Source organism: Actinosynnema sp. NPDC037264, assembly GCF_055603705.1.
In genome coordinates this window covers 1-56,064 of sequence record NZ_JBVJVK010000048.1, presented here as the reverse complement: position 1 = coordinate 56,064, position 56,064 = coordinate 1, and the positions used below count along the sequence as shown (strand labels likewise).

Here is a 56,064-nt window from a genome sequence, read left to right as displayed (position 1 = left end):
ACCCGGGGCAGCACCGCCGGCAGCGGGTGCGGCTGACACCGCAGCGCACGATCCAGGTACCCGTCACCGGCTCGCGGGAGGCCGAGGGGCCGCTCACCCTCGGTCAGCTCAACATCGCGCAGTGGCTGAGCCAGGTCTCCGACCACTTCTACTCGGTGCTCTGCGTCGAGCTCCCGGTGCCGGCCGTCGCCTCGGTGGACGACGTGGTCGAGACCATCGCCGTGCTGGGCGCGCGGCACGAGGCGCTGCGCACCTCCTACGACCTCGGCGAGGAGAAGCGGCAGCTGGTCGCGGCGTCCGGCACGCTCCCGCTCGAGGTCTGCGTGCTCGGTCAGGGCCGGTGGGGTCCGCGCGACCGCACGTCGGTGGCGGGGACGCTCCTCCGCCTGCTGCGCGACAACCCCGACCCGGATCGGCCGGCGATGCGGGTCGTGGTCGCGGTCTCTCCCGACGAGGACAGCAGGGTCATCGCGTGCGCGGGCGCGTTCTCGCACATGGCGGTCGACCACGGCGCGATCGAGGTCCTGCGGCGCGAGTTCGCCGAACTGGTCGGCGACACCTCCCGCCGGCACGTCGGCACACCCCGCCACCAGCCACTGGACCAGGCGCGACTGGAGGCGACCCCCGCCGAGCGGCGCCGGGCGCGGGCGGCGCAGGTCTACCTCCAGCGCCAGACCTCGAAGATCCCCCGCCTGCTCTACCACATGCCCGACACCAGCCCCGGCGGCGATCCGCTGGCCGTGGAGCTGTCCTCACCGGCCGCCGCCACGGCGGTGCGCCGGGTGGCGGCCCGCACCCGCGCCAGCCGGCAGAGCGTCGTGCTGGCCGCGATCTGCGCTGTGCTGGCCCACCGCACCGGCGACGAGGAGATCGTGCTGCCCCTGATGTCGGGCAACCGCTTCGACCGCCACCTGCTCGACTACGTCGGCTCGCTGGCCCAGGGCACGATCGCCTCCGTCGGCGTCGCCGGGCGCGACTTCGACGCGCTGGTCGCGCACACGTGGACCGTGGTCCTGGAGGCCAGCAGGCACGCCCGGTACGACGCGGCCGAACGAGCCCGGCTGGACGAGCGGATAGCCCACGAACGCGGCCTGCTGTTCCGCTACGAACCGCTGTTCAACAACCTCGCCCCCGAGCCTGGTCCCGGTACGTTGCCCGGCGCCTTGCCCGGCACCGACGAACTCCGGGCCGCACTCGCCCACACCGAGCTGCGCTGGCGTCCGGTGCAGCGCAACGCGAAACCGGTCCGCTTCAACCTCAACCAACTCGACGAGCGGCTGGTGCTCGACCTGTGGGTCGAGGACGACGGCGTGGTCCCGCGTCAGGAAGCGGAGTCACTGCTGCTGGCGTTCGAACGCGTCCTGGTGGCCGCGGCACACGAAGACCTGACCACCGCGCGGATGCACGACCTCATCGGGTTGCCGACGGCCGAGCGCTCGGCGAACTGGCTGCTGCTCGACTCGTGCCGGGTCGACCTCCGCCAGGTCCAGTCCCTCTTGGACGACGCCCTGGCCCCGGCCGTCACCCGGGTCTTCGCCGAAGCCAACGGTCACCCCTTGGTGGCCTACGTGACCATCACGGACCAAGTCAGCACCCCTGAACAGGCCCACGCCCGCTGCATGGCCGCACTTCCCGACCACCCGGCGGTCCTCACCCCACGCCACTACGTCCTGTGCCCCACCGCCCCGACCGACCCGGCGGACCTCGCCTCCTGGCCCGCCCCCCGCCACACCGGCACGGGACGCGCACCCGCACCGCCGGTCGAGCTCTGAACGCTGGGCTCGGGTGGCCGCAGGCGATCGCGGCGGTCGACTGCCCGGGTCCGCCGGTCCCGCTCGTTGTCACCTGCGGGTCGGCCGAGTGCTGGGAGCTGGAGGCGGCTGCGATCGGGCTGACGCGCGCCATCGGAGCCGATCTGCTGCCGCTTGACCGAGACGACGTCCTTCGGACGCGACCGGGTCACCGGACCTCGCGTGGTGGCCCCTGGACCGCTCCGTGCCGCAATCGCACCTGCCTGCCGGGTGGCCGGCGGCGCCGACATGGCCCTGTGGGGTGTCAAGAGTTCTACGCCTCGATGAAGCCCGACGCACGGGACCGCTGGGTCGACAACCGGTTCGTCCCGTCGGAGTTGGCGCCACGGGTCCTGGCCCGGCCGGCCGGGTTGAAGGCGACGTGACGATTCCGCGGCACCGCTTCACCTCGCCTCGGCATGTCGCATCAACCGAATGTGTACGGAGGTTCCGGTGGCCCGCCAGAGCCTGGCCCGGGTGACCACACTCACATCCGCATGTGAAGGTTTTCGGGTCATGGCTACCGGGCACTACCGCGGGCACGCGGTCCGCGCAGGTTCCACAGCCCTTGCCCGTGCAGAGCGGTGCTCGCGTTGCTGGAGGATGCGGTGCGCGCGAACGGCGTCGACATCATCCCCGCCACCGTGCACGAGTTGGATGCGGCCGGCGGTCGTGTACGCGGTGTGCGCCTCGCCGGCGGGGAGTCGATCGCCGCACCTAACGTGGTGCCGGCCGCAGGCAGCCTCACCCAGGAGTTCATCGAGCGACTGCCCGCAGGCTCCGTCCCGCCGCTGCTGCACAGCACCGGACTCGCGGTGCAGACCCGCCGCCGGGCCTTCCCCGGCTTCGCCCACGTGGTGCGCACCCCCAACGCGGTCGGTGGGTGCGGGATACACCTGGTCCCGTTGGCCGATCGCGGCCACGAGTACATCGGGGCGACGAACATCCTCCACTTCCACCCTGCCGCCGGCCCTGGTGTGGGAGTCACCTTCAGCTTGTTGAAGGACGCCTGCGAGCAGTTCGATCACCGGCTTGGCACTTCCCAGATCACGCGGTGGTCAACCGGGCGGCGTCCCATCGCCCTCGACGGGTTTCCCCTGATCGGCACGGTCGCCTCGCACGCGGGGTTGGTGCTTGCCACCGGCACCTACCGCGATGGCTTCCACAGCTCGCCGGTGATCGCCCGCCACGTCACCGACGTGCTCCTGCGCGGAGCCGCCGGGGACCCGCATTTCGGCTGTTTCGCCGTGGAACGCCTCCCGATTCAGCGAACGACCGTCGAGGAGTCCGTCGAGGTGTTCATCAGGCATGAAGTCGACGCCTCGGTCGCCGCCGGCCTCCGCGTGCCGTACTTCCTCGACTCGAAATCATGGCCCGCCGCCACCGGGAGGTCGCCGAACAGATCTACGACCAACTGACCGATCCGGTCGCCCTGATCCCCGAAGTGCTCGACGCCCTCACCTACCGCCCCGACGACGGCCTGTGCCAGCTCGACCACTACCTGCGGGCCGCGCGCCGGCACCACGGCACCGCACCGTCGGCGGACGGACATGCCGAGCTGCCGATGCCCGTCTCGCTGGGCAGCAACCGGTGAACCTCGCGCGGGTACGGGCAGGTGGTCGGACGCGGCCGGCGTGGGTTTCGAGCCCGCTTCGCCCACGACCTTCGAGTGGTCGGCGCCGCAGGCGTTTCACTCGCTCCTCGGCGTGCCACAAGGCGGTTGCCCAGCCGGCGCTCACCTCGCCGCGCTCGACGGCGGTCCGCACCTCCACCACGGAGCCGAACACCTGGACCGGAGGTCGGGTTGCGCACGCAGTTGCGGATCTCTGGTGTCCGTCGAACGGGGGCGAGCCGTCGGCGGACGGCCCGGCGTCCGGTGGGACGTCGGGCCGTCCGCCGTCGTACGCGGGGGCGTGTCAGGCGTTGCTGTTGAGCATCGCGGCGGTCAGGACGTTGCCCCCGACGCCCCAGCCGCCGTCCTCGACCTCGTCGACGAGCACGACCGTGGTCGGCCGGGCGCGTTCTCCGTAGATCTCGACGTACAGCTCGGTGGTTCGCTCGACGAGCTTCTTCTTGTCCTCGGCGCTGATGGTGCCCGCGGGGACCTTGAAGTTGGCGAATGGCACAGGTGTTCTCCTCGTTGTTGTTCAGTGCGGTGTCAGACCAGGCCGCCGTTGGCGCGCAGGACCTGGCCGTTGACCCAGCGGCCCTCGGGGCCGGTCAGGAAGGCGACGACGCCCGCGATGTCCTCCGGGGTGCCCAGTCGCTCCAGTGGTGGCGCCTTGGCCAGCGCCGCCACCTGTTCCTCGGTTTTGCCGTCCAGGAACATTTCGGTGGCCGTCGGGCCGGGCGCGACCGTGTTGACGGTGATCCCGCGTCCGCGCAGCTCGCGGGCGAGGATCAGGGTGATCGCCTCGACCGCGGCCTTGCTCGCGACGTACGCGCCGTAGCCGGGGAACTGCGTGCCCACCACGGAGGTCGAGAAGCTGACGAAGGCGCCGCCCGTGCGCAGCCGTTGAGCGGCTTGCCGGGCGACGACGAAGGCGCCGCGGATGTTGACGCGGTGCAACCGGTCCAGCACGTCCAGATCAAGCTCGGCGATGGGCGACAGGGCGAGGCGGCCCGCGGAGTTGACCACGACGTCAACGCCCCCGTACTCGCTCTCGGTGCGGTCGAACAGCTCCTCCACCGCGGTCTCGTCGGCCACGTCGGCGCGGACCGCGGTCGCGTTCCCGCCCGCGGCGGTGATCGCGTGCACGGTCTCCGCCGCGGCGTTGTCCTCCCCGGCGTAGTTGACGACGACGGCCAGTCCGTCCGCGGCGAGCCTGCGGGCGACCGCCCGACCGATGCCGCGCGAACCCCCGGTGACGATGGCGACTCGTCCGACAGCGGGGTCGGTGTTTGTCATGCCTCCACCGTGCAGGACCGTGCGGACCGGTGACAGGGGACGCCGTCCCCTGTGTCCGTGGCCCGCTCCACTGCAGACTGGAGGACGTGAACTCGATGAAGTACGCCGAGCTGGGCGCGTTCCTCCGCTCGCGGCGTGAGCGCATCCGCCCCGAGGAGGTCGGACTGGTCTCCGGGCCCCGGCGGCGCGTGCCGGGACTGCGCCGAGAGGAGGTCGCCCACCTTGCCGGGGCGTCGGTGGACTACTACAACGAGCTGGAACGCGGAGCCGGGTCGCAGCCGTCGGAACAGATGCTGGCGGCGCTGGCGCGTGCGTTGCGCCTGACCGCCGACGAGCGCGACCACCTCTACCACCTGGCCAACCGGCCGGTGCCGCCTGGCGGCGCGGGCTCGCACGTGCACCCCGGAATGCTCGACCTGCTCACCCGGTTGACCTCCACCCCCGCGCAGGTGATCACCGACCTGCACGTGACGCTCGTGCAGAACCCGCTCGCCATCGCGCTGCTCGGGGACCACTCCCACTTCCGGGGCGAGGAAGCCAGTTTCGTCTACCGCTGGTTCACCGACCCCGAGGCGCGGCGGCTCTACCCCGAGGAGGACCACCCGGCCCAATCCAAGGCGTTCGCCGCCGACCTGCGGGCCGCCGCCGCTCGCCGCGACGCCAAGGACACCGGGGCGAGCGCGCTCGTCGCCGGACTCCTCGACCGCTCCGCCGAGTTCGCCGGGCTGTGGGCCGAGCACGACGTGGCGTTCCGCCGCGACGACCGCAAGCGCATCGCCCATCCCGCGCTCGGCCTGGTCGAGGTCAACTGCCTCACCCTGTTCAGCGAGGACGGTCGTCAGCGCCTGCTGTGGTTCACCCCCGCGCTGGGCACCGACAGCGTCGACAAGTTGGAGTTGCTCGCCGTCATCGGCACCCAGGAGTTCACGCCGCACCCCGACTAGTTGTACTGCCCTGCGTGGTGCGAAAGGTCCGACACGGAGTCGGATTATCTTTGGATGAGGGGCGGCCTCCGGGTCCGGTGTGGATAGGGACATCTGCGCCGGCAGGCCACGGCGGCTGTTCGTCCACGGCAACTCCTCGTCAGCTCGCACGTCTGGCGAACTGGCGCATGGAGCTGGCCGCCGTGCGGTTGCGCGACAGTCATGACTCCCTCGTCCAGGCGGGACTCCCCGTTCCGGTCACCAGACCAGTCTGGTAGGCGATGACGACGAGTTGCGCGCGGTCGCGTGCCTCCAGGTTGGTCATGGCGCGCTGTACGTGGGCGCGAACGGTGAAGGGCTCATCGGCCGTGAGCGGCCGTCGGCGTCCAGCACTCGACCGTTCAGCTTGAGGATGCGAAGAACCGCGTCTCGCCACGAACCGGAATCACGGCCGACGCTGTCGGCGTCAGGGGACAACCCCACGTCCAGGGACGGCCGCCCGTACGCGTGTAGTGCGTCCGCACCAGGGAGCGGGCCGGGCTGGTCCGTGCGCACCAGGCGAAGACGATCCGGGCGAACGATGTGCGGGACCGCGGTTGGCGACAGGGTTGGTGGCGGAATCGTCCGGCGGCGGGCCGGACGGCGAAGCGGCGGGAAGAAACGTTGCACGACAGCGGAAACAGGACCGACGCGGTTCGGCTGACGGCCGTCCGCAAGGTCACTTTCCCGTCACGGAAAGGATTCCCATGACCACCACCCTGGCTGCTCCGGTGCGGGCCGGGAGGGCCGCGGTCGGGGCTCTCGGCATGCTGGCCCTCGCCAGTGGCGCCCTGGAGTCGGTGGTGCAGCCGACGGTGCCGCTCTTGCAACGCGAACTGGGCATGGGGCCCACCGGAGGGGCACTGCTCAGCATCCTGCTCCCGATCACCGGCGCACTCGTCACACCGTTGGCGGGCAGGTTCGGCGACCGCTACGGCGGAAAACGTGTCCTGGTCCGGCTGATGATCGTGGTGTGCGTCGGCGGCGTGGTGTCCGCACTCGCGCCGAGTCTGCCCGTGCTGCTGGCCGGCCAGGTCCTGCAGGGCGCGATGGTCGGCGCGCTGCCCCTGTCGTTCATCGTCGTGCGCAAGCACCTGTCCGCAGGAGAGTCGAAGGCGGCCATCGGCGTGGTCAGTGGCCTGTTCGTGGGAGGCGGGATGGTGGGCATGCTGCTGGCCGGGCCCGTGGCGGAACAGCTGTCCCGGCACTGGATGTTCGCGCTGCCGACGATCGCCGTCATCGTGGCCACCCTTCTCGTGAACCGGTTGGTGCCGGCGGATTCGGCAGACGGGTCGGGCGACGCCGGGGTCGACTGGCCCGGGCTGGTCCTGTTGAGCGGGGTGCTGATCACGCTCATGCTCACGATCAACTTCGCGCTCGACCTCGCTTCGCAGCCGCTCGCGCTTTGCGGCCTCGTCGTGCTGCTGGTCGCACTGGTGGCCGGCTGGATCGCCGTCGAGCGTCGCGCGGCCTCGCCGCTGATCGATCTGCGCTTGCTGGCCCGGCCCATGATGTGGAAGTCGGGCGTGGCGACGTTCATGATCTGCGTCGGCACCTCGATGGCGATCTTCCTCGTCACGCAGCTGTGGAGCGCGCCCGGTGACGGGTATGGCTTCGGGGCCGGCGCCACCGAGATCGGCTTGTTCCTGTTGCCCGGCACCGTGGTCGCGACGTTGGCCGGACCGGTGGGCGGGAGCTGGGAGCGGCGTTCCGGCTCACGTGCCGTGGCCACCGCCGGGGTCGTCATCATGACCCTGGCCCTGGTCGGCATGGCGGTCGTGCACACCGAGGCGTGGCACCTCGTGGTCGGCAAGGCACTGGTCGCCCTGGCCAACGGCCTGGTCGTCACCGCGATGACGACGGGCATCGCGACCTCCGTCGCGCCGAACGAGACCGGCGTCGCCACCAGCCTGATCCTGGTGACCCGCGTGCTCGGGATGGCCTCGGGCGGGATGTTCGGTGGCGTGCTCCTCGCCGCCGGGACCCCGTCGGGGTCGGACGTGGCGGCCGAATCGTCGTACATGACCGGATTCGTCATCGCCGGCGCCGTCACGGCGCTGGCCCTGCTCGTCACCCGCACCATGCACAAGGGAGTCAAGGCATGACCTTCACCGCTCACCTGAACGACGTTCGCAGCACCCCGAAGGGCAGGGTGCTGGTTTCCGGTGCCGGCATCGCCGGTCCCACGCTCGCGTACTGGCTGACCCGCTACGGATACGCGGTCACGGTGGTGGAGCGGGCGGCTGCGGTTCGCAGCGGTGGTTATCCCGTCGACGTCCGCGGCACCGCGCTGGAGGTCGTCCGGAGGATGGGGATTCTCCCACGATTGCGCGACGCGCACATCGAACTGCGCCGGCTGACCTTCCTCGACGGGAACGGCGGTGAGGTGGCCTCGGTCCACCCGCACGCGGTCACCGGAGGTGCGAGGGGAAGGGACCTGGAGGTGCGGCGCGGGGACCTGACCGACGCGCTTCACCTGGCGGTCCGCGACGACGTGGAGTTCCTGTTCAACGACTCGGTCGACACCCTCGTCCAGTCCGGCGACGGGGTCGACGTCACTTTCCGCGGCGGCGGCCAACGCACGTTCGACCTGGTGTTGGGTGCGGACGGTGCGCATTCCCGGACCCGGGAACTCGTGTTCGGCCCCGAAGAGCGGTTCCGCCGGTACCTCGGCTACTGCTTCGCCGTGTTCCGCGTGCGCAACACCTTCGGGCTCTCCCACGAGACCGTCATGTGGAACACCCCGGGCCGGTCGGCGGCGCTCTACGCCGTGGGGGAGGACGACGAGGTGCACGCCTTCCTGAACTTCGCCCGGCCGGAACCGCCGTCCGACGTGTTCGCGAACCCGGAAGCACAACGGGATCTCGTCGCCGCGGTCTTCGCCGACGCGGGTTGGGAGGTCCCCGGAATGCTGGCCGCGATGCACGAGGCGGACGACGTGTTCTTCGACGGTGTCAGCCAGATCCGCATGCCCCGCTGGCACCGCGGCAGGGTCGCGCTGGCGGGCGACGCCGCGTACGCGCCTTCGTTCCTCACCGGACAGGGCTCCAGCCTCGCGCTCGTCGGCGCGTACATGCTCGCCGGTTCCCTGGCCGGGCGGGACCACACCACCGGGCTCGCCGCCTATGAAGACGGCACGCGTGAGTTCGTGGCCGCGAACCAGGGGCTGGTCGGCGAGGGCGGCGCCACGCTCTTCCCGACCACCGCCCAGGCCCTGGAACAGCGCAACGAGAGGCTGCGCAAGCTCGGCACCACGCCCTCCGCCGAGCCGCGACCGGCTCATTCGGCCCTCACGCTGCCCGAGTTCATGCCCCTGAAGCCCTCCACCAGCTGATCGACAACGGCCGGTCGAGGGCCGGCTCAGTACGCCGCGAGCGCAGTCGGCCGAGCTGCCGGTGCACGGTGGCGGGGTTCCGGTCCGTCACGCGAGCCGGCTCCGCCGCAGTGCCGCGCCCTTCGTCGGAGCCGGGGTTTCGATCCTGGCTGCGGGCTCTTTGCTCTTTCGTCAGCTGAGGCGATCGAGGGCGGCGGCGCTCGACTGCCCGGCTCGGCCGTGTACATCACCAGGGTGTGTCCGGCGCCCGGGAACAGCAGGGTGGTCCGATCCAGCTCCAGCTCTCCCAAAGCCGGGTGCTTCACCCGCTTGCGGACGGCGGGGATGGGGCGCACGTCGTGGTCACGCCAGCCGGCGGCGAAATCGGCGTCGTGGGCGGCGAACTCGTTGATCAGTTCAGCCAGCTCGCGGTCGGCGGGGTGCTTCAGGGCGGCCGTGCGCAATTGCGAGGCGGATTGCCGCGCGAACGTCGCTTCCGCCTCCGGTGCGGCGTCGCACAGGGTGCCGGCCAGCACCAGGGCAAGCCGGACGGCGTTGCGTTCGCCGGGTGCCAACTGGCCGAAGTCCGTGATCAAGGCCACCGCCGCGCGGTTCCAGGCGACGATGTCCTGCCTGCTGTTCACGATGTAGGCCGGAATGGCGCCGAGCCGGTCGAGGAGCGCACGCGCTCCATCGGGGATTCGCTCGGGCTCGCGGTGCGCGTCGGGCAGGATCTGGCCGGCCAGCCTGGCCAGGTGCTCGCGCTCCGCTCCGGTGAGCTGAAGGGCTGTCGCCAGCGCGTCGAGCACCTGCGGAGACGGGCGGGAGGCACGTGCCTGCTCCAGCCGCTCGTAGTAGCTGACCGACACCTGCGCCCAAGCCGCCACCTCCTCGCGGCGCAGACCAGGGGTGCGCCGGGCACGCTGCCCCGGTCCGTGCGCCCGCGCGGCGGCCTCCGGTCGCAGGTTCTCCCGGCGGCGGCGGAGGAAATCGGCGAGCTCTTGTCCGGACACACCGCCATCATCCCAGGCGGCGTCCGGCTTTACCTCCCCCTGGCAGTCCGGGGCTGAAGCGTGGGTTCCTCGGGTGCTTGCCTGCTGGGCACGCTGGTCCGGCAAGCAGAGTTCCCGAGGAGGATGACGTGCCCAGTGCACCGGAGGAAGTTTTCCGGCGTCTGCTCGACCTGATGCTGAAGAAGGAGATGGACGCTGTCGCGGATCTTTGGGCTGTGGATGGCACCGCGGAGTTCCCCTTCGCCGCCGGCGATGCGCCGCGGCGCCTGACGGGGCGCGAAGAAGTCCGCGGTTACCTGGCCGGATACCCGGAACTGCTCGATATGCGGGAAGTCGCCGCGCTCACCGTGCGTCCGACCGAGGACGCGGATACCGCGGTGATCGAGTGGACGGCCGAGGGCCGCACGGTTTGCACCGGCGAGCGTTACCGGCTGGATTACGTCGTCGTGCTGACGGTGCGCGATGACCGGATCACGGTGTATCGCGACTACTGGAGTCCGCTGGCGACGGCTCGCGCGGCCGGGCGGTTGCCCGAGCTGATCGCTTCGCTCGACCGGGACGGTGCCTCGTGACCGGGGTGCTCGTGACCGGAGGCACCGGGAAGACCGGTGCGGCACTCGTCGAACGGCTTCGCGGGGCGGGGGTACCGGTGCGGATCGCGAGCCGGCGCCCCTCCGCCGGCGATCCCGACGCGATCCGATTCGCTTGGGAGGACCCGAGCACGCACGAAGCCGCGCTGCGCGGCATGGATCGCGTCTTCCTGGTTCCCCCGGTGGAAAGCGTCGACCCCTTGCCCTTGGCCGGGCCTTTCCTGCGCCAGGCCCGGCGGTCCGGCGTGCGCCGGGTCGTGCTGCTCGGTTCCGCCATCGTCCTGCCGAACGCGCCCAGCGCGCTGGAACTGGCGGCACAGGTGCGGGCCGAGCCGGGCTGGGTGGTGCTGCGCCCGTCGGGGTTCATGCAGAACTTCCTGCGCCCGCACCCGCTGGGGGAAGGCATCCACCGGCTCGGCGAGATCCGCACCGCGGCCGGCGACGGCAAGGTGGGATGGATCGACGTCCGGGACGTCGCGGCTTCCGCGGCGGCCTTGCTGGGGGATCCCGAAGTCCGCGCCGCGGGCGACGATCTCCTGCTCACCGGGCCCGAGGGTCTGAGCTACGGCGACACCGCGGAAGCCATCACCGCCCAGACGGGCCGCCGGATCCGGGTGCGGCAAATCGAGCCGGACGAGCAGGCCGCGGCTTACCGGGCCGCCGGACTGCCCGCCGAGTTCGCCGCTGCCCTCGCGACCGTCGAGGACGGGATCCGGCGCGGGCGGGAAGACCGCGTCAGCACGACGGTACTCGACCTGACCGGCCGGCCGCCCCGCACCTTCGCGCGGTTCGTCTCGGAGCACGCGGACGAATGGCGCGGGAAGTGACCACGGGGCTGGGTGCCCGTTGCCTCAGGCCGGCAAGGGAAGCCGCTTGGTCGGCTTGGTGAGCTGGTTGCGCGGGCGCCCCAAGCCGTGGCGTCACGCCTTGTCATGGCGGATCCCCTCTCCTCCTCGACGCGGACGTCGTCCTCACCGCGACGTGCCGGACAGCGCCGCCTCAGCCGCCTGCCGTCGGCCGCGGATTCTGCGGGCCAGACCGAGGAGGACCGAGCGCAGCGCCTCGGCCCGACGACTGGAGGGGACGAACATCTGCTGCTTGAGGCGCGCGGTGCGCTGGTGCTTGGTGATGAACGGCCGCAGCCCGCCCTCCCAGGCGTCCAGAGCGGCGGCGAGGTCGTCGGGGTGCTCCCGCAGGGCCACGCCCAGCGCGGCCCCGCCGCGCAGCGACGACGTGGCACCCATGCCCGAGTAGAGGTTCAAGCACCACGCGGCGTCCCCCACCAGTACGACCCGGCCCTTGCTCCACCGGGGCATCCGCACCTGGTGCACCGAGTCGAACAGGTGGTCCGGGGCCTCTTCCAGGGAGTCCAGGACGTGCCGCACCACGGGATCGTCCATGCGCGAGAAGACCGAGCGCAGCCGATCGACCCGCGACCCGGCGAACTGGTCCTGGATGTCCGTCGTCCGGTAGGTCAGCAGTGCGGTGGGCGCGTGGTCGGCGAGCCCGAAGACCCACACCGCCCGCTTCGCGCGCGCAATGATGATGCTGTCACTCGCCGCGTAGGAGGGCACCTGCTCCTTCAGTTGGAAGGCGCAGATCATCGCGTTCCACTTGGTCAGGTAGTCCTCGTCCGGACCGAACACCATCCGGCGCACGCTCGAGCGCATCCCGTCCGCGCCGACCACGAGATCGAAGTCCTCGCGGTACCGCTGCCCGGTGCCGGCGTCCTCGAGCAGGACCTGCACTTCGGCAGGACCCTCGGTGATCGCGACCGGAGTGGTCCCGAACCGCACCTCGACGCCGGTGCTGCTCTGCCACAGCGCGGCCTCGATGTCCCCGCGCAGTACCGCTGCGGGTTCACCGGGCTGGTCCAGGAATCCCAGGGCCGGCCTGCGCCTGCCCCGGCGATCCAGCGACCACGTGTTCGCGCCCGCCTTCCGTTCCGGGTTGCGGGTGTGCAGGTGGTCGGCGATGCCCAGGTCGACCGCGGCCCGCCGGCCTTCCGGGAACAGCCCGACGAAGTAGCCCCCGGTACGCCGCTCGGGCGCCCGTTCGACGATCACCGGCGTCCACCCGGCCCGGCGCAGCCCGATCGCCGCGGACATCCCCGCGATCCCGAGCCCCACCACCAACACCCTCTTCCGCATGGCGGTCACCGCGCCGTGCCGGACAGGGCCGACGATGCGGTGTACTCCGCCGCCATCCGGCGGTGGACGACCCTGCGGATCAGCTCGAGAACACCCGAAACCAGCACCTCGACCGGGCGGCTGGACGGGACGAACCTCTGTTGCTTGATCCGTGCGGAGCGCTGCTGGCGGGTGATGTAGGGCCGCAGGCGGGTCTCCCAGGCGTCCAGAGCGGCGGCGAGGTCCTCGGGGTGCTCCCGCAGGGCCACGCCCAGCGCGGCCCCGCCGCGCAGCGAGGACGAGGAGCCCATGGCCGAGTAGGTGTTCATGCACCACGCCGCGTCGCCCACCAGCACGACCCGACCCTTGCTCCACCGGGGCATCCTCACCTGGTGGATCGAGTCGAACACGTGGTCAGGGGCCTGCTCCAGGGAGTGCAGGACGTGACGCACCACGGGGTTGTCGTCCATCCCGGAGAAGGCCGCGCGCACCTGCTCGATCGACGGCCCGGCGAACCGGTCCGGGATGTCCTCGGTGCGGTAGGTCAGCCACGCGCAGGGCGCGTGGTCGGCGAGTCCGAACACCCACATCGCACGCTTGGGGCGCGAGACGATGATGCTGTCGCTCGCCTCGTAGGAGGGCACCTGCTCCTTCAGCTGGAACGCGCAGATCATCGCCTTCCAGTTCGCCAGGTAGTCCTCGTCCGGACCGAACACCATCCGGCGCACGCTCGAGCGCATCCCGTCCGCGCCGACCACGAGATCGAAGTCCTCGCGGTACTGCTGCCCGCTGCCGGCGTCCTCGAGCAGGACCTGCACCCCGCCTGCGCCCTCGGTGATCTCGACCGGAGTGGTCGCGAACCGCACCTCGACCGGGTCCTCGGTCCCGTCGCCGGTGATGCCCTGCCACAACGCGGCCTCGATGTCGCCGCGCAGCACCGCGGCCAGCCCGCCGGGCGCGTCCAGCAAGCCCAGAACCGGTCTCCGCCTGCCCCGACGATCCACTGACCACGAGTTCCCGCCCGGTCGCCAGTCCGGGTTGCGGGTGTGCAGGTGCTCGGCGATCCCCAGGTCGGCCACGGCCCGCACGCCCTCCGGGAACATGAAGATGTAGTAACCCTCCGTCCGACGCTCGGCTGCTCGTTCGACGATCACCGGCGTCCACCCCGCCCGGCGCAGCCCGATGGCCGCGGACATCCCCGCGATGCCGAGCCCCACCACCAGTGCCCTCTTCTGCATGGCTTCCTCCCTCCGATCACGTTCTGCGGGATGGCTCAGTCCGGGACGACGACGGCGCGGCTACGGCCGGTGTGCGCCCACGCCTCACCGACCCGGCTCAGCGGGAAAGCGGTGTAGGGCAGGTGCAGGGACCCGTCGGCGAAGCGGGCCATGACCTCGGGTGCCTCGGCGAGCATCTCCTCGGCGGACCGCGATCCGACGCCGCTTCCGGTGATGCGGATCCGCCTGCTGCGCAGCAGGTCCGCCGGCAGCGACGCCTCCAGGCCCGCGAGCGAGCCGATCTGCACGTAGGCCGTGTCTGCCTCGGTGTCCTCGCCGCCGCGACCCAGCACGGCGAAGGTGGCCTCGGCCACGGGTCCCCACAGGTAGTCCAGCACGAGACCGGGCGACGTCTCGGACACCGCATCAGCCAGCGCCTTCTCCAGGCCGTCGGGTCCGTCGTGGGCCAGCGACACGGTCGCCGCTCCCGCGCCGCGCAGTCGCTCCAGCGCCTCCGGATCGCGCCCGGCGGCGACGACCCGCTCCGCCCCGAGCGCCAAAGCCCCCTGCACCGCAAGACTGCCCGACATCCCCGTGGCGCCCAGCACCAGCACGGTGCCCAACGTCCCCACTTCCTTGCGCCGCGCGGTGAGGACCATCCAGCCCGACAGGCCGGGGTTCATGCCCGCGGCGATCGCGAGCGGATCCGCCCCCGCCGGCACCTCCGCCTGGAACGGAGCGACCAGCCGCTCGGCCATCGTCCCGAACGGCGGACGCGCGTAGCCGGTGTAGACCAGGCGCCCGTCACCGGTGCGGGCGACCGCATCGATGCCAGGCACCAGCGGATACGTCATCTGGCCGCGGCCGTAGTGCCGGCCGGTGGCCAGCCCGCGGACGATGTTGTGCAGGCCGGCCCCAACGAGGTGCAGCGGCTCGTGACCGGGCGGGATCACCGGGTCGGGGAAGTCACCGCAGACGGGTGACGCATCGGGGGCGGTGACGATCGCAGCACGCATTTCCCGGCTCCTTAACTTAGTTCAAGGATGTGTCCAGCGTGCCTGAACGCCGTTAAGGTGTCAACCATGACCAAGGGCATCACCCGGGAACGGATCGTCACGGCGGCGCTCGAACTCCTCGACGACCAGGGCATGGACGCCCTGACCGTCCGCGCGCTCGCCGCCCGGCTCGACGTCCGCGCGCCCGCCCTGTACTGGCACGTGCGCAACAAGCAGGAACTGCTCGACGAGATGGCCACCGAGGTCATGCGCCGCGTGGCCGGCGCCTTCGCCGCGATCCCGCCGGGAGACGGGTGGCGTGACGACCTCACCGCCTACGCCCGCGTGCTGCGCTCGGAGTACCTGCTCCACCGCGACGGGGCCCGCATCTTCAGCGGCACCCGGATCACCGACCCGGACGTGGTCCGCATGAAGGAGCCGTTGTTCGAGCGCTGGACCGCAGCCGGCTGGAAGCCCGACCACGCCGACGACGCCGTCGACCTGGTCACCGCGTTCGTCGTCGGCTTCGTCATCGAGGAACAGGAACGACGCCAATCCGCCGAGACCGATCCGACGCGCTACTCGGTCACCGCGCGCGAGGCCTGGCTCGGCGAAGGCGCGTCACTCGTCAAGCGGGCCGGGCACCTCCAGGACGAGGGCGACCAGCGGTTCGAACGGCACCTCGGCATGGTCCTCGACGGGATCGCCGCCCGGCCGATCGCCTGACTCACCCGCGCCTGCGCACCAGCACCGTCGCGAGCACCGCGGCCGCGACGAGCGCCGCGCCACCCATCAGGATGTAGAGCCGCACCCCGGTCAGGGAGTTCGCGGCGACCTCCGCGACGAGCGTGTCGGTGGCTGTCGCGTTGAGCACCATCACGCCGACGACGTTGAGCACGACCGACCCGACGCAGAGCACGACCGCCACCAGGCTGCCGATCGCACCGTGGTTTTCGGGCGGCGTCAAGACGGTCGCGAGGTTGAAGCTGGAGGCGATGCCCGCGCCGGCGGCCACACCGAGCAGGGTGGCGCAGACCAGCCCGACCGGGAGCACCGAGACGCCCACGAGCATCCCGAACGTGGCCAACAGGCCCACCGCGATACCGGCGAGCAGCGTGCGCGCCGGACCGATCCGGGACGCGAGGACACCCGACACCGGACCGCCGATCATGATCCCGACCGCGGACAGCACGAACAACGCGAGCACCACGTCGCCACCGCCGAGGCCGTAGCCGAGGCCGAGCTCGGGCGGCACTTCCGCGACGAGGCTCTTCAGCTGCAGCATGCTCTGCACCGCGCCGGCCGTGAGCGCCACCGCTCCCAGCGTCAACGCCAGCGACCCGCTGTGCCCACGCAGGTCGACGATCGGCTCGGGGACCCGCAGCACGTGCCGCACCCCGGCGACCAGCGCGATGACGCCGCCGACCAGCGCGGCCAGCAGACCCGGGTTCGCCCAGCCCACGTCCGGGCCCATGCTGACGCCACCGAGCACCGCGACCAGACCGGAACCGAGCAGCAGCGCCCCGGCGACGTCGACCGACCCGCCGGAGCGGATCGGCGGTTCCGGGACGAACAGCCGCACGGTGACCGCGCAGACCATCGCGAGAGCGGTGGCGACGACGAAGACGCTCCGGTAGCCGAACGCGTCGATCGCCGGGTTCAGCAGGAACATCGCGGGAATCCCCAGTGCCGACGCGCCTGTGGTCACGACGCCGACGGCGGCCATCCCGACCCGTGGGGTGCAGACCTGGCGGGTGATCGCCACCGTGAGCAGCACCGCTCCCATGGCCGCCCCCTGCAGGAACCGCCCGAGCACGAAGACGACGACGTTCGGCGCGACCAGGCAGACCAGCGATCCCGCAAGCGTGACGAGCATGGTGACGACGAGGATCCGGCGCTTGCCGTGGATGTCGGCGGTGCGACCGAGCAACGGCGCCCACATCGCACCCGCCAGCATCGCGCTCGAGTTGAGCCACGCGGCCTGGTCGGTCTGGAAGTGCCGCATCATGTCCGGCAACGCCAGCAGCGGGGCGACGATGACCACGTCGGCCAACAGGTTCGCCCCGACGAGGATCATCAACCAGCCGACCAGTCGACCGCTCCACCTGTCTTCCGCGACACCCGACGAGCGCGCTACCGACGTGCCTTGCACCATGAGTTCTCCAGGTAGGCGCAGCCGGGAACACCCGACCGCATCGAGGGCTTCTTTCTCCGGTTCCGGGGAGCGCTAGGTCTGCGGCGCGTCCGGGTTGCTGACCACTGCTGCGCGCACCAGAGACTCCTTAACTTTGTTCACCTCGTCTGGCGTCGACCGTGCCTGAACATTGTTAAGGTGTCAAGCGCGGTGAAGGACGCTCGCGGGCGAGCCCGCTTCCGCGGCGAACGCCGACAACGGCAGGGCCGCCCGCGAGCAGCCTGGCCAACCCGGCGAACCAAGTGGTCAACGCACCAGTGAAGTCGGCAACCAGGCAGAAGTCGTGCGGTGGCGATGGTGAAGCCGATTGTCGCTCCGCCTCCGGCACGGTCCCTGGCGAAGGTGGTTCCTTCGCCGCCGAGGGCTACTTCGCCGTGGAAGTCCTGACCGCCTGTTCTCCGGGCACGGCCATCGCCCGGTAGAGCTGGTCTGCGTCCCAGGCGGGCTCCCGCAGGTCGAGCCGGTTCGAGGCCCGGAACCCGTCCATCGCCAGGTACACGTGCCGCCGCCACATCGACGGGGCAACGTGCCGCGTGGCCTCGGCGACTCGACCGCTCGCCCAGAACAACACGAAGAGGTCGGCGCCGGTGACGTCCGAGCGCACGGCGCCGGCTTCCTGTGCCCGCTCCAGAACGCGTTGTGCGAGTGCGCAGATCTCGCTGTGCACAGCCTCGGAGCGGTCGTCGGCGGGAAACCGCTTCGCCAGGAAGTCGCCGAACGCCCGATCCCCGGCCTGGGCCGAACACAGGACTTCCAACAGGCTGCGAAACGCCTCCCACGGGTGCTCCAGGTCGGGCAAGGCCCGTACCTCGTCGAGCAGGAGGCGCAGCTTCGGTTCGAGAACGGCCCACAGCAGGTCCGTACGTGTCGGGAAGTGCCGGTAGAGGGTGCCGGTCACCAGACCCGCCTCCCGTGCGATGCCGTCGAGGGCGGCCCCGGCGCCTCGTTCGGCGAACGCGCGCCGGGCGCACTCGAGAAGCCGCTCGCGGTTGCGGTGGGCGTCCCGACGAGTGGGCGGCGGGTTCTTGCTGGAGGGCATGCGGCCAGCCTAACAAAATGTGACATGTCTCAACTTTGAGAGTTCCCTCATCTTTCATAGGCTCGGCAAGCACTGAAAATGAGAGCACCATCATTTTGAGACAGGGGGAGTGACATGGCGAAGCTCGGTGGGAAGGTCGCGGTGATCACCGGGGCGACCTCCGGACTGGCACTGGCGACGGCGAAGTTGTTCGTCGCGGAGGGTGCACACGTGGTCATCACCGGCCGTCGTCAGGACCGGTTGGACGCGGCGGTGGCCGCGATCGGCCACGATGTGACCGGTGTGGTCGGTGACGTCGGTGAGATCGCCGACGTGGTCCGCCTGGTCGATGTCGTGGCGGCCGAACTGGGCCGGGTCGACGTTCTCGTCGCGAGCGCCGGGGCCTGGACGTGGAACGAGGCGATCGGGGATGTGACCGAGGAGTCGTTCGACGCCGTGTTCGGGGTGAACGTGCGGGGGACGTTCTTCACCGTGCAGAAGTTCTTGCCGTTGCTGTCCGACGGCGCCTCGATCGTGCTCATCGGCTCGGGCGCCGCGGAGAAGGGTGATCCGGGAACGACGGTGTACGCCGCGAGCAAAGCGGCGCTGCGGTCGTTCGCCCGGACCTGGACCACCGACCTGAAGGAGCGCGGGATCCGGGTCAACGTCCTCAGTCCTGCCGCGATCGACACCCCGGCGTTCGCGGACCTCCCGCCGGGGTTCAAGGAACAGATCGCCGCGCGGGTACCCGTGGGCCGCCTCGGCGCCGAGCACGAGATCGCCACCGCGGCGCTCTTCCTCGCTTCCGCGGACTCGAGCTTCGTCAGCGGGATCGACCTCCCCGTCGACGGCGGAATCGGCCAGATCTGACCACAGACGACGGTGTGTTCGCGCCCGTCCGCGGGAGCGTTCCCGTCGAGGGGATGGCGGCCCCGGCGTCGGAGAGGTCGCCATCCTTGCCGGGTGTGCGGCGTCGGAACTGGGATCTGGTTCGAGCCGCCGTCGACGTACAGGCTTGAACGGGTGATGAAGCTGCTCTGCTCGCAGGCGAGGAAGGCCATGGCGGCGGTGCTCCTCGTCGACGATCCTGGCCGCTGACCAGCGCCGACGATCACCAGGTCGTGGGCCTTGCGGGGCAGGTCGACCACCCCGATGGCCGCCGTCGGTTTCGCCCTCGGCGGCGGGCTACTCGATAGTGAGCGCCGCCTCGGCGGGCCGGTCGCGCGTCGCGCGCCACGCGGGCAGGAGCATGGCTCCGAGCGTCAGCAGCACGGTCAGTGCGGCCGTCGACGCGTAGACCCACGGAGACCCGGCCGGCAGTACCGAGTCGAGGCGCTTGAGGCTGACCGGCACCAGGATCCCGAGCACGGCGACGGTGCCGAGCGCGATGCCGCTCACGGCCAGGATCGCACCCTCCAGGCCGACCATCCGCAGCACCTGACCACGGGTCGAGCCCGCGAGCCGCTGCAGCCCGAACTCCCGCCGCCTCGCCGTCGTGCTCGACGCCAGCGTGTTGATCACCGTGATCGCCGCGTAGCCCGCGATCATGAGCACCATGATGTAGATCGCGAAGTTGGCGGTCGTCTTCTGGTCGTCGTACTCCCCGAGCAGGACGTCGCGGCCGGCCACGGTCAGTCCGCCCGCGGCGGAGGTCACCTCGGTCAGGTCGGCGATCAACCGCTCCGGGTCGGTGTGCTCGTCGGCTTTGACGAGGATGCGCTTCGCGTGTCCATCGGTGGTGTGCGCCGCCAGGGTGTCGGCCGGGAGCAACAGCGTGTCGTAATCGTCCTGTGCGGCGAACAGCGCGGCCACCCGCACGTCGAGCGGGGTGTTGTCGCCCATCCGCAGCGTGATCGTGTCGCCGATGTCGACGCCCAGCCGGTCGGCGTGCCGGTGCTCGACAGCGACCGTGTCGTCGTGCAGGTCGGCGAGGTCGCCCGCGGTGACCTCGACCGGCGTGGTGGCGTCGGCGCCCTCGGCGGTGACGCCCTGGAGGGTCCAGCCCTCGTTGGCGGGTGAGCTGTCCTCCGGGTGCTCGATGAAGCCGACGCTGCTGACGTACGCCGAGGCGCCTGCGACGCCCGGCAGGTCGTCGATCCGTGCCACCAGGTCCGCGTCGACGCGGTCCTGAGCGGTCACCACGGCGTCGGCGACCAGGGTGTCGGCGAAGCTCCGCCGATCCGCCTCGTCGTTCGTCGTCTGCAGGTACAGCATGCCGGTCGACACCGCGGTCAGCAGGATGACCGGCCCCATCACCGCCGCCAGCCGGCCACTGTGGCCACGTGCGTTGAGCACGGCGAGCTGGCCGGTCACACCACCCAGCGCGCGCACGGGCCACTGCACGGCGAAGGTCGTGACCTTCGTCAGCACGGGTGCCAGCAAGGCGAACCCGATGGCGAGGAGGATCACGGCAGGTGCGCCGGTGGCCGGCGTCAGCGGTCCACTGATCACGGCGATGGTCACGATGGTCAGGGCGATCCCGGCGGTGAGGAAGAGCACCGCCAGGAGCAGGCGTCCGCCGCCGATCAGCTTGCCTTCGACGGAGACCTCCGTGAGCGCCTGGGCCGGCTTGATGCGCGACGCCCTTCTGCCGGCGCCCAGCGCACCGGCCAATGCCGCGAGGATCGCCACCGCCATGGCGGCCACGGCCGGGATCCAGCCCTGGTGGAAGACCACGCCCTCCGCGGCGATCCCGCGCTCGGCCAGCCGGTCGAACACGAACTCGCCCAGGAACCTGCCCGGGAAGTAGGCCAGCGCGGTGGCGACCACGGACAGCAGCAGCGTCTCACGGGAGATCAGCTCGCGCAGTTGACGAGGCGTCGCGCCCACGGCCCGCAGCAACGCCAGGTCCTGCCGGCGCTGGGCGATCGAGAGCCCGAGCATGGCCGCCACCCCGAAGACGGACACCAGGATCGCGAAGGCGGTGAAGACCCCGGCCAGGGCCATCACCGTGACGCCGCTCGCCTTGGCCTCGCGCAGTTCGGCCTGCCCGCGTTCGTCACCGACCAGCGTGACGGTCCCGCTGTCCAGCTCGGCGTCGACGCGCGCCCGGAGCTCGCCGATGTCCACTCCGGACTCGGCCACCACACCGATCGCGTCGACCGTGCCGGCAGGTGCGTCACCTTCGAAGACGAAGCTCCCGGCCTCCCGCACGCCGGGCAGCGCCGCGATCCTGTCCGCCAGCCCCGCGTCGACCCGGACCCGCTCGGGCAGGATCGGCGGTTCGTCGGGGTCGCCGCCGGAGCCGTGGTACTCCTGGTCACCGGCGACGACGACATCGGCCGAGGCCAGCTGCTGCGGAGGGACGGCGGTGCGGACGCCGGTCTCGATGAGGCCGCCGCAGGCCATCATGATGGCCGCGGCGAAGAACATGGCGAGGAAAGCCGCCACGAACATGCCCGCGCGGAACCGCAGTGTGCGCAGTGCGAACCGCAGCATCAGCGCTGCCCTCCCCGGTTCGTCGCCAACCGGGGGAGAGGGCCCTCGTCGGCGAAGGCACCCAGGTGGGTCATCCGGTCGGCCACGGTTCGCGGGGTCGGCGAGCGCAGCTCACCGGCCAGCCGCCCGTCGGCGAGGAACAGGACGCGGTCGGCGTACGACGCCGCGACCGGATCGTGGGTCACCATGACGATCGTCTGACCGGCGGCCCGCGACGAGTGCCGCAGCAGCGTGAGGATGTCCCGCGCCGTCCTCGTGTCCAGTGCGCCGGTCGGCTCGTCGGCGAAGATGACGGCGGGGTCGCCGATCAACGCGCGGGCGATGGCGACCCGCTGCTGCTGCCCGCCGGACAGCTCGGCCGGCCGGTGGTTGCCCCGCTCGCCCAGGCCGACCTGGTCGAGGGCGTCCGAAACCCGGCCCCGGTCCGGTTCGCGGCCGGCGAGCCGCAACGGCAACGTCACGTTCTGCCGCACGGTCAGGACCGGCAGCAGGTTGAACGCCTGGAAGACGAAGCCGATCCGATCCCGCCGCAGCTTCGTCAACTCGGTCTCGTTCATCTCGCTGAGCTCGTGCTCCTCGAGCAGCACCGAACCCGACGTCGGCTGGTCGAGCCCGGCCGCGCACTGCAGCAGGGTGCTCTTGCCGGAGCCCGACGGCCCCATGATCGCCGTGAACGTGCCCCGGCCGAACCGGGTCGTCACGTCGTCGAGCGCCACCACCTGGTGGTCGCGCCGCCCGTAGACCTTGCGGACGGCCGTCAGCCGAACCGCGTCGGTCCTGTTTCCGCTGTCGTGCAACGTTTCTTCCCGCCGCTTCGCCGTCCGGCCCGCTGCCGGACGATTCCGCCACCAACCCTGTCGCCAACCGCGGTCCCGCACATCGTTCGCCCGGATCGTCTTCGCCTGGTGCGCACGGACCAGCCCGGCCCGCTCCTGGTGCGGACGCACTACACGTGCCTGCTTGGCCCCGCGTGCGGAGTGTCCGTCCCGTACGCTGACCTCGTGTCGCCTCCGGGGAAGTGGTGGCGGGAGGGCACGGTCGTCGCGGTGGCGTTCGTGGTCTGCCTGCTCGGCGGCTGGCTGCACGTCGACGACACGGTGGCACCGCCGCTGGTGGCGGCCTACCTCATCGCCGCGGTGTCGTCCGGGATGCTCCTGGCGCGGCACCGCGCGCCCGTGGCCACCACGATGGCCACGACCGCGTGCGGCATGCTCGTCGCACCGACCGGCCTGCTGCTGACCCCGCTCATCGTGGCCCCGGCCGTCGTCAGCGCCTACTCGCTCGCCGTGCGGAGCGAACGGCGGGTGGCGGTCGCGGTCCTGCTCCCGTCGGCCGCGCTGCTGGTCGGCTTCGTCCCCTTCTTCGAAGCCGACTTCTCGTGGCAGGACATGAGCAGGCTTGTGACCGTGGCCGCGTCGCTGCTCGTGGCCGCGTCGCTGGGGCGCTCGACGCGGCACCGGCGCGCCTACCTGGCGGTCGTGGAGGAGCGGGCACGCCGGGCCGAGGAAAGCAGGGACCGCGAAGCGCGCCGGAAGGTGGCCGAGGAACGGGTCCGCATCGCCCGCGAGCTGCACGACCTGGTGGCCCACCAGATCACCCTCGCCAACGCGCAGGCCACCGTCGCCGCCCACCTCTTCGACACCCGCCCCGAGCAGACCCGCACGAGCCTGGACGAACTGGTCAGGACCACCCGCCACGCTCTCGACGAGCTGCGGGCCACCGTCGGTCTGCTGCGCCGGCCCGACGACACGTCCGCACCCACCGACCCGGCGCCCGGGCTGTCGCAGGTCCCCGCGCTGCTGGCGGCGCTGCGCCGCTCGGGCCTGGAGGTGTCGATGCACGACGACGGCACAGCCAGGCCGCTGCCGCCCGCGGTGGACCTCACCGCCTACCGCATCATCCAGGAGGCTCTGACCAACGTGACCAAGCACGCTGCCACCGATAGCGCCCGGGTGCGGCTCGCCTGGGCTCGTGACCACGTGAACGTCACGATCGCGGACGACGGCGAGGGCGCCCGCACGCGGCCGGAGCGGCCACCGGGCTACGGTCTGATCGGCATGCGCGAACGGGCCGCCGCGGTCGGTGGCACCCTCACCGCGGGCGTGCGCCCCGAAGGGGGCTTCCTCGTCTCCGCCGACCTGCCCCTGCCCGCTGCCGGGAACGCGGCACGGCGAACCGACGCGGCGACCGACAGCGAGGGCCGATGACCGACGACGCGCGACCCGACGGGCAGGACACCGACGGTGCAACCGAGGACACGCTCCGGGTTCTCCTCGCCGACGATCAGGCGCTGCTGCGCGGTGCCTTCCGCACTCTCCTCGACAGCGCGGACGACATCGCCGTGGTCGGGGAGGCGGGCGACGGCCGGGAGGCGGTGGCATTGACCCGCGAACTGCGCCCGGACGTGGTGATCATGGACATCCGGATGCCCGGCACCGACGGCCTCGCCGCCACCGCGGAGATCTGCGCCGATCCGGATCTGCGTGCCACCCGCGTACTGATCCTCACCACGTACGAGACCGACGAGTACATCGCGCAGGCTCTGCGCGCGGGGGCCGGCGGGTTCATCGGCAAGGGGATCGAGGCGCAAGGCCTGCTCGACGCCGTGCGCACGATCGCCGCGGGCGACACCCTCCTGTCCCCGGCGGCGACCCGCTCCCTGGTGGCCCGTTTCCTCGCCACACCGGCCGAGACGACACCACGCCATCCCGAACGACTCGCCGCCCTCACCCCGCGCGAACGCGAGATGGTCGCCCTGGTCGCGACCGGTCTGTCCAACCTGGAGATCGCCGACCGCCTGTACCTCAGCCCTTTCACCGTTCGCGCCCACGTGCAGCGCGCCATGACCAAGCTGGAGGCACGCGACCGCGCGCAACTCGTCGTCATCGCCTACCAAACCGGTCTGGCCCGCGCTTTTCCCGACGGCGGCACCGACCACCGGTGACCGCCGCCGCGGGGCGAGGACTTCGGCTGCTCGGTCATGCCGGCAGCGCTGCTGTGAGGTCCACTTCGACGAGTTGACCGGGGCGGCCGAGTCGCGTGCCGCCGAGCAGGGTGCTCCGTAGCGCCAGGATTTCTGTGTCCTTGTCCCGGTCGCTCATGGCAGCAGGCGCAGCAGTGCGAAGGCGTTGGTCACGCCGAGGTAGGTCAGTCGGAGCAGCACGGCCGGTCATGCCGTGCTGGAGGACATCACGCGGATGGTAACCGTGGCCCGTGAGAGCTTCGGGCACTTGGGCTACGTACGGACTGGTCGGCGGCGTATCCGAGGTGCGGCGCAGCTCTGCGGTCGGCTGGTCTGGCCGTGGCGGCGCGAGTTGCAGTGCTCGGTGCACCGGAAGGGTGCTTCTCGAACGACGTGAGTTCCGACCACGACGGTCAGGATTCTCCCAGGTCGTGAGGGTGCCTTCCCGTTCGTGACACGAGTCAGCCAGCGTGCCCGCGCGAAAGCGTCGGGCTGGACCTGTCAGGGGTATCAGTGAAGGAGGTCCGGCCGGACTTTGGCTATCTCTTGGGTCAGCTGCCGGACTGTGGCGGTGTTGGGCAGTCTCAGTTCGGCTTCCGGATTGGCGATCGGCGAGGGTTTCACCAGCGCGTTGTGGCGAGTCGTGAAACGGCCGTCCGCGGGGGTGAACACCAGGGCCGACGGCATGGGCTTCGAGTTCGGGTCGCCCTTGACCGGCGGGCGTGGTTCCTGTCCGCGCACGGCGCGCAACTCCTCCCACGCGATCAGATCGGATTTGCGACCGGCTTGCCACCACAGTCCGCGGTGATCGACGACGAAGCGGTGCATGCGGGGGACGGAGCCGATCATGACCAGCAGGCCGCCCAGTGCGAGCGCGCCGAAGAGGACCGCCGCGGCGGCCGGAGGAATATTCTTCGCCCTCGACGAAGCTGACGCCTGCCCGACGTCCGGGAAGACGGCGATCAACCCGAAGACGACGAACATGGCCAGCCCGCCGATGAACACCCACCTACCGGACCGGTATTCGATGACGGGCTTTGCAGGATCGGGGGACCATGTCTGTCCGTGCACGAGCGGCAGCGTAGCCGAAGGCGGCTCCAGCGGTGAAGGTTTCGTGATCTGCGCTCCGGAGCGCGCTGGCCATGAGCAGATCGCTGTGATCGACATCGGGCACAGTTCTCGCGACATGCAGAGGAGTTCCCGGTTGCGGCTGAGGTCCTTCGTCAGCAGTCCGACCTGTCACTCGACGAGCCGCCTTGGATTGTGGACCTGGTTCGTGCTCTTCATGAATACGCGAAGAACCAGCATGGCGGCGGCTACCCGCCAGCGGTTCATGAGATCGAGCGAAGCATTTTCGGCTCCCTCAATGTCTGGCCGAAGGCTCGTCTTCCGCTCGATTGGGTGAGCGGGCGCGTTGGCTGGATGGGATTTTCCCCAGGCCGGACTTGACGGCGACGTCCTGTGGGGTGCGGTGCGAGAAGTCAACTACCGCTGTCTGACCTGCGGTTGGGCGGCGGTGGGTTCGTACTCGTCGATCAGGCCGCCGAGGACTGGTCGGCGACGTGTCGAGATGTGGCCCGTGCGGTGGTTGTAGTGGTTCGCGCAGCGGTTCAGCACCGCCCGCAGGTGGCGTTCGTTGAGGATGAGCAGGCGGACGGTGCCGACGAACCGTTCGAGTGGCATTGGCTCGTGGACACCGTGGCGGGATCTTCACGACCTGGATGCCGGAGCCGGAGAAGACGTGTCGAACGAGGCGGTGAACTGGCCGGCCGGTCGCGGATGGGGAACCGGAAGTCGTCTGCCCTGTCGCCGAGGTCCATCAGCAGGTTGCGGGCTTGTCGAGCGGTCCAGGGCCCGTCGGGTGGTGCGGCGCAGTACGGCGACTGCGTGCCGCCGCACCAGCAGTTCCACGTTCTTGGCTCTACCCGCGACGATGACTTTCCGGGCGGCGCAGCGACCGGTCGAGCAGGCATCGAGGTTTGTTCGACGGTGTCAGGTCGGTCGGCGCGCTGATCCGTCGCGAGGGCTTGCGAAAGGGGCTCGGTGCGGCATACGTTCTTCGCCTTTTGTCGAACTGCGAGGGAGCACACCCGTGGAACTGCGCAACCAGGTCGCGCTCGTCACCGGCGCCACCGCCGGGATCGGTCACGAGACCGCGAAGTTGTTCGCCCGTGAGGGCGCGAGCGTGATCGTCCACGGCCGGGACGCCGCGCGCGGCGTGGACGTCGTCGCCGAGATCGAGGCGGACGGCGGGACCGCGCGGTTCGTCCGTGCTGACCTGTCCACCGCGGAGGGCGTGCGGGAGCTCGCCTCGGCGGCGGGCGAGGTGGACGTGCTGGTGAACAACGCGGGCATCTACCCGTTCGCGTCGACCGCCGACCAGACCCGCGAGGGCTTCGAGGAGTTATTCGCGGTCAACGTCCTCGCGCCGTTCCACCTCACTGCGGCGCTGGCGCCCGCCATGGTCGCCAAGGGCGCGGGCGCGATCGTCAACGTCTCGACCGTGGCCGCCGTGACACCGGTCTACAACGCCGCCGCCTACGGCGCGACGAAAGCCGCCCTGGAGTCCCTGACGCGCAACTGGGCCGTGGAGTTCGGCATGAGCGGCGTGCGGGTCAACTCCATCGCGCCGGGCGGGGTGACGACCGAGACCGTGATGAACCTGTTCGGGGACGCGGTCCACACCAACGCCGCCACCACCACGGCACTGCGGCGCATGAGCGAGCCGAGGGAGATCGCCGAGGTGATCCTCTTCCTCGCCTCGCCGCGGTCCAGCTACGTCACGGGTGCGCTCCTGCTGGCCGACGGCGGGTACACCATCGTCTAGCAGGACTTCGCCGCGGACATGTTCGGCGGGTTCGCCCGGCGTGACCAGAGGGCCAGGGCGAGCTGTACCTGCGTGGCCTGTTGTCGGACGGCAAGCGCAAGTCGATGCAGCTGATGGGCGAACGTCTCAGGGTGGATCGTCATTAGTTGCAGCAGTTCGCCACCACCTCGACGCGGGATCACGTCGAGGTGGTGGCGGCGGTCGGCGGTGTGAACGCGGGACTTCATCGCCGGTGGCGGCAGGTCGAAGTCAGAGCGGTTCAGAGCCAGTCTGCTTCGATTCCGCGGGCGCGCAGCGTCTCCAGCGCCTCCTCGTTGCCCGTGTAGAACAGCGTCATCGACTTCAGGTTGGGAAAGTGCCGCAGGTCGGCGAACTCGTCGACGTCGAACAGCCCGTCCTCGCCGTCCCAGTTCGGCGCGATCTCGAGGTAGATCTCGTTGCCGCCGTCCATCTCGATCTCGGTGATCTTCTCCGCGAGCTCGGCGGGGACCTCGAGCGCCTCGAAGTAGGCCAGAGCCTCAGGCACCGCTTCGACGCTCCCGTCGTCGTAGGTGAAGCCCTGCTCGGCGGCGTGCTCGCGCAGGTCGAACCTCGGCAAGAGGCCCTGGTTGTACATCAGCTCTTGCACGACGGCGAGCTTGAAGTTGACGTCGGAGAACGGAATCGGCTGGCTCATACCCGAACCATATAGGCGGTTACACCGCCGTCCGGAAGTCATCTAGTTCTCGTACCAGTAGCGGGGGAGCCACGAAGGGTGGCGACAGGGAGCTGGTGCAGCAGTCCGCGAGCAACGCCCGGTCGCCGGAAAGCTATGGGTCGCCGGCGGAGTGCCCGTTTCACAGGACATTGGCCTCATCACCGCCACCTCCTCGACTTTCTCGGCGGCAGCGTTTGATGCGTTGCCGGATCGGGGATCCGTGTCCTCGTGGGATGAGCGGTGGGAGGAGTCGGTGGACGAGCGGGTTCGGCGGGCGCGTGACGAGGTGGTCAACATGGTGGCGCTGCGCCCGGTGGCGACGTCGGCCGGCCGCAGGGCACTGCCGCGCGGACTCCTTCGGCGGGATCTGGGGCTGTCGGTCGCCTCGGGCGTGCTGGATCTCCTGGCCGCGGCGGTGGTGGTGGCCGTAGGGCCGGACGCGTGGTTCACCAGTGCCGTCGGTATCGGGTTGGGTGTGGCCGGCGCGAATGCGATCGTCGAGGCTTTGCAGGAGTCGCGGCGGCGTGCGGAAGAGGCGGCGCGCATCCGTGAGTACGGCGCGGACGAGGTCGACACCCTGACGGATCTGCGCGCTGACGTCCCGACGCCTTTGTGGCGCACGGTGGCCTGGGTGCTGTACGAAATGCTCTTGCTCGCCATGGTTGCGGTGGTCTTGATTTGGTCGGAAGGGGCGGTTGCGCGGGTGACCGTGCTGGTCGCCCTGGCCTGTCGCATCATCGCCGCCGTGCTGGCACACCGGTACGCCCGCCGTCGGGAGCGGTGGAGGAGGGACTTCATCCGCGGGGAGGACGTCGCCCTGCCTCCTCTGCCGGACGGCTGGCGCGTTCTCGTGCCGCGCCGGCCGGACGAGCCCGGCGCTGTCGCGGGTACGGGAAAGACTCCTGAGAACGCCTGATCGCGCCGCGCTCAAGCGCGCCCACCACCGCGACGTTCGTGGAGCGCGTGCCCGCCGTGATCAGACTTCGATTGCTACTACCCAGGGTGAGGGTTTCAGCGGCGTCCAGGCGACCAACGAAAGCCGGTCGAGTGAGCCCAAACGATCCTCAAGGGCACTGGACAACCACTCGTTCGAATTGAGCCACCCGTTAGTGGTAAACCCCTGAGGGGACGCTTGACATCCGTTCTGCGGTGGACGATGTAGCGGCCGAAGAGGGCTTCCCTTGGCGGTGTCAGAAACCAACCGACAACGGAGAAATCCGATGCCCACTTCACCTACCGGCCTCGCCGTGTCGATCCAGGCCGCAGGCTTCCGCGAGGAGCCGCAGCACGGCCACCTGACGCCAGGGTTGCTGATGGCCCCGAGCTACGTCGTGGTCCCGGAGCCGCCGGCGGGCCTCGTCGAGGGGACCACGCGGGTCGAGGTCCTGGTGCTCCCGCTGCCGCTCGGCCACAACAGGATCGAGCGCATCTCGCCCACCCGGGTGACCGTCGTGAAGCTGCACGACACCACGATGGTCGCGCTCGACCTGGAGTTCCCGTCGAGGCACGCCCCGAGCTACCAGCGCAACGGCCTCGCCGGCGGCGCGGTGCGGAACGCGGTCGCCGCGCACGGGGGACGCGCATGGGCGGCGCTGGAGGCGCTGGGCGTGACCGGGTCGAGCGCGCACGTCGACATCACGCCCGAGCTGCTCGACGAGTCGGCCCAGTGGATCGACCAGCAGAGCAACCCCCGCTACGAGCACGACGACGCGGAAGAGAGGATCTTCCGGTCGAAGGTGTGCCCGCCTGGTGTGCCGGTCTGCAAATGATGAGCCGAAGGCGATGAGCGCGACGTCCGGTGCGCGGTCGATCCCGCCGGTGGTGTCCGATGTCGCCCTGGCGGCGTCGGCCTGCGCGCTGGACGTGCTCTTGTACTCGGACGCGGTCTCCGGGGACCGCGCGCCGGAGCAGATGCGGTTCTCGATCGCGTACGTGGCGATCGAGTTCGTGGTGCTCCTGCTGCGGCGGCGGGCCCCGGCGACCGTGTTCGCGGTGGCCTTCGCGCACTCCGTCCTGGCCAAGTTCCTGAGCGGCTTCGACTTCTGGCCGATGGTGGGGCTGTACCTGGCGCTGTTCACCGTCGCCGTGCACCGCCCGACCAGGGTCGCGGTCGTGGTGCTGGTCGCCGCACAGGCCCACGCGGCCTGGATAGCCGTGCTCGACCTCGCTTCCGCCACCCCGCGGCCCGTGCTGGTGGTGGTGGCCGTGTTCACGTACATGGCGGTGCAGTCGTTCGCGGTGTGGGCGGCCGGTCGGTGGATCCGCACCAGCCGCGAGCACGCGGGGATGCTGGAGGCCCGACGTGAGTGGGAGGCGCGGCAGGCCGTGGCGGAGGAGCGCGCGCGGATCGCCCGCGAGCTGCACGACGTGGTGTCGCACTCGGTCACCGTGATGGTGCTGCAGGCAGCGGGCGGGCGGCGGGTGTTCGGGCACGACCCGGTGCGGGCCGAGCGGGCGTTCGGCACCATCGAGGAGGTCGGCGAGCAGGCGATGAGCGAGCTGCGCCGGATGCTCGACGTGCTGCGCACCGACAACGCCGACCAGGCGTTCGAGCGCCTGCCGGGCGTGGACAGCGTGCCGCACCTGGTCGAGTCGGTGGGCGCGACGGGACCTGCGGTGCGGCTGCACGTGGTCGGTGAACCGCGGCCGGTGGCGCCGAGCGTGGGCCTCGCGGTGTACCGGGTGGTGCAGGAGGCACTGACCAACGTCGCCAAGCACTCCGGCCCCCGCGCGACCGCGGACGTCCGCCTCACCTGGACCGCCGACCGGATCGAGATCGTGGTCACCGACGACGGTCGTGACGCCTCCCCGCCCCGCCGCGACCTGTCGACCGGCCACGGGCTCACCGGCTTGCGCGAACGCCTCGCCGTCCTGGGCGGGCAGCTCACCGCCGGCCCCCTGCCCGGAGGCGGCTTCTGCCTGCACGCGGTCCTCCCGGTCCACGACCCGCTCCCCGCGGCGGCCGACCGATACGACGCCGGGCCGTCCGACGCCACGACGGGGCCCGGCACGCGCTGATCGACTTCCGCAATAATGGGGCGATCTTGATGCCGTGTACGAGTAGTTCTCCGTGGATGCGGCGGGAGCCCCAGTCGGGGTTCTCTCGTGCCGGTCGCAGCACCAGGAGTCGGATCGAGCTACCGAGTGGGACGAAGATCAGGTACAGCAGTCGTAACTACCTGTCAGCAGTCACCCCCACTCGTTGACCACGCAATCAGCGGCAGAACCGCTCGTTGGACAGGTCCTGCGGTGAGCGGTGGTTCTGGGGGATGAATCAGGCGGGGATCGGGGGAAACCCTGATGGCAGGGCGCCGGACCGTGGGCACGCTTGAGGGGTCAGCAGGCATCCGCAGTTCGAGGAGAGTCATGAGCGAATTCAGGCCCGAGCATCCCCGTGTCGCCGTCGACGCTGTGGTCGACGCTGTTCGCGGGCTGGTCAGCGAGGGCTTCAACCGCCGTGTGGTCGTGCGTGACAGCAAGGAGGACGTGGTGTTGGAGGTGCCGGTGGCTCTCGGGTTGGTCGCGGCGCTGGCCGCTCCGGTGGCCACGGCGATCGGTACCGGTGTCGCGCTGGCCGGCAAGTGCGGGATCACGCTCGAGGACCGCCGCCAGCCTGGCGGTCAGTCCGTGACAACGGTCGAAAGCGAGCAGGTGTAGTCGGCAGTCGCAGGTTGTCGCGGTAGCGAGGAGGCACGGGCGGGACGCAGGGGGTTGGTGCCGTCGTCAGTGGTTGGTGGCGGCGCCGCGCTTGATGCTGTGGCTGGAACGACTGTGAAGGCTGGTGATCTTCAGAATCACCCGGCTTGCATAGGGCTCCATCGCTTGTTGAGGACGGAGTCATGGCAGGAACGTCACGGCAGTCGGCTGAGGTGCGGGCGCGGGCGGGTGCGGCTGGTCTGGGAGCGACTGGGCGAGTACCCGTCGTGGTGGGCGGTGGTGTGGTCGATCGCGGCGAAGTCTCGGGGTGGCCTTGCAGCAGATGCTGCGCAAGTAGATCCGGTCGGCCGAAGCCGATTGCTGGTGTCACCGGTTCCCGAGTTCATCGCCCACCCTTCCCATTCGGGAGCGGGTGATCTTGACCGCCTCTGCATTTGCGAAGGTGGTCATGGGTTCGCGCTCACCGTTTGCTCCCGGGTTTGCTCCCAGCGGTGGTGGAGAGCGGCGAGCATGGTGTCGATCATCGGTTGGGTGACGTGGGAGTGGACGCCCATGACGCCGCTACCGGGTCACCATCCACATTGCCGCTACGGCACATCTGAGACACGACCCAGGCCGTCCAGGGGCGGTCTCGGGCTTGGTGTCCTCGGTGTTCCTCCGCCGGACCCGTCTGGGTCATCAGGTGCACATCCTTGATCAGGAGTTGCACCGCTCGGTTCACGGTCCCCAGTACCGCTCTGCCGGCGACAATGACTTTCTCGAGCGGCACGGGACCGGGCCATGCTGATCGACTGGGACGAGACACGCGTCGATAGGCCCGACCTGGTCTCGTGCTGCCCGGAAACGCCGGGGCCTCCTGGACGATGCGCTCGCGGTCCACGCCGCGCAGGCGTCGCCCCTCGCGACCGCCGCGTGTCCGTGCACGGCGGACGGAAGGTGAAGATGGTTCATGTCTGGGGTGGGAGGCGTTAAGAGACCCCGAGCCCACATGCCGACATCGTGTCGGTAAAGTTGCCGACATGATGTCGACAACTCAGGTGGGTCGATAGCCGATGTTCTTGACGATCCGTGAGCTGGTTTTCGCCAGGAGCCGCTTCGCGCTGATGGGCACCGTGGTCGCGTTGATCGCGATCCTCATGGTGCTGCTGTCCGGGCTGTCGGTGGGCTTGGTCGACGACGGCGTTTCCGGGCTGAAGAAGCTGCCCGTCACGTCGTTGGCCTTCGAGCGGGACGTGGCGGCCGACGCGGCGTTCTCGCGCAGCGTGGTGGACCTCGGCGCGGTCGACGAGTGGGCGGAGCGCGACGGCGTCACCGACGCCGCGCCGTACGGGAACACCTTGGTCAACGCCAAGACCAATGGTGACGTCGACATCGACCTGGCGCTGTTCGGCGTCCAGCCCGGTTCGTTCATCGACCCGGAACCGACGCAGGGCACGCGCCTGGGGTCCAACCCGAACGAGATCGTGGTGAGCGCCACGGCACTGGACGCGGGCGTCCGGCTCGGTGATGTCGTCACGGTCGACAGGGTCGGCACCGAGTTGACCGTCGTCGGCGTGCTGGACGGTCAGCACACTTACGGCCACGTCGACATCGGCTACATCCCGCTGCGCACGTGGCAGGAGATCCGGACCGGGACCGCGCCGGGCGCTCAGGCACCGGCACACGCCTACGAGGAGATCACCGCGGTCGCGGTGCGATCCGCGTCCGAGGCCGACCTCGCCGCGGGCGACCGCGACGCCGGCACGATGTCGATGACGCTGGAGGAGTCCTTCGGCGCGTCACCCGGCTACACCGCCGAGACGTCGACCCTGCAGATGATCCAGGTGTTCCTCTACGCGATCTCGGCCCTGGTGGTCGGGGCCTTCTTCACCGTGCTGACCATCCAGCGCAAACCGGAGATCGCGGTGCTGCGCGCGATGGGCGCGAGCACGCGGTACGTGTTGCGGGACAGCCTGGCCCAGTCGCTGGTGCTGTTGACGATCTCGACCGTCCTGGGGGTCGGCGTCGGGGTGGCGGCGGGCGCCGCGATCTCGTCCACGCCGATGCCGTTCTCGCTCGACCCGGGGTCGATCGCCGTCGCGGGGCTGCTGCTGGTGGTGCTCGGCATGGCAGGTGCGGCCATCGCGGTGCTGCGCATCGTCAAGGTCGACCCCCTCACCGCGCTGGGAGGCAACCGATGAGCGCCGGGCTGTTGTTGGACGAGGTCACCCTCCGTCACGGCGACGGGGAGGACATCACCACCGCGCTCGACGAGGTGACCCTGCGCGTCGGGGAAGGCGAGATCGTCGCGGTGGTGGGGCCGTCGGGGGCGGGCAAGTCGAGCCTGCTCGCGGTGGCGGGCGGGCTCACCGTGCCCGATTCGGGTCGAGTGCTCGTCGGTGACGTCGACCTGTCGGGCACCGAGCGGGACCGGGCGCGGATCCGTCGGGAGCGGTTCGGCTACGTGTTCCAGAGCAACAACCTGATCTCCTCGCTGACCGCCGTCGACCAGGTGCGGTTGCCGCTGACGTTCGGTCGGCACGACGCGAGCCGCGACCCCCTCGAACTGCTCGCCGAGGTGGGCATGGAGCACAAGGCCGGTCGTCGGCCTCACGAGCTCTCCGGTGGTGAACGCCAACGGGTCGGCATCGCCCGTGCGCTGGTCACCCGGCCGCGCCTGCTGCTCGTCGACGAGCCGACCGCCGCGCTGGACCGCCGGCGCAGTCACGAGGTGGTCGAACTGCTGGCCAAGGAGACCCACCACCTCCGGATGGCTACAGTCGTGGTCACGCACGACCACGACGTGCTGCGCCACTGCGACCGGGTCTACGAGATGGTCGACGGCAGGCTGAACCCGGCCCAGCCCGCCCTGGCGTAGCGAAAGGCGACACCCGCCAGGAGGAGAGCATGCCCCGCATCCAGGCGCCCACCGTGGCCGAGCACCGCGCACGGCAACGGCGGGCGATCCTGGTCGCGGCGCACGAGTTGCTCGCCGAGACGGGTCAAGCCCCGTCGCTGGCCGCCGCGGGCGCGCGCGCCGGTCTCGCTCGGTCCAGCGTCTACCAGTACTTCTCCTCGCGAGACGCACTCCTGCAGGCCGTGGTCGAGGACACCTTCCCGGCCTGGGCCGCCCAGGTGCGCGCCCACGTCGCTGCGGCACCCACCCCGGCCGATCAGGTGTGGGCGTACGTGGAAGCCAACGTCGCGCTGTTCTCCGGGCCCGAGCAGGCGGTCGCCAAGGCCTTGCGGACCGCCATGGACCCCTCAGTGCTGCACGAGCACAGCGCGCGGCTGCACGCCCAACTCCGGGAGCCGCTCGTCAACGCCCTGCGCCTGCTCGGCGAGGCGGATCCCGACCAGATGGCCGAGTTGGTCAACGCGACCGTCCTGCGTGCGTCACAGGACATCGAGCGCGACGGTCGAACGGCCGTGGTGGCCCTGCTCGACCGGCTCCTCCGCCCCTACCTGGACGTGAACCGGACCGGGCGGCCCCATGGCGCGCCAGAAGTCGGGCATACCTCCTGAACTGCACATACGTCTCCGCAGGTTCGTGGTGGGCAACTCGTTGTAAGGCAACTCTATAGTTTCAGTGTTGATTGAACCTGTACGTGGCCGCCGGGTACTTTGATCCGGCGGAGGTCGCTGTGCGGTAGGGCACAGCCCTACTTCAGGGCATATGCCCTGATGATCGTCTGCCGTTGCGAGGAGCCGGCCGAGTCGGACACGCTCGACCGCAGCGAGACGAAGTCCGCGCCGGCCGGGTGGTGGACCGTGGCCTGCCACTGGTCGCGGTCACGTTTCACGGTCGCCGGCCGCCAGGTCGTGCCGTCGTCGTAGGAGACCTCGATAGCCGGCGGGCTCACGCCGACGAGGTCCGCGCTTCCGTTGCGCTGCACGTACACCGGGAACGTGAACGGCCGTCCCGCCGACGCGGCGTTGTGGTTGTCGAGGTTCGGCGCGTACCGCACCGCCAGCAACGGCAGGGGGACGGGCTCGGCGCTGTACTCCGACGTGAACGTCCACTCGGCGCTGATCCGGGTGGAGAGCCGGCTGTGCGGCCGGTCGGACTTCGAGCGGACGGTGTACTCCGCGCGTTCCGGCTCGACGACGAAGAAGAGGTTGCCGGGTTCCGGGTTCTCGCCGATGACCTCGCCGTTGCGCAGGAGGGTCAAAGTGCCGGATCCCGTGTAGCCGATGCGCCCACCGTCCTGGTCGCTGCCAAGAGGTAGGGAGAGGCGCAGGATGTTGGTGCCGTCGCCGTCGGAGTCCCGCACCGCGTTGTTGATCGGCGACCAGTACTCCGACGATGCGAAGCCCGGGCCGAACACGCCGACGCCCCACCGCATCGTGGTGGTCCGGCCGCGCTGGAAGGTCAGCGGCGCGACCTGCCGGTTGCTGGTCGCCGCGAAGTCCGGTTGGCCCTCGGGAACCTCGACGAACTCGAGCTCCCACTGCCAGTCGACCTCCGGGGTGAAGTACTCGGTCAACGCGCCCGGCAGCGGCAGGTGCATGAGCCAGTCGCGACGTCCGACCGTGCCGGGCGTGGTCTGGGCGTGGGTGGAGCGCACCTTCGCGAGGTCGCGGTCGTGGAAGGTCCACCGCGGTGACGGTGGCACGACGTCGGGCACGACGTGCCGCACGTGGTAGAGGTACGGGCTGCCGTCGAACGACGTCCCGTTCCACTGCGCCAAGTGCGCCTCCACCCCGAACCTGAACGTCCCTTCCCCGGTGGTCGACGGCCGGATGGTCATGGTGTCGAAGGCGGTCTTCTGCCCTCTGACGATGACCCCCTGTCGACCCCACGTCGTCTCCCGCGAGAAGGAGACCCATCCCTTGCCCGGCTTCGCGTTCGGCTCGTCCGTCCGGACACCGACCGGTTCGGCCTCGCGTGCGTCGAGGACGATCTCGGCGTCACCGGTGACCGTGAACGCCGGCTCGACGATCTCGGCGTTGAGGTAGTCCTCCCCGCTGCGCTTGAGGATGGTGCCGAAGAGGAGGTACTCACCCTTCGGCAGCCGGACCCTGGTGGTGCCCGACTCGTCGTACGGCCGGTACACCCTGGGGTAGTGCGCCTCCGGGGCGACGTTCCCCAGGCGAACGCTGTACTCGGCGGTCGGCGCGCCGTCGTGGTCGACGACCTTGAACGTCACGTCGTGGTGCTCGACCTCCCGGTGCACCGTGATCGGGGTGCGCACGTCCTGGCCGCCACCGGTCGCGGTGAAGGCTCCGCTGTAGACGCCGTCCGCCCCGTGGGTCCTGGTGTCGGTGGTGATGGTCGTGGTCGCCTGTGCCCCCGCCGGGACGGTCAGCCTCACCGGGTCGAACGTGAACATCCCGGCCGGCGCGGGGGATCCGCCGGAATCCGAGACCTTCGCGGCGAAGTCCAACGTCACCGGCTCGGCGCCGGTGTTGGTGTAGGTGACGGACTTCGCGATCGGCTCGTCATCGTCGTGCGGCCACTGCTGAACGCCGAGGCTCAAACTCCCCACCGACGCGAACACCGTGGACATCGAGGACTTCTCGACATCCACCCGACCGGCGCCCTGCTCGAACACCGTCAGCCCGTCGTTCGGCTTGGCGTTGCCCATGAGCGCCGCCTTCAGCTGACCGGCGGCCCAACCCGGGTGCTGAGCGGCCAGGATCGCCGCCGCGCCGGCCACGTGCGGTGCGGCCATCGACGTGCCGGACTGCGCGACATGACCACCGCCCGCCTTCGCCGCCACGATCTCCGAGCCGGGTGCGGTGATGTCCGGCTTGATGACGCCGTTGACGTGGCCGCGGTTGGAGAAGTTGGCGAGCCGCTCGTCCCGGTGCACCGCCCCGACGGTCAGCGCGGCCGCCGCGGCGCCGGGACCCGGGACCTGCTCACCGAAGTTGCCGGCCGCGACCACGAAGAGCACACCGGTCTCCGCGGTGATCCGGTCGACGGCCTGCGACAGCGGATCGGTGCCGTCACTGGGACGCAGGCCGCCGAAACTCATATTGACCACGTCGGCGCCGTTGGCCGCGGCCCACTCCATGCCGGCGATGATCCCCGAGGTCGAGCCCCACCCGTCGTCGTCGAGAACCTTGCCGTTGAGCAACTTGGCACCCGGTGCGACACCGGGATACCTCTCGTTGTCCCCGGTGATGGTCGAGGCCACATGCGTGCCGTGACCGTACCGGTCGGAAACGCTGTCGCTGTCGGTGAAGTTCTGCTCACCCGAGATCGCGCCGGCCAGGTCGGGGTGCTCGGCGTCGATCCCGCTGTCCAACACCGCGACCGTCGAACCGGCTCCGGTGTGCCCGGCCGCCCACGCCCGCGGCGCCCCGATCTGCGCGGTCGACCGGTCCAGGCTCGCCCGCACCGGCTCGTCGAGCCAGACGCGCTCGGCGGATCTCGCGACCGGCCAGTACGCGCCGGACCGTTCCACCGAGACCGCGGTGGCACCCATGGCCGGCAGCTCACGGCTGACCACTGCGGCCGCGCTGCGTGGCGTCGGGCCGGCGTGGTCGACGATCAGCGGCAGCCGGTCGCCGGGGAGTTCGGCCAGTGCGCTCGCGTTGAACAGGTCGGGGTCCAGCGTGCCGCGGGACAGCAGGGGAACGGCGTCCTCCGGGACGACGTGCGTGTCCCCGTGCTCGTCCCTGCTGATGTAGAAGGTGACGTGCTCGCGGCCCTCGGCCGCCCGCACCTGCGCTCCCTGCGGTCCGCCGAGGACCACCGCGTCGCCCGTCAGCAACGTGATCTCCGGCCCGGTCGGCGTCAGCTCCGGCGTGGACGCCGCGGCGGCCGGGTACCCCGCTCCCGCCGTCGCTGTTCCCGCTGCGACCACTAAGGACGTCACCAGGCCGAACCGCACCCGTTTGTGCCTCATCGAGTCCTTCTCCCGTCTGTGCGTCCACTGCTCCAGTCGGAGGTCAAGACGCCGGGCGAGGACTGTCGGGTTGCTCGCCGCTCGACAATCGCCACTGCGTGACGTCGTACGGGCGATCGTGGTCCAGGATCTCCACGTCCCTGTCCTGCTCGCTCAGGGGTGGCCGGTGCAGCAAGGCGAAGGCGTTGGCACGCTCGCGGACGTTGCGACTGCGTGGCGGAGGGGATGCGACAAGTCGGAGTCTCAGGTCTTCGCGTGCCTGCTTTCTCGGGATCGGGGGTGCGCGTCATCGATCGGCAGCTGCCTGCCGGTGGCCCAGACGACGAGCGCGCCAACCGCGAAGCCGGCCCCGGCGAGACTGGAGCCCACCCAGCCGTGGGCGGTGTAGAGGGCGGTGGTTGTGGCGGCGCCGAGGGCGGAGCCGAGCGAGTAGAAGACCATGTAGCCGCCGATGGCGCTGCTGGTGCGATCGGGGTACGCGGCGGTGAGCAGGTGCTGGTTGCTCACGTGCACGGCCTGCACCGCGAAGTCGAGGACCACGATTCCGACGATGAGGAGCGACAACGACCAGGGCAGCTGCGCGATCACAGCCCACGAGAGGATGAGCAGGCCGAGGGCGAGACCGGTGACCGGCGCCGCCCGTCCCGCATCCGCCCAGCGCCCAGCGCGTGCCGCGCCGAGCGCGCCGGCGAGCCCGGCGACGCCGAGCAGCCCGATGTGGCTCTCGCTCAGCTGCCACGGCGTGTCTGCCAGCGGCAGGGACAGCCCGCTCCACAGGGTTCCGAACGACGCGAACAAGAAGAACGCGATGAGCCCGCGCGTCAGGAGGGCGCGCTGCCCGAACAGTCCGCCGAGTGAGGCGACGGCCCTCCGGTACCCCGAGGGTCGGTGGGGGCGCTCCTCTGCCGGCAGCACGGCGAGGACCAGGGCCGCGAGCCCGAGTGACAGCATCGCGAGCACGGCGTAGACGCTCCGCCAGCCCCACACGTCGGCGAGCGCGCCGGCGACGACCCGCGCGCTCAGGATGCCGACCACAACGCCCGAAGTCACGACGCCGATGTTCCGTCCGCGTTCGGCGGGCGGCGAGACCGACGCGGTGTAGGCCACCGCGGTCTGCACCACGACTGCGAACACCCCGGCCGCCGCGAGCCCCGCGAGCGCCATCCACGCGGCTGCCGCCGAGGCCGTGAGGAGCAGGCCCACCGCGGTGAGCGCCAGGTGGACGGCGATGAGTCGGCGCCTGTCGACCACATCACCAAGCGGCACCAACAGCACCAGCCCTGCCAGGTAGCCGACCTGGCCGATCGCGACGATCCACCCCGTGGACTCCGCCGACACACCGAGATCTCGTCCCATCGGCGTCAGAACCGGTTGCGCGGCATAGATGCTCGCCACCGCGACACCACACGCCACCGCGAGCAACAACCGTCGCCACACGTCCATGAGACTCCCAATTAGTAGCAGTTTGCAACCAATCGGACCGTACGGCACAATGGTTTCAATTCGCAACTCAGTGGGAGGTGTCATGTCCCGCACCGCCATGAGCGCTCCGACCCCTGGCTGGACCGACCCCGAATGCCCCGTCGCCCGCACGCTCGACCTCGTCGGCGACAGGTGGAGCCTTCTGGTCATCCGCGACGCGATGGACGGGGTGCGGTCGTTCACCGAGTTCCAGCGACGCACCGGCATCGCCCGCAACATCCTCGCCGACCGCCTCCGCAAGCTCACCGCTCACGGGCTCCTCGCCCAGTGCGCCGCACCGTCGGGCCGCCGCCGGGAGTACGTGCTCACCGACTCCGGTCGAGACCTCTTCGCGGTCATCCTCACCCTGCGGCAGTGGGGGCAACGCCACGCCTTCGCCCCTGGTGAGGCCCACTCCGTCCTGCTCGACGAGCACGGCGCCCCGGTGCCGGAGATCGCGCCGACCAGTGCCGACGGGACCCTCCTCGGCACCGGCAACACCCACGTCCGGAAGGTCCGCTAGAACGTGGCGCTCCGGCTCCGGCCGACGCGGACTCCAGCCGAGCCGCGGCGGGCGCACCGGGAGTCGGAGTCGACGAAGCGTGGGGGCCGCGAGTCGGTGCAGCGGTGCCGCGAGGAATGCCCGGTCGCCGGGTCGGGTGTCACCGTTCGGCGGCACACCCGATCGGGGCCCAAGGGCTGACAGCCGGGCCGCCGCGGCGGACGCTGATCAGCATGAGGAGTGCGGGCGTGGTCGTGTCGGTGGTGGTCCTGCTGCTGGCCTTCGTGGCTCCCGCCGCCGCGCGCGGTCAGGGGGTGGTGGTCGACTCGGATCGGTCGGCGACCTGGCGCGGCCGGCTGGTTCGGGACGACCCGCGGGTGCGGGACGTGCCTGAGTGCCGGCCCGTGGGGTGCGACCGGGTCGAGGTGGCGGTTCGGCTGCCCGTGCGGCTGCGGGACCGGCCCGGTGGGGTCGAGGTGGCGATCCGCACGGTCGGCGCGACGCCCGACGACAGCCTGGGCTTCGCCGTCTACCGGAACGGTCGTCGGGTCGGTCTTGCCGACGCCCAGATCGGCACCTCCCGGTCGGTGTGGCTGCCGAAGCTCACCGCCCGCTACACCGTCTACGTCTTCCAGAACCCGTTCGTGCCGGAGCTGGCGTCGTCCACCGTCCGGTACGAGGGCGCGGTGGAGAACGAGGACTCGCGGCTCGAACCGGCGCCGCGCGACCTGCTGCCCGACCTGGAGGCGCTGCCGCAGCGGTTCGCGACCTTCGACACGCCGCCCCCGTTCTTCGGTGACTCGGCCGAGCCGGGCTCGTCGTGCTTCCGCAGCGAGGTCGACGAGCGGGACGCGCGGCTGTGCCTGCGGTTCGGCCAGGCGATGGTCAACACCGGCGACGGCCCGGTGGACGTCCGCTACCGCACGCCCGCCGGCGAGCGGCCGGACGAGGTGCCCGGGGCCCAGCGCATCCACCGCTCCGACGGGACGTTCACCGACGTCCCGTCCGTGGGCGCGATGCACTACCACCCGATCCACTCCCACTACCACTTCGAGGACTTCTCCGTCTCCGAGCTGTGGGCGGTGGACGCGGCCGGGCGGCCGACGGGGACCGCACCCGTTGCCACCGGCAAGAAGAACGGCTTCTGCATGGCCGACACCGAGCTGGCGTGGTGGGACCGGAAGGGCAACGCGCCGCAGAGCTACCCGGCACCACGCTGCTTCGACCCCGAACCGGACTCGCCGCCGGGGGTCGACGCGTTCAAGAACGGCATCGCCAGGGGCTGGGCGGACGAGTACTGGTGGGCGCTGCCCGACCAGATGATCGAGGTCAGCGGGCTGGGGGACGGCACGTACGCACTCGTCACGCGGGTCGACCCCGGGAACAGGCTGCACGAGTCGGAGGAGAACGACAACTGCGTGCGGGTACCGATCACGCTGACCGGTCTCGCCACCGGCACCCCGACGGCGGCACTGGGCAGCCCGGCCGAGCCCTGCACCTGACCCGCGTCGACGGAACATCCGGCGACGTTGCCCCGTCTGTTCGGCGCCGTCTCGCGGACGTCGGGGACAGGTTCAGCGGCCCGAACTCGTCCGGGCAGGTCACGCGTCCGCGGGCACGGCCGTTTCGCGGCGGAGCGCCTGCAGGGTCTCGAGCTCGCGATCGATGTCGCGCCGCTTGGCCTCGAGGCGTTCGACCTCCTGGGCGAGCAACTGCTCCATGACGCCGGTGCGCTCTTCGGGCGTGGCCTCCAGGCAGGGGAGCAGCTCCTTCACGGTGGCGCTGGCCAGGCCGGCGGCGAACAGGTGCTGGATCAGGACGACCCGCTCGACCGTGGAGTCGTCGAAGTCGCGCCACCCACCGGGGGTGCGCTCGGAGCGGATCAGCCCGTGCTCCTCGTAGTACCGCAGGGACCGGGTGCTGACGCCGCTCGCATCCGCTAGCTCACCGATGCGCATGAGACCTCCTGACGCTGTCCGCCGCCTCCCATTCTTGCAGTTGACACCGGTGTGAAGTTTCACGATTGCGGGGCCGCGCCCGGCAGGGGCGCCCGGGGAGCCGGAGGTCACCGTGAATGCCCGGATCCACGCGTGGTCGGACTCCGTCCGGCGCCCGGCACGCCCTGGACCAGGGCCCGGCCGGGGAGCCCGGACTCGACCCGGTTCGGGGCCCTGACTGCCGACCTCGTGGAGATCGGCGTCCGCCATGTCGAGCCTGAGGGCTTCCGTCCGGCGGGCAGCTGCACCGCTCCGACGTCACCACCTGCTCGTGACTCACCTCGATGAAAGGTCACCCGCCATGCACTGGTTCTACCTCGGCATCGCCGTCGTCTTCGAGATCGCCGTCGCCGTCGCCGCAGGCAAGGCCCGAGGCTTCACCCGGCCTGCCTGGACCGTCGCCACGCTGGTCAGCGGCGGCATCGCCACGTACCTCCTCAGCCTGGCGCTGCTGACCTTCGACGTCGGCGTCGGCTACGCGATCTGGACCTCCGTCGCAGGCGTCGGGATCGTCGTCCTCGGCGCCCTCTTCTTCGGACAACGTCTCGACTGGCGCAAGCTCCTCGGCATCGCCGCCGTCATCGCCGGGGTCGTCGGCCTCCAACTCAGCGGAGCAGCCTGATGACCGACACCAGCCCCGCACCACGCCACCTCGAAATCGATCGTCAGGAAGGACCTCACATGACCGACGAAACCGCCACCGCCCGCCGTGACCGGGCACGGGCATGGCTGGTGCTCCTCCTCGCCGGGGCCTTCGAGGTCGGATACGCCCTCTCCGTCGGAGGCAGCCACGGCTTCACCGTGCTGTCCTGGTCGCTCGTCGCGGTCGTCTTCTTCCTGCTGACGCTCTTCGCCCTCAGCCTCGCCCTGCGCACCATCGACGTAGGCATCGGCTACGCCGTCTGGGCCGGCATCGGCGCCGTCGGAGCCGCACTGCTCGGCCCCGTCTTCTTCGGGGAGACCCTGACCCCGGTCAAGGCCTTCTGGCTCACCGTGATCATCGGGGGCGTCGTCTGGCTCAAGCTCTCCGACAGCCCCGAGCGAACGCGGACCGAGCGGCCTGCCCGGCTTTGACGACCGCGGCACGCCCGGCTGTCGCCGTGCGCCGATCGCCGTAACCCCCTTGGAGCGAAAGGGACAACCGCGACCGAACCTCGGACGGGCGGGTCGTGCGCGGGGCAGCATTGGCGTTCGGCCTTGCCGCGAGGAAGCTCGCAGGCCGATCGAGGGGGGAACCTTGTTACCACGAAGAGCCCTGGCCGCGCTGTTGGGTACCGCGATAGTGGCATCGGGCATGGTTGCCACGACCGCGGAGGCGGCGCCTCACTCCACGCGGTCGTACCCGGTGCTGGCTTCCTACACCGACTCCGCGAAGCGTCACACCGCGTTCCCGTGGCAGGACCAGGACGCGCCGTTGGGCGCCTCGACGCGGGACGGTCGACTGCACGTCTCGCGGGTCTACCTGACGTTCGACGTCGCGCAGTTCGCCGGGGCCCGGATCCTCGGCGCGAAGCTCTACATCCAGGAGAGCTCGACGGCCGACTGCGCCAAGCGCGCGATCGAGGTGTGGCAGACCGCGCCGGTCACCGGTGATCCCACGTGGGCGGACGCGCCGAGGCGCGAGCGGTGGTTGGACGACTTCACCGCGACCGGGGTGTGCCTGTCCTACCCGTCGTTCGACGTCGCGGCCGCGGTGCGGGACGCGTCGGCGCGTAACGAGTCCCGGATCACGGTGGAGGTCGCCGTGCCGGCGCCGCTCGAACGCGACACCACCTACGGTCGGACGTTGTACGGGTACTACAAAGCCGCGCTGAGCGTGCAGCACAACCAGGCTCCGTCCATTGTGGACCAGCACCGCTACAACTCCGGCAAGCCGTGCGCCACCACGCCTCCCTACCCGAAGCTGAGCACCTCGTTCGTGACGCTGGAGGCGCTGGCCGCCGACGGCGACCCGGGCGACCAGAGCCCGAGCTCCCTGACCGTCGACTTCGCCCTGTGGCCGCAGGACGACCCGACCGCGCGGACCGAGAAGGCCTCGCAGTTCGCGAGCACGACCCGGGTGGGCAGCGCGGGCTTCCCGGGGCTCGCCGACGGGAGGACCTACTCCTGGCAGGCACGCGCCGGTGACGGCGCCGACCTGTCCGCCTGGTCGACACCCTGCCACTTCGTCGCCGACGGGGTGAAACCGCCCGCACCCGCGATCACCTCCCCGAACTACCCGCCGAACGACGGTTCCTCGACGGCGCCCGTGGGCGAGGACGGCGTGTTCGTCTTCGACGCCCGCGGTGACGCCGACACGATCGGGTTCGGCTACACGTGGGGCAGCACGATCCCGGTGCCCGGCTGCTTCAACGGGGAGCTGGGCCGGCTGATCTGCGCGGACCCGTTGGACGGCGACCAGGCGGTCCGGGCGGACCACCCCGGCGGCACGGCCACGACGACCCTCGTCCCGCCCAACGCCGGCCCGCAGAAGCTCACGGCGTGGTCGATCGACGCCGCGGGCAACCGCTCGGCGCCGAGCGAGTACTCCGTGTTCGTCCCGGCCAGCAGCCCGTCCATCACCCTGGTCGGCGACGAACCCCGGTGGAACCAGGACGTGACCCTGCGGTTCGTGCCGCTGCCCGCCCTGGCCGACCGCACCGTCGACTTCGTCTACCGGCTCGATTCGGGGGAGCAGCAGGTGGTCGCGGCCGGCGCGGACGGCACGGCGACGATCACGTTCCGGGCCGATGACCCGAGGGGCCACACCGTCACCGCGAGCAGTCGCAGCGCCGACGGCTGGACGTCCGGCGCGGCGACCTGGACCCATTACTTCTTCCCGGGGCCGGGTGTGCACTCCGACGTGTACACCGACAGCGGCGAACCGACCGGGGGCGTGGGCGTGCCGGGCACGTTCACCTTCAGCCCGCCGCCGGGCTGGACCCAGGTCTCGACCTACCGCTACTCCCTCGACTGGGGCGAGTACGTCGACGTCCCGGCCGGCCCGGACGGCACCGCGACGATCACGCTGACACCGACCACCAGCGGCTACCACGATCTCGACGTCTACGCGATCGACGCCGACGGACGGTACAGCGACTACAGCAACCTCTTCACGTTCAACGTCGCGTGAGACCGACCGCCGCTGACCGGTCGACCGGAGTTCCGGCTCTGACGACCGGTCAGCGGCCCGGTGTCGCCGGCAGCGCGAGGGACAGCGCGAAGCGGCCGTCCAGGAACATGAGCCCGCGCTCCGCGAACTGGGCGAACGCGGCCTCGACGTCCGCCACCGGCCGGTCGAGGCCCAACGCCGAGCGGACGGCCGGAGCGGTGGTCGGACGGTCGCTGCACGCGAGGTAGATGTCGGCGAGCGCGTCGTGGAAGGTGTAGGTGCCGTCACGCCCCTGCTGCCGCCTGTCGTCGATCTGGAGGAACCCGCGGGTGGACCGGAACGTGAGCGACGGGCGGCTGCCCGACCACGCCGCCGACCACTCCGCGACCGCCTTCGCCAACGGCTCGTAAGCGGACGGCGGCAGGGCGTCCGCGAACTCGTGATCGAAGAAGTAGGCGACCCGGGCGAGGTCCACCGTCTCCGGGTACACGTGCCGGTAGCTGGGCTCGACCACGCGGCGCGCCGGCCCGAACCGGTCCGGTCGCGCGTAGAGCGGGCTGAAGCGCTCGAGCCAGATCCCGGCCGCGCTCGCCGGCGGTTGCAGGTGCGCCAGGTGCGGCACGACGGCCGCCTGGGCCAGGTAGTCCTCCTCGGTCTCGCCGGGGAAGCCCCACAGGATGTTCCAGCCCACTTCGATGCCGTAGTACCGGGCCCACCGCAGCAGGTTGACGTTCTGCGCCGCCCGGACGCCCTTGTCCATCAGCCGCAGCACGTCCGAGCTGAGCGACTCCAGCCCCGGCTGCAGGTGCGTGACGCCGCCGCGCGCCAGGACCTTGATCTGCTCCTTGGTGAGGTTGGCCTTGACCTCGTAGAAGATCTGGAAGTCGTGGCGCCCGTCGGCCAGCGCGGGGAACAGCTCCTTCAGGTAAGCCGGGTCGAGGATGTTGTCGACCGCCTCGAAGCGGAACGCGCGGTAGCGCCGCGACTGCCCGACCAGCTCGTCCAGCACCCGTTGCGGCGACTTGGTGCGGAACCGCATCGTCGTGCCGTTGAGGCCGCAGAACGTGCAGTGGTGCTTCGCTCCCCACCAGCAGCCCCGCGCCGACTCGAACGGGAGCCACACCTGCGTGGTCGGCAGGCCCAGCGCGGCCGACCGCTCGAAGAACTCGCCGTAGTCCGGCGCGGGCAGGTCGTCCAGGCGGTCGAGTGGTGGCGACGGGGTGGCCGCCACCACCCGGTCGCCGTCACGGCGGGCGACGCCGGGAATCCCGGCCACGTCGGTTCCCGTCGCCAACGCGGCCAGCAGCAGGGGGAAAGCCCGGTCCCCCTCACCGATGACCGCGTAGTCGACGCAGTCCACCGAGCGCACGAGTTCGAGGCCCATCTCACCGTCGAAGTTCGCGCCGCCGAACACCGTGACGAGGTCGGGGTAGCGCTCCTTCAGCCGCCGGGCCAACGCGAACGACGCGGTGTTCTGCTGGAACGTCGAGCTGAAGCCGACGACTCCCGTGCGGTGCCAGTCGAACCCGTCGACCAACGCGTCGAGGTACGCGGGCACGTCGTGCTCGCGCGTGCGCAACAGCCGGTCGCGCACCGACTCGGACCCTTCCGCCAGGTAGGTCAGCTCGTCGGCGAACTCCTCGGGCAGCGCGCCGTCGGCGTCCGGCGCCGAGGAGCCGAACGCCGCCACGGAGAACAGCCAGTCGCCGACCTGCCTGCCCCGGTGATCGGCGAGCAACCGGTAGTAGTCCGGTCCGATCCGCGCCGCGAAGTCGAGGTTCGCGTGCAGGGTGCGCACCGGGAAGCCGGCCGCCTCCCCGATGGCCTTCAGCAGTCCTAACTGGATCGACGGTCGATCGGCCTGCATGAACGGCATCGACACCAGGACCGTCGGCGCGGTCACGGCTGCGAGCTGCCCGGCGTGGTGCTCCTGCTGATCAGGGCCGGCGTCGCCGAGCCCGGCGGGACGGGCGGGCAGGGGGGCGCGGCCCGGCTGATCAGGCTCGAGGACGCCGCGTACGCGACGACCAGGGCGGCGTGGTGCGGCGTGAACGACGTGGCGAACTGGTCGCTGAAGGGACGCTCCTCCGCCTCCTCCGCCACCTCGGTGACGTCGCCGGCGACCTTGAGGATGGCCGACAGCAGGGCGCGCTGCGGGTCGCTCAGCTCCAGCGATTCGAGCTTCGCGAAGAGCTCTTCGACTTCTTCTGCGGTGATGAAGGGTTCGGTCATCGTGCTGTGCCTCTCAACTGTCCGATGTGGACTTGGCGAGCTTGGCGCGCGTGTCGTGCCCGGCGGGGTGGCCGAGCTGGTCGACGATGTCGGCGGATCGCTGCCACGCGTCGTGGGCGGCGTCGACGTCGCCCGCGTCGTGGTGCGCGTCGCCCAGCGACGACAGCACGTGCGCTTCGTTGATCCGGTAGCCGGACGCCCGGAACAGCTCCACCGCGGCCTGGTAGCAGGCCACCGCCTGGGCGTGGTCCTCTAGTTGGTGGTAGGTGTAGCCGAGGCTGTGCCAGGTCTGGCCGGCGCCGAGCTGGTCGCCGAGCTCCGTTTGCAGGTCGAGTGCCTTGCGGCAGTGCTCGATGGCCGTCGCGTGGTCACCGAGCAGCGCGTGGAACCACCCGACGGCGTTGAGCACCTTGGCCTGCCCCGCCTGGTGCCCCGCCGCCCGGAACAGCGCCAGCGCCTGCTCCGCGTTCGCCAGCGCCTCGGCGTTGCGCTCCTGCCGTTCGAGCGACCACGAGAGGTAGAACCGGACGTAGGCCTCGCCGACGCGGTCGCCCGCCCCGCGGTAGAGGCGCAGCGCGAGGTCCAGTTCGGCGCACGCGTCCTCGTACTCGCCGAACCACACGTAGGTGCAGCCGAGGTAGCAGTGCGCGAAGGCCTGCTTCAGCGGGTCGCCGAGCCGTCGTGCGGCGGCCAGCGCCACGGTCAGCGCGTCGATCTCGTCCTGCCAGTGGCCCTGGTGAGCGAGGAACCGCCGGGTCGACCGGACCAGCTCCCACACCTCGGCGTCGAACTCGGGCTCCTGGTGGATCGCGGCCAGGAGCACGCGGTGCTCGGCGTCGAACCAGGCCAGCGCCTCGGTGCGGTCGGCGACCGGCTCGGGCGTGACGCCCGGCGGGAGCGCGGTCAGCGGGGCCGGTTCCTCCCGGCGCGGGTCGAGCAGCAGGTCCGCCTGGTCCGCGGTGTGCAGGTAGTGGCCGAGCGTTCGGCGGACGGCGGCCCGCCGGTCGTCCTCCGCGTCGAGGGCCTGCGCCTGTTCGGAGGCGTAGGCGCGCAGCAGGTCGTGGCAGGTGTAGCGGCCCGGGCTGTGCTCGGTGACGAGGTGGGCGTGGGAGAGCTCGGCCAGCAGTCGGCGCACCGTGCGCGGCGGCAGTCCGGCCAGGCTCGACGCGGCACGGGTGCCGAGGTCGGGTCCGGGGTGCAGGCCCGTCAACCGGAAGAGCCGGGCCGCGTCGGGGCTGAGCTGGAGGTACGACCAGGAGAACACGGCCCGGGGGTCGGTCGCCGGGTCGGCGCCGGAGAACTCGTCGAGACGACCCCGCGCCGCGCGCAGCTCACGAGCGAGCGCCGCCAGCCCGAACTTCGGGTGCGTCGTCGCGCGGGCCGCGACCACCGCGAGCGCCAACGGCAGCCGGGCGCACAGCGCGACGATCTCGTCCACCGCCCGGGGCTCGGCCGCGACCCGTCCGGCGCCGAGCCGCCCGGCCAGCAGCCGCCGCGCCTCGTCCGCGCCGAGCAGGTCGACGGTCAGGTACCGGGCCCCGTCGGCCACCAGCCCGGTCAGCTGGTCCCGGCTGGTCACCAGCACGAGGCAGGCCGGCGACCCGGGCAGCAGCGGGCGCACGTGCTCGGCGTCGCGCGCGTTGTCCAGCACCACCAGCACCCGGCGGTTCGCGAGCAGGCTGCGGCACAGGCCGACCTGCGCCTCGAACCCGACCGGGATCCGCTGCGGCGGCACCTCGAACGCGTCCAGGAACCGCCGCACCGCCTCGGCGGGCGTCACCGGGGCCCCGGTCGGGTCGAACCCGCGCAGGTTCACGTACAGCTGCCCGCCGGGGAACCGCTCGCGCACCCGGTGTGCCCAGTGCACCACCAGCGCGGTCTTGCCGACGCCCGCCGTGCCCGACACGGCGACGATCCGGACCGCCGTCGCACTCCCGCCCGCCAGGTCGTCCAGCAGCCGCAGCTCCTCCTCGCGGCCCGCGAAGCCCGGCAGGTCGGGCGGTAGTTGAGCGGGCGTCGCCGGCGAACCGCCCCGGTCGGACGGCGGCAGCTCGCCGCGGAGGATGGCGGCGTGCAGGGCGCGGAGCTCGGCGCCGGGATCGGCGCCCAGCTCGTCGGCGAGCCTGGCCCGGATGAGGGCGAAGCGCTCGATCGCCTCCGCGTCCCGCCCGACGGCGTGCAGCGCCCGCATGAACACCGCTTCCAGGGGCTCGGAGAGGGGGTGCTCCGCCAGGACGTCGGGCAGCGCGGCGATCACCGCGTCAGGACGCCCGAGCCGGAGCTGCACCTCGGCCCACCGGGTCACCGCGTCGAGCCTGCGCCGCCGCCAGCTGTCGCGGACCCGGTCGACCCAGTCGCCGGAGATCCCGGCCAGCGGCGGGCCGCGCCACAGGCCCAGCGCCTCCGCCAACGCCGCCGCGCGGGCCGCGTCCTCGACCTGGCCGCCCGCCGTGAGCCGGCTGAACCGGTGCAGGTCCACGAGGTCGGGCTCGACGTCGAGCACGTACCCGGCGCTGCGGCGCTCCAGCCGGGCCCGGACGCCGGTGCGCTCGGTCGCGGTGGCCAGCAGCCGCCGGATGCGGCTGAGGTGGGAGTACAGGACGTTGCGCGCCTCCACGGGCGGCTGGTCGTCCCAGACCCGGTCGATGAGGGTCTCGATGCCGACCGGACGGCCGGCGTCCACCAGGAGCGCGGCCAGCACGGCCTGCTGCCGCGGGGTTCCGACGTCCAGCGGCCGGTCGCCCGCGAGCAACCTCACCTCACCGAACAACCGGAATTCCACATCGATCGATGGTTGTCCGTCCGCAAGGTCGCCGCAAGGTCTCCGAGCAGGACGACCCGAAATCGTGAACCGACGAACCCGGCACACGAAAAAGGGGCCTGACATGGGGCACAACACATCGGACTCGCTGCTGCTGGACCACGCCGCGCGCGGTTGGGACTCGGCCTGGCGGGAGATCGTGCGCGGTTACACACCGCTGGTCCGGAGCGTGTGCGTGCGCAGCGGGATCAGGGGCGTGGACGCCGACGACGTCGCGGCCACCGTGTGGCTGCGCCTCGTGCTGAACCTGAGAAGCATTCGCGAGCCCGCGGCGCTGCCCGGCTGGCTCGCCACCACGACCAGGAGGGAGTGCTACCGGTTGATGCGGACCAGGGACCGCCACACGCCGACCGCCGACGAGCCGGTGGACGAGGCCGAGCCCGCCGCGGACGTGTCCCTGCTCGACGCCGAGCGGCACGAAGCCCTGCGCGAGGCGCTCACCCTGCTGCCGGCGCGCGACCGCGAACTCCTCTCGCTGCTCTTCTCCGACCCGCCGACGCCCTACGACACCATCGTGGAGAGCCTCGGCATCCCGCGCGGGTCCATCGGCCCCACCCGCAGGCGGTGCCTGGCCAGGATTCGGCGCATCCCGTCGATCGCCGCGCTGCTGGAGGACTGAGGGCACTCACTGCTCCGGTCGAGATGTGATGGCGCCGGCGCCTGAACGGGACGCCGGCGCCATCGCGCGCGATCAACCGGTCACGATGGTCGCGCCGTACGCGTTGAGCGAGTTGACGACGTCGACGTAGAAGAACCGCCACGCGCACCGGCGGCTCGGGCCCTCCGGGACACCGCGGCACGGCGCCTGCGTGGACAGGTCGATCGCCGTGTTGGTGCCCTTGGCGATCGTCCGGAGGTGGTCCGACGTGAGGTCGAAGACCGGGCCGCCGCTGTCGCCGTTGCCCACCGGCGCGACGTGGTCGACCTGCTCCGCCCACACCGTCTGGTAGACGAGGTAGCCGATGTTGATGGTGACGTTGGTGTACTTCACCTGGATGCCGCACAGCGCGCCGGAGTAGGCGCCGGAGTCGCACACCCAGTTCCCGACGTAGCTGCGCGCCGCGCCGGCCGTGGGCTTGGAGAACTCGTTGACGCCCACGCCGCCGTCGTAGGTCCGGCCCGACGACCAGGTGTTGATCAGCAACCGGTCGTAGGCGTTGTCGTCGCCTTCGATCGGCCCCATGTAGTCGCCACCGCCGTCGTACGCGCCTTGGCCGTTGGCCCCGCAGTGACCGGCGGACAGCATCTTCGTGACGCCGGCGTGCCACACCGCGAACCCGGTGGAACAGCCGTTCCAACGCGCGCCACCCCAGTAGGGCGGCGAGTCGTTGCCGCGCGAGGCCATCGGCTCGGGCGCCGACGCGACCTGGTCGAGCGGGACCGAGGCGGACAGCGCCTGCGCGCCGGCCGGGTCCCGGACGCCGAGCACCAGACCGCTGCCGTCGACCTTCGGCGCGGCGGACGTGACGCCGGGCTGCCGGACGAGCCGGGCCGCCTCCGCCCGCAACGACCGGTGGCTGTGCGCGGCGGGCAGCACCTTGACCGGCACCGCCCGGTTCACGTCGGCCAGCAGGTCCGCGACGGCGGGCGAGGGCTTGCCCGCCCAGTACACCCGCAGTTCGCGGTTCTCCGGCGCGGCGACGACGCCTGCCAGCCCGTCGTCGTCCGCGGCCGTGATGCGGTCCGCGGCGTCGTTCAGCTTCTGCTGCATGGCGCGCAGCTCGCCCCAGGACGTGAAGCCGCCCGGCACGGGCCCGCCCTCCGCCGAGGTGCCGGAGGGCGCGGTGCCCGTCGGCTTCGCGTCCAAGGTCTTCCCGTCCGGATCCGGCTCCGCGAGCGCGGTGCCCGCGGTCGCCAGCACCAGGACCACCGCCCCGCCCAGTGCGGCGGTCAAGCGCCGCCGTGTGGATCTGTGCATCAGCTTCTCCCCCTTCAACCGGTGTAACCGACACAGGGGAGATGCGGCCGGGGCGGGCGGGGATACCGCGAATTCGACAGGTGGTGCTCGCGCGCCCGGGGACTCGGGGTTCGGCAACGAACGCCGGACCTGCGGCTTCCGGGAAGAGGCGTGACCGGGGCTGGGACCGGAGTGGGTAGCGCTGTGTGATCGTGGGGCGCGTATTCACCCGAACGAGATGATGCCGATACTCCACCAGTGGTGCGACCATGAGGACGGGCGGTGAGGTGTTCGTCTCGGTGGGGAGCGACGACACCACGGCCGACGTGGCGGAAGCCCGGGCACGACCGCAGATCCAGGCGCAGCGCCGACCGCCCCCGTCGAACTGGCAACAGGGGGAACGATGACGAAGACGACGAAGGTGGCGGCTGCCCTGACGACCGCCGCCATGACCGCGGCGCTGATCGCCGCCACCACCGCATCCGCATCTGCCGCCGGCGCCGCCGCTCCGTGGTGGAGCGACCCGGCGACGTGCGCGAACCCGCTCACGGCGGTGGAGCGCACGGTCGACAACCGGCTGGTCCAGGTGCGCTACGGCAACTGTGGCGGCGCGCAGTACGGCTGGGGGCGGATCCTCAACTACACCGGCCCGGAGTTCATCCGCTTCGAGGTCGACCTGAACGGGGACCGGGTCGCGGACGACTTCTCGACCTACACCGCGGGCAGCCGCAACTACACGCAGGCCTACCCCACGAGTTCGAGCCCGAACCGCGCCTTCCGGGCGTGCTACGTGGTCGACCCGCACGGCACCTGCACCGCGGGCAACTCCACCGTCTGGTGGTGACCCCGACACCGCGCCGGCGACCGCGATCGTCGGATCGCGTGCAACGCGATGCGCGCCAACGGTGACGCCGATCCCCGAAGGAGGACGACCTCGGCCCGCCCTCCTTCGGGGACGCCCGCACGGACGTGACCCTCGGCCTCACGGCGTTCCAGGCGTGCAGCGCGGCGGTGGGGCCGAACGTGTGCACTTCACCGATTCCGCCGACACCGGACGGCGCCGGGTGATTCACTCGGCGCCGATCGAGGGCGGAGGTGTCGAACGAGCGTGCGCAAGGAGTTGCGCGCCTATCTCCGGCGCACCGAAGGCAAGCTGACCATGATCGCCGCGCTGACGTCCGCGTCGGCGCTGCTGCTCGGGCTGATCGGCTGGTTGGTCCTGCAGGACCGGCAGGACATGCTGGACGACGCGGTGGAGAGGCGCGGCGTGCTCACGTCCGCGGCCCTCGACGTCTACCGCGCGTTCGCCGACGCCGACGCCACCTCGCTCGACGCGCTGCTGGTCGACCAGCAGCGCTCGCCGCAGTTGCAGCACAAGGTGCGCGAGAACGTCTTCGACGCACTCGACGCGTTGCGCGCGGCGGCAGAGCGCGATGGCGGTGGGAGCGCGGCCGAGCGCATCCAGCGCATCACCGACCTGGTGCCGCAGTACGTGCAGCTCGTGGAGAGCGGCTGGAGCGCGGGCCGCGAGGGCCACCCGGTCGCCACCTCCTACCTGAACCAGGCGAGCTTCCTGGCGCGCGGCAAGATCCTCGAAGACGCGGCGGCCCTGCACCGCGAGCAGATCGAGAACCTCACCGAGGCCCAGCAGGACGCCACCGGCCAGTCCTGGCTCGTCTGGCTGCTCGGGTTCTCCGTGCTGGGCGTCCTGCACTGGTCGAACAGGTTCCTCTTCCGGCGCACCAAGCGCCGCTACAACACCGGCCTCATCGTCGCCGCGGGGCTCACCGGCGCCGCGCTCCTGGTCACCTCGGTCCCGCTGCTGATCTCCAGCGGCCACGCCGAGGACAGCATCCGGAACCGGGAGGAGGTGGTCGCGCCGCTCGCGGAGGCGCGCAACGTCGGCCGGTCCGCGGACGGCAACGAGGCCCGACTGCTGATCTACCCCTCGGTCGGCGACAAGGAGGCGTTGCGGAAGGACCTCGCCGACATCGCCGGGCTCATCGCGCGGGCGGCGGAATCGGCCACCGACCGGGAGCACATCGACCAGGCGGCCGACGCGACGCGGAAGTGGACCGAGGCGGACGCCACGCTGGTCACCACCGACTCGCGGCTGACCTACCCGGAGACCGTGGCGCTCGTGACGCCGCCCGAGCGGGGCAAGTCGACCGCCGAACTGGTGGACGAGCACCTCACCGCGGCGATCTCCACCTACACCAACGCCTCCGCCCGCTCCACCGCCGAAGCGCGCGCGTGGATCAGCGGACTGGACGTCGTCTTCGCCCTGCTGATGGCGGGAGCGGCCATCGCGGCACTGGCCGGGCTCCGGCCCCGGATCGCGGAGTACTACCGATGAAGCGCTTGCTGCTGGCACTCCTGCTGCTCGCGGGCTGCGCGGCCCAGCCCGCCCAACCGGCCGAGCGGACGGCCGATCCCGTGCTGCCCAACGGCTACCGCGACCCCGGGCAGCCGGCCTCGCTGCCGGCGGAGTGCACGACGCCGGAGGGCAGGGCGAAGTACGACCCGGCGCGCACGCTCAACCCCGCGGGTGGCCTCGGCGACGGCACGAGCGTGCTCGACGGCGGGACGCTCGCGGAGATCCGCGAGCACGGCCTGGACGTCGGCGTCAGCCAGACCACCCCGCTCCTCAGCCGCCGCGACCAGGTGACGGGGGAGATGGAGGGCTTCGAGATCGACCTGATCAACCGGCTCGCGACCGAGCTGTTCGGCCGTCCGCTCCAGCGCAACGACCCGATGCTGCGCCTGGTCACCATGCCCACCGGCAGCAGGCTGCTGGCGCTCGACACCGACAAGAACAACGCCGTGAGGGAAGCCGACCAGGCGTTGGAGGAGGTCCCGGTCGTCGACATGGTCGTCGCCGACGTGACGATGACCTGCGACCGCGTCTACAACCACGACGTCGTCTACTCGACGCCCTACCTCACCACGAACGCGGGCCTGCTCACCCGCCGGGGCGCCGAGGCGCGCGACTCGCTGGACGAGCTGCGCGACCGGAAGGTGTGCGCCGCGTCGGCCACCACGAGCATCGTCGACCTGCTCGAGTCGCAGCGGACCACCGGTGTCAAGCCGGTGTCCACCCCCGATTCCAGCGAGTGCCTCATGCTGCTGCAACGCGGCCTCGTGGACGCCGTCTACACCGACTTCCCGATCCTGCAAGGTCTTCAGCTGCAGGATCCCGGCACCGAGCTGACCGACCTGCCGGGCCAGGGCGGCGGCACCGCGGGCGTCGCGATCAGCGCCAAGCACCAGGACCTGGTCCGGTTCGTCAACGGCGTGATCGCCGCGATGCGCGCGGACGGCTCGCTGCGGGCCTCGCACGAGAAGTGGTTCGGCGAGCACGTGCGGGCGGCGGGGCTCGAACCGGGCCCGGTGCTCCCGCTGCCACCGATCGCCTACATCGACTAGTAGTGCTTTGTTAGGTTTGTCGATAGTTGTTGCGGTGTAGCGGTTTCACGGTTTGGTGGCAGGTCGGGCATGCGCCGGTCCAGGTCGCGAG

The 56,064-nt window shown here is 71.0% G+C and carries 49 protein-coding genes and 1 pseudogene (1 of these 50 only partly in view); 30 read left to right on the top strand and 20 right to left on the bottom strand.

The window, feature by feature from the left end:
* From ACZ7GX_RS34845 to ACZ7GX_RS34835, 3 genes are all read left to right on the top strand, one after another.
* Window positions 1-1,772 carry the 3' portion of a condensation domain-containing protein gene (locus ACZ7GX_RS34845; RefSeq protein WP_498783145.1) on the top strand. The gene continues 16 nt to the left of window position 1, outside the view, so 1,772 of the gene's 1,788 nt are visible here — the last part of the coding sequence; its start codon lies beyond the left edge, outside the window; it ends in the stop codon at window positions 1,770-1,772.
* A 602-nt stretch (window positions 1,773-2,374) separates the two neighbouring features.
* Window positions 2,375-3,208 (top strand): NAD(P)/FAD-dependent oxidoreductase, encoded by an 834-nt coding sequence (locus tag ACZ7GX_RS34840; protein ID WP_498783143.1) that lies wholly within the window; start codon window positions 2,375-2,377, stop codon window positions 3,206-3,208.
* Complete coding sequence (locus tag ACZ7GX_RS34835; RefSeq protein WP_498783141.1) at window positions 3,160-3,384, top strand: hypothetical protein; 225 nt, start codon at window positions 3,160-3,162, stop codon at window positions 3,382-3,384. Before ACZ7GX_RS34840 ends, ACZ7GX_RS34835 begins: the two co-directional genes overlap by 49 nt.
* A gap of 322 nt (window positions 3,385-3,706) precedes the next feature.
* On the opposite strand, the gene ACZ7GX_RS34830 is transcribed toward ACZ7GX_RS34835, so the two are convergent.
* Window positions 3,707-3,916, bottom strand: a complete 210-nt coding sequence (locus ACZ7GX_RS34830) for a 4-oxalocrotonate tautomerase family protein (protein ID WP_498783140.1) — start codon at window positions 3,914-3,916, stop codon at window positions 3,707-3,709.
* Window positions 3,917-3,948: 32 nt separating this feature from the next.
* The gene (locus tag ACZ7GX_RS34825; protein ID WP_498783138.1) at window positions 3,949-4,698 is read right to left on the bottom strand and encodes an SDR family oxidoreductase; all 750 of its coding nucleotides are present in this window, start codon (window positions 4,696-4,698) and stop codon (window positions 3,949-3,951) included.
* Between the two features lie 95 nt (window positions 4,699-4,793).
* Between ACZ7GX_RS34825 and ACZ7GX_RS34820 the strand changes: the two genes are divergently transcribed.
* The 3 genes from ACZ7GX_RS34820 (at window position 4,794) to ACZ7GX_RS34810 (ending at window position 8,994) form a co-directional block, all read left to right on the top strand.
* A complete protein-coding gene (locus ACZ7GX_RS34820; RefSeq protein WP_498783176.1) occupies window positions 4,794-5,642 on the top strand; it encodes a helix-turn-helix transcriptional regulator in 849 nt (282 codons plus the stop codon).
* Window positions 5,643-6,232: 590 nt separating this feature from the next.
* Window positions 6,233-7,765, top strand: coding sequence for an MFS transporter (locus ACZ7GX_RS34815; RefSeq protein WP_498783136.1), 1,533 nt, complete (start codon window positions 6,233-6,235; stop codon window positions 7,763-7,765).
* On the top strand, window positions 7,762-8,994 hold the full coding sequence (locus ACZ7GX_RS34810; protein WP_498783134.1) for an FAD-dependent monooxygenase: 1,233 nt from the start codon (window positions 7,762-7,764) through the stop codon (window positions 8,992-8,994). The genes ACZ7GX_RS34815 and ACZ7GX_RS34810 overlap by 4 nt, the downstream gene beginning before the upstream one ends.
* 26 nt (window positions 8,995-9,020) lie before the next feature.
* Here the strand turns inward: ACZ7GX_RS34810 and ACZ7GX_RS34805 are convergent, their stop codons facing one another.
* Complete coding sequence (locus tag ACZ7GX_RS34805; RefSeq protein ID WP_498783132.1) at window positions 9,021-9,986, bottom strand: helix-turn-helix transcriptional regulator; 966 nt, start codon at window positions 9,984-9,986, stop codon at window positions 9,021-9,023.
* Window positions 9,987-10,114: 128 nt separating this feature from the next.
* Here ACZ7GX_RS34805 and ACZ7GX_RS34800 point away from each other — a divergent pair, with 128 nt between their 5' ends.
* Together ACZ7GX_RS34800 and ACZ7GX_RS34795 are read left to right on the top strand one after the other, a co-directional pair.
* Window positions 10,115-10,558: a nuclear transport factor 2 family protein gene (locus ACZ7GX_RS34800; protein ID WP_498783130.1), complete on the top strand. Its 444-nt coding sequence runs from the start codon at window positions 10,115-10,117 to the stop codon at window positions 10,556-10,558.
* Window positions 10,555-11,403, top strand: coding sequence for an NAD(P)H-binding protein (locus ACZ7GX_RS34795; protein WP_498783128.1), 849 nt, complete (start codon window positions 10,555-10,557; stop codon window positions 11,401-11,403). The genes ACZ7GX_RS34800 and ACZ7GX_RS34795 overlap by 4 nt, the downstream gene beginning before the upstream one ends.
* 144 nt (window positions 11,404-11,547) lie before the next feature.
* Here ACZ7GX_RS34795 and ACZ7GX_RS34790 read toward each other — a convergent pair whose 3' ends face one another.
* Genes ACZ7GX_RS34790 through ACZ7GX_RS34780 form a run of 3 tightly spaced genes read right to left on the bottom strand, consistent with a single transcriptional unit; the run spans window position 11,548 to window position 14,938 of the window.
* The gene (locus tag ACZ7GX_RS34790; RefSeq protein ID WP_498783126.1) at window positions 11,548-12,726 is read right to left on the bottom strand and encodes an FAD-dependent monooxygenase; all 1,179 of its coding nucleotides are present in this window, start codon (window positions 12,724-12,726) and stop codon (window positions 11,548-11,550) included.
* A gap of 5 nt (window positions 12,727-12,731) precedes the next feature.
* Entirely contained in the window at window positions 12,732-13,943 is a 1,212-nt protein-coding gene (locus ACZ7GX_RS34785) for an FAD-dependent monooxygenase (RefSeq protein ID WP_498783124.1), read from the bottom strand.
* A 35-nt stretch (window positions 13,944-13,978) separates the two neighbouring features.
* Window positions 13,979-14,938, bottom strand: coding sequence for a zinc-binding dehydrogenase (locus tag ACZ7GX_RS34780; RefSeq protein ID WP_498783122.1), 960 nt, complete (start codon window positions 14,936-14,938; stop codon window positions 13,979-13,981).
* 66 nt (window positions 14,939-15,004) lie between these two features.
* Here ACZ7GX_RS34780 and ACZ7GX_RS34775 point away from each other — a divergent pair, with 66 nt between their 5' ends.
* Entirely contained in the window at window positions 15,005-15,643 is a 639-nt protein-coding gene (locus ACZ7GX_RS34775) for a TetR/AcrR family transcriptional regulator C-terminal domain-containing protein (protein WP_498783120.1), read from the top strand.
* Window position 15,644: 1 nt separating this feature from the next.
* On the opposite strand, the gene ACZ7GX_RS34770 is transcribed toward ACZ7GX_RS34775, so the two are convergent.
* Together ACZ7GX_RS34770 and ACZ7GX_RS34765 are read right to left on the bottom strand one after the other, a co-directional pair.
* Entirely contained in the window at window positions 15,645-16,994 is a 1,350-nt protein-coding gene (locus tag ACZ7GX_RS34770) for an MFS transporter (RefSeq protein WP_498783118.1), read from the bottom strand.
* A gap of 481 nt (window positions 16,995-17,475) precedes the next feature.
* Window positions 17,476-18,150 carry a TetR/AcrR family transcriptional regulator gene (locus tag ACZ7GX_RS34765; RefSeq protein ID WP_498783116.1) on the bottom strand — a complete coding sequence of 225 codons (675 nt, stop codon included), beginning with the start codon at window positions 18,148-18,150 and terminating at the stop codon, window positions 17,476-17,478.
* A 114-nt stretch (window positions 18,151-18,264) separates the two neighbouring features.
* Here ACZ7GX_RS34765 and ACZ7GX_RS34760 point away from each other — a divergent pair, with 114 nt between their 5' ends.
* On the top strand, window positions 18,265-18,999 hold the full coding sequence (locus tag ACZ7GX_RS34760) for an SDR family oxidoreductase (protein ID WP_498783114.1): 735 nt from the start codon (window positions 18,265-18,267) through the stop codon (window positions 18,997-18,999).
* Between the two features lie 315 nt (window positions 19,000-19,314).
* Here ACZ7GX_RS34760 and ACZ7GX_RS34755 read toward each other — a convergent pair whose 3' ends face one another.
* Window positions 19,315-21,567 (bottom strand): ABC transporter permease, encoded by a 2,253-nt coding sequence (locus ACZ7GX_RS34755; RefSeq protein ID WP_498783112.1) that lies wholly within the window; start codon window positions 21,565-21,567, stop codon window positions 19,315-19,317.
* On the bottom strand, window positions 21,567-22,364 hold the full coding sequence (locus ACZ7GX_RS34750; RefSeq protein WP_498783110.1) for an ABC transporter ATP-binding protein: 798 nt from the start codon (window positions 22,362-22,364) through the stop codon (window positions 21,567-21,569). The genes ACZ7GX_RS34755 and ACZ7GX_RS34750 overlap by 1 nt, the downstream gene beginning before the upstream one ends.
* A 204-nt stretch (window positions 22,365-22,568) precedes the next feature.
* Between ACZ7GX_RS34750 and ACZ7GX_RS34745 the strand changes: the two genes are divergently transcribed.
* Together ACZ7GX_RS34745 and ACZ7GX_RS34740 are read left to right on the top strand one after the other, a co-directional pair.
* Window positions 22,569-23,774 (top strand): sensor histidine kinase, encoded by a 1,206-nt coding sequence (locus tag ACZ7GX_RS34745; protein WP_498783108.1) that lies wholly within the window; start codon window positions 22,569-22,571, stop codon window positions 23,772-23,774.
* On the top strand, window positions 23,771-24,511 hold the full coding sequence (locus ACZ7GX_RS34740; RefSeq protein WP_498783106.1) for a response regulator transcription factor: 741 nt from the start codon (window positions 23,771-23,773) through the stop codon (window positions 24,509-24,511). The genes ACZ7GX_RS34745 and ACZ7GX_RS34740 overlap by 4 nt, the downstream gene beginning before the upstream one ends.
* 528 nt (window positions 24,512-25,039) lie before the next feature.
* Here ACZ7GX_RS34740 and ACZ7GX_RS34735 read toward each other — a convergent pair.
* Window positions 25,040-25,600: a hypothetical protein gene (locus tag ACZ7GX_RS34735; protein WP_498783104.1), complete on the bottom strand. Its 561-nt coding sequence runs from the start codon at window positions 25,598-25,600 to the stop codon at window positions 25,040-25,042.
* 414 nt (window positions 25,601-26,014) lie between these two features.
* Window positions 26,015-26,212, bottom strand: coding sequence for a hypothetical protein (locus ACZ7GX_RS34730; RefSeq protein ID WP_498783102.1), 198 nt, complete (start codon window positions 26,210-26,212; stop codon window positions 26,015-26,017).
* A gap of 409 nt (window positions 26,213-26,621) precedes the next feature.
* On the opposite strand from ACZ7GX_RS34730, the gene ACZ7GX_RS34725 reads away from it, so the two are divergent.
* On the top strand, window positions 26,622-27,356 hold the full coding sequence (locus ACZ7GX_RS34725) for an SDR family NAD(P)-dependent oxidoreductase (RefSeq protein WP_498783101.1): 735 nt from the start codon (window positions 26,622-26,624) through the stop codon (window positions 27,354-27,356).
* 18 nt (window positions 27,357-27,374) lie between these two features.
* Window positions 27,375-27,484 (top strand): annotated as a pseudogene (locus ACZ7GX_RS34720) (transposase); the annotation flags it as partial.
* 131 nt (window positions 27,485-27,615) lie between these two features.
* On the opposite strand, the gene ACZ7GX_RS34715 reads toward ACZ7GX_RS34720, so the two are convergent.
* Complete coding sequence (locus tag ACZ7GX_RS34715; RefSeq protein ID WP_498783099.1) at window positions 27,616-28,032, bottom strand: DUF6892 domain-containing protein; 417 nt, start codon at window positions 28,030-28,032, stop codon at window positions 27,616-27,618.
* A gap of 274 nt (window positions 28,033-28,306) precedes the next feature.
* Here ACZ7GX_RS34715 and ACZ7GX_RS34710 point away from each other — a divergent pair, with 274 nt between their 5' ends.
* From ACZ7GX_RS34710 to ACZ7GX_RS34680, 7 genes are all read left to right on the top strand, one after another.
* The gene (locus ACZ7GX_RS34710; RefSeq protein WP_498783097.1) at window positions 28,307-28,969 is read left to right on the top strand and encodes a hypothetical protein; all 663 of its coding nucleotides are present in this window, start codon (window positions 28,307-28,309) and stop codon (window positions 28,967-28,969) included.
* Window positions 28,970-29,273: 304 nt separating this feature from the next.
* On the top strand, window positions 29,274-29,822 hold the full coding sequence (locus tag ACZ7GX_RS34705) for a hypothetical protein (RefSeq protein ID WP_498783095.1): 549 nt from the start codon (window positions 29,274-29,276) through the stop codon (window positions 29,820-29,822).
* Window positions 29,823-29,835: 13 nt separating this feature from the next.
* Entirely contained in the window at window positions 29,836-31,071 is a 1,236-nt protein-coding gene (locus ACZ7GX_RS34700) for a sensor histidine kinase (RefSeq protein WP_498783093.1), read from the top strand.
* 348 nt (window positions 31,072-31,419) lie between these two features.
* Complete coding sequence (locus ACZ7GX_RS34695) at window positions 31,420-31,710, top strand: DUF4342 domain-containing protein (protein ID WP_498783091.1); 291 nt, start codon at window positions 31,420-31,422, stop codon at window positions 31,708-31,710.
* 1,052 nt (window positions 31,711-32,762) lie between these two features.
* Window positions 32,763-33,890 carry an ABC transporter permease gene (locus ACZ7GX_RS34690; RefSeq protein WP_498783089.1) on the top strand — a complete coding sequence of 376 codons (1,128 nt, stop codon included), beginning with the start codon at window positions 32,763-32,765 and terminating at the stop codon, window positions 33,888-33,890.
* The gene (locus ACZ7GX_RS34685; protein WP_498783087.1) at window positions 33,887-34,567 is read left to right on the top strand and encodes an ABC transporter ATP-binding protein; all 681 of its coding nucleotides are present in this window, start codon (window positions 33,887-33,889) and stop codon (window positions 34,565-34,567) included. The genes ACZ7GX_RS34690 and ACZ7GX_RS34685 overlap by 4 nt, the downstream gene beginning before the upstream one ends.
* 29 nt (window positions 34,568-34,596) lie before the next feature.
* Window positions 34,597-35,214, top strand: a complete 618-nt coding sequence (locus ACZ7GX_RS34680; protein WP_498783086.1) for a TetR/AcrR family transcriptional regulator — start codon at window positions 34,597-34,599, stop codon at window positions 35,212-35,214.
* Window positions 35,215-35,351: 137 nt separating this feature from the next.
* Here the strand turns inward: ACZ7GX_RS34680 and ACZ7GX_RS34675 are convergent, their stop codons facing one another.
* Both ACZ7GX_RS34675 and ACZ7GX_RS34670 read right to left on the bottom strand, forming a co-directional pair.
* Window positions 35,352-38,546 carry a S8 family peptidase gene (locus ACZ7GX_RS34675; protein ID WP_498783084.1) on the bottom strand — a complete coding sequence of 1,065 codons (3,195 nt, stop codon included), beginning with the start codon at window positions 38,544-38,546 and terminating at the stop codon, window positions 35,352-35,354.
* A gap of 243 nt (window positions 38,547-38,789) precedes the next feature.
* Window positions 38,790-39,989, bottom strand: coding sequence for an MFS transporter (locus ACZ7GX_RS34670; protein WP_498783083.1), 1,200 nt, complete (start codon window positions 39,987-39,989; stop codon window positions 38,790-38,792).
* 82 nt (window positions 39,990-40,071) lie between these two features.
* On the opposite strand from ACZ7GX_RS34670, the gene ACZ7GX_RS34665 reads away from it, so the two are divergent.
* Together ACZ7GX_RS34665 and ACZ7GX_RS34660 are read left to right on the top strand one after the other, a co-directional pair.
* Window positions 40,072-40,530, top strand: coding sequence for a winged helix-turn-helix transcriptional regulator (locus ACZ7GX_RS34665; RefSeq protein ID WP_498783081.1), 459 nt, complete (start codon window positions 40,072-40,074; stop codon window positions 40,528-40,530).
* Between the two features lie 212 nt (window positions 40,531-40,742).
* Window positions 40,743-42,011 (top strand): lysyl oxidase family protein, encoded by a 1,269-nt coding sequence (locus ACZ7GX_RS34660; protein WP_498783079.1) that lies wholly within the window; start codon window positions 40,743-40,745, stop codon window positions 42,009-42,011.
* A gap of 99 nt (window positions 42,012-42,110) precedes the next feature.
* Here the strand turns inward: ACZ7GX_RS34660 and ACZ7GX_RS34655 are convergent, their stop codons facing one another.
* Window positions 42,111-42,467 carry a MerR family transcriptional regulator gene (locus tag ACZ7GX_RS34655; protein WP_498783078.1) on the bottom strand — a complete coding sequence of 119 codons (357 nt, stop codon included), beginning with the start codon at window positions 42,465-42,467 and terminating at the stop codon, window positions 42,111-42,113.
* A gap of 340 nt (window positions 42,468-42,807) precedes the next feature.
* Here ACZ7GX_RS34655 and ACZ7GX_RS34650 point away from each other — a divergent pair, with 340 nt between their 5' ends.
* From ACZ7GX_RS34650 to ACZ7GX_RS34640, 3 genes are all read left to right on the top strand, one after another.
* Window positions 42,808-43,128: a DMT family transporter gene (locus ACZ7GX_RS34650; protein ID WP_498783076.1), complete on the top strand. Its 321-nt coding sequence runs from the start codon at window positions 42,808-42,810 to the stop codon at window positions 43,126-43,128.
* Window positions 43,128-43,580: a DMT family transporter gene (locus tag ACZ7GX_RS34645; protein WP_498783074.1), complete on the top strand. Its 453-nt coding sequence runs from the start codon at window positions 43,128-43,130 to the stop codon at window positions 43,578-43,580. The genes ACZ7GX_RS34650 and ACZ7GX_RS34645 overlap by 1 nt, the downstream gene beginning before the upstream one ends.
* A 220-nt stretch (window positions 43,581-43,800) precedes the next feature.
* The gene (locus ACZ7GX_RS34640; protein WP_498783072.1) at window positions 43,801-45,618 is read left to right on the top strand and encodes a hypothetical protein; all 1,818 of its coding nucleotides are present in this window, start codon (window positions 43,801-43,803) and stop codon (window positions 45,616-45,618) included.
* A gap of 49 nt (window positions 45,619-45,667) precedes the next feature.
* Here ACZ7GX_RS34640 and ACZ7GX_RS34635 read toward each other — a convergent pair whose 3' ends face one another.
* Genes ACZ7GX_RS34635 through ACZ7GX_RS34625 form a run of 3 tightly spaced genes read right to left on the bottom strand, consistent with a single transcriptional unit; the run spans window position 45,668 to window position 50,611 of the window.
* On the bottom strand, window positions 45,668-47,500 hold the full coding sequence (locus tag ACZ7GX_RS34635; protein ID WP_498783070.1) for a RiPP maturation radical SAM C-methyltransferase: 1,833 nt from the start codon (window positions 47,498-47,500) through the stop codon (window positions 45,668-45,670).
* The gene (locus ACZ7GX_RS34630; protein ID WP_498783068.1) at window positions 47,497-47,829 is read right to left on the bottom strand and encodes a hypothetical protein; all 333 of its coding nucleotides are present in this window, start codon (window positions 47,827-47,829) and stop codon (window positions 47,497-47,499) included. The genes ACZ7GX_RS34635 and ACZ7GX_RS34630 overlap by 4 nt, the downstream gene beginning before the upstream one ends.
* A gap of 13 nt (window positions 47,830-47,842) precedes the next feature.
* A complete protein-coding gene (locus ACZ7GX_RS34625; RefSeq protein WP_498783066.1) occupies window positions 47,843-50,611 on the bottom strand; it encodes an AfsR/SARP family transcriptional regulator in 2,769 nt (922 codons plus the stop codon).
* Window positions 50,612-50,714: 103 nt separating this feature from the next.
* Here ACZ7GX_RS34625 and ACZ7GX_RS34620 point away from each other — a divergent pair, with 103 nt between their 5' ends.
* The gene (locus ACZ7GX_RS34620; protein WP_498783064.1) at window positions 50,715-51,269 is read left to right on the top strand and encodes an RNA polymerase sigma factor; all 555 of its coding nucleotides are present in this window, start codon (window positions 50,715-50,717) and stop codon (window positions 51,267-51,269) included.
* A 72-nt stretch (window positions 51,270-51,341) separates the two neighbouring features.
* Here ACZ7GX_RS34620 and ACZ7GX_RS34615 read toward each other — a convergent pair whose 3' ends face one another.
* A complete protein-coding gene (locus ACZ7GX_RS34615; RefSeq protein ID WP_498783062.1) occupies window positions 51,342-52,568 on the bottom strand; it encodes a chymotrypsin family serine protease in 1,227 nt (408 codons plus the stop codon).
* Between the two features lie 382 nt (window positions 52,569-52,950).
* Between ACZ7GX_RS34615 and ACZ7GX_RS34610 the strand changes: the two genes are divergently transcribed.
* The 3 genes from ACZ7GX_RS34610 (at window position 52,951) to ACZ7GX_RS34600 (ending at window position 55,973) form a co-directional block, all read left to right on the top strand.
* Entirely contained in the window at window positions 52,951-53,391 is a 441-nt protein-coding gene (locus tag ACZ7GX_RS34610) for a hypothetical protein (RefSeq protein ID WP_498783060.1), read from the top strand.
* A gap of 264 nt (window positions 53,392-53,655) precedes the next feature.
* Window positions 53,656-54,903, top strand: coding sequence for a GlnX family signal transduction membrane protein (locus ACZ7GX_RS34605; RefSeq protein ID WP_498783058.1), 1,248 nt, complete (start codon window positions 53,656-53,658; stop codon window positions 54,901-54,903).
* Window positions 54,900-55,973, top strand: a complete 1,074-nt coding sequence (locus ACZ7GX_RS34600) for a transporter substrate-binding domain-containing protein (protein WP_498783056.1) — start codon at window positions 54,900-54,902, stop codon at window positions 55,971-55,973. Before ACZ7GX_RS34605 ends, ACZ7GX_RS34600 begins: the two co-directional genes overlap by 4 nt.
* Window positions 55,974-56,064: the final 91 nt, after the last annotated feature.

What these genes read in the sequence shown, in the direction of transcription:
- ACZ7GX_RS34630 (WP_498783068.1), bottom strand. Translation starts at nt 47,829, where the DNA reads ATGACCGAACCCTTCATCACCGCAGAAGAAGTCGAAGAGCTCTTCGCG.
- ACZ7GX_RS34680 (WP_498783086.1), top strand. Translation starts at nt 34,597, where the DNA reads ATGCCCCGCATCCAGGCGCCCACCGTGGCCGAGCACCGCGCACGGCAA.
- ACZ7GX_RS34615 (WP_498783062.1), bottom strand. Translation starts at nt 52,568, where the DNA reads ATGCACAGATCCACACGGCGGCGCTTGACCGCCGCACTGGGCGGGGCG.
- ACZ7GX_RS34835 (WP_498783141.1), top strand. Translation starts at nt 3,160, where the DNA reads ATGGCCCGCCGCCACCGGGAGGTCGCCGAACAGATCTACGACCAACTG.
- ACZ7GX_RS34690 (WP_498783089.1), top strand. Translation starts at nt 32,763, where the DNA reads ATGTTCTTGACGATCCGTGAGCTGGTTTTCGCCAGGAGCCGCTTCGCG.
- ACZ7GX_RS34775 (WP_498783120.1), top strand. Translation starts at nt 15,005, where the DNA reads ATGACCAAGGGCATCACCCGGGAACGGATCGTCACGGCGGCGCTCGAA.
- ACZ7GX_RS34820 (WP_498783176.1), top strand. Translation starts at nt 4,794, where the DNA reads ATGAAGTACGCCGAGCTGGGCGCGTTCCTCCGCTCGCGGCGTGAGCGC.
- ACZ7GX_RS34675 (WP_498783084.1), bottom strand. Translation starts at nt 38,546, where the DNA reads ATGAGGCACAAACGGGTGCGGTTCGGCCTGGTGACGTCCTTAGTGGTC.
- ACZ7GX_RS34700 (WP_498783093.1), top strand. Translation starts at nt 29,836, where the DNA reads ATGAGCGCGACGTCCGGTGCGCGGTCGATCCCGCCGGTGGTGTCCGAT.
- ACZ7GX_RS34685 (WP_498783087.1), top strand. Translation starts at nt 33,887, where the DNA reads ATGAGCGCCGGGCTGTTGTTGGACGAGGTCACCCTCCGTCACGGCGAC.
- ACZ7GX_RS34755 (WP_498783112.1), bottom strand. Translation starts at nt 21,567, where the DNA reads ATGCTGCGGTTCGCACTGCGCACACTGCGGTTCCGCGCGGGCATGTTC.
- ACZ7GX_RS34650 (WP_498783076.1), top strand. Translation starts at nt 42,808, where the DNA reads ATGCACTGGTTCTACCTCGGCATCGCCGTCGTCTTCGAGATCGCCGTC.
- ACZ7GX_RS34715 (WP_498783099.1), bottom strand. Translation starts at nt 28,032, where the DNA reads ATGAGCCAGCCGATTCCGTTCTCCGACGTCAACTTCAAGCTCGCCGTC.
- ACZ7GX_RS34785 (WP_498783124.1), bottom strand. Translation starts at nt 13,943, where the DNA reads ATGCAGAAGAGGGCACTGGTGGTGGGGCTCGGCATCGCGGGGATGTCC.
- ACZ7GX_RS34660 (WP_498783079.1), top strand. Translation starts at nt 40,743, where the DNA reads ATGAGGAGTGCGGGCGTGGTCGTGTCGGTGGTGGTCCTGCTGCTGGCC.
- ACZ7GX_RS34810 (WP_498783134.1), top strand. Translation starts at nt 7,762, where the DNA reads ATGACCTTCACCGCTCACCTGAACGACGTTCGCAGCACCCCGAAGGGC.
- ACZ7GX_RS34730 (WP_498783102.1), bottom strand. Translation starts at nt 26,212, where the DNA reads ATGCCACTCGAACGGTTCGTCGGCACCGTCCGCCTGCTCATCCTCAAC.
- ACZ7GX_RS34780 (WP_498783122.1), bottom strand. Translation starts at nt 14,938, where the DNA reads ATGCGTGCTGCGATCGTCACCGCCCCCGATGCGTCACCCGTCTGCGGT.
- ACZ7GX_RS34760 (WP_498783114.1), top strand. Translation starts at nt 18,265, where the DNA reads ATGGCGAAGCTCGGTGGGAAGGTCGCGGTGATCACCGGGGCGACCTCC.
- ACZ7GX_RS34620 (WP_498783064.1), top strand. Translation starts at nt 50,715, where the DNA reads ATGGGGCACAACACATCGGACTCGCTGCTGCTGGACCACGCCGCGCGC.
- ACZ7GX_RS34665 (WP_498783081.1), top strand. Translation starts at nt 40,072, where the DNA reads ATGTCCCGCACCGCCATGAGCGCTCCGACCCCTGGCTGGACCGACCCC.
- ACZ7GX_RS34705 (WP_498783095.1), top strand. Translation starts at nt 29,274, where the DNA reads ATGCCCACTTCACCTACCGGCCTCGCCGTGTCGATCCAGGCCGCAGGC.
- ACZ7GX_RS34655 (WP_498783078.1), bottom strand. Translation starts at nt 42,467, where the DNA reads ATGCGCATCGGTGAGCTAGCGGATGCGAGCGGCGTCAGCACCCGGTCC.
- ACZ7GX_RS34765 (WP_498783116.1), bottom strand. Translation starts at nt 18,150, where the DNA reads ATGCCCTCCAGCAAGAACCCGCCGCCCACTCGTCGGGACGCCCACCGC.
- ACZ7GX_RS34600 (WP_498783056.1), top strand. Translation starts at nt 54,900, where the DNA reads ATGAAGCGCTTGCTGCTGGCACTCCTGCTGCTCGCGGGCTGCGCGGCC.
- ACZ7GX_RS34695 (WP_498783091.1), top strand. Translation starts at nt 31,420, where the DNA reads ATGAGCGAATTCAGGCCCGAGCATCCCCGTGTCGCCGTCGACGCTGTG.
- ACZ7GX_RS34770 (WP_498783118.1), bottom strand. Translation starts at nt 16,994, where the DNA reads ATGATCCTCGTCGGGGCGAACCTGTTGGCCGACGTGGTCATCGTCGCC.
- ACZ7GX_RS34740 (WP_498783106.1), top strand. Translation starts at nt 23,771, where the DNA reads ATGACCGACGACGCGCGACCCGACGGGCAGGACACCGACGGTGCAACC.
- ACZ7GX_RS34670 (WP_498783083.1), bottom strand. Translation starts at nt 39,989, where the DNA reads ATGGACGTGTGGCGACGGTTGTTGCTCGCGGTGGCGTGTGGTGTCGCG.
- ACZ7GX_RS34645 (WP_498783074.1), top strand. Translation starts at nt 43,128, where the DNA reads ATGACCGACACCAGCCCCGCACCACGCCACCTCGAAATCGATCGTCAG.
- ACZ7GX_RS34640 (WP_498783072.1), top strand. Translation starts at nt 43,801, where the DNA reads ATGGTTGCCACGACCGCGGAGGCGGCGCCTCACTCCACGCGGTCGTAC.
- ACZ7GX_RS34610 (WP_498783060.1), top strand. Translation starts at nt 52,951, where the DNA reads ATGACGAAGACGACGAAGGTGGCGGCTGCCCTGACGACCGCCGCCATG.
- ACZ7GX_RS34790 (WP_498783126.1), bottom strand. Translation starts at nt 12,726, where the DNA reads ATGCGGAAGAGGGTGTTGGTGGTGGGGCTCGGGATCGCGGGGATGTCC.
- ACZ7GX_RS34825 (WP_498783138.1), bottom strand. Translation starts at nt 4,698, where the DNA reads ATGACAAACACCGACCCCGCTGTCGGACGAGTCGCCATCGTCACCGGG.